General features: G+C 46.6%; 46 protein-coding genes (2 of these 46 cut by a window edge). 22 read left to right on the top strand and 24 right to left on the bottom strand.

Annotated elements, in window-relative coordinates:
• The 4 genes from NDA06_RS01665 to NDA06_RS01650 all read left to right on the top strand — a co-directional run.
• Positions 1-416 carry the end of a serine/threonine-protein kinase gene (locus NDA06_RS01665; RefSeq protein ID WP_190984626.1) on the top strand. 1,702 nt of this gene lie to the left of the window's left edge, so 416 of the gene's 2,118 nt are visible here — the last part of the coding sequence; its start codon lies off the left edge, out of view; the stop codon is at positions 414-416.
• 211 nt (positions 417-627) lie between these two features.
• Complete coding sequence (locus NDA06_RS01660; RefSeq protein ID WP_190415391.1) at positions 628-1,797, top strand: IscS subfamily cysteine desulfurase; 1,170 nt, start codon at positions 628-630, stop codon at positions 1,795-1,797.
• A 637-nt stretch (positions 1,798-2,434) separates the two neighbouring features.
• Positions 2,435-4,666, top strand: coding sequence for an Rne/Rng family ribonuclease (locus NDA06_RS01655; RefSeq protein WP_190415393.1), 2,232 nt, complete (start codon positions 2,435-2,437; stop codon positions 4,664-4,666).
• 215 nt (positions 4,667-4,881) lie between these two features.
• Entirely contained in the window at positions 4,882-5,481 is a 600-nt protein-coding gene (locus NDA06_RS01650) for a ribonuclease HII (protein WP_199299825.1), read from the top strand.
• Between the two features lie 105 nt (positions 5,482-5,586).
• Here the strand turns inward: NDA06_RS01650 and NDA06_RS01645 are convergent, their stop codons facing one another.
• Positions 5,587-6,168, bottom strand: a complete 582-nt coding sequence (locus tag NDA06_RS01645; RefSeq protein ID WP_190984625.1) for a DUF1997 domain-containing protein — start codon at positions 6,166-6,168, stop codon at positions 5,587-5,589.
• Positions 6,169-6,487: 319 nt separating this feature from the next.
• Here NDA06_RS01645 and pheA point away from each other — a divergent pair, with 319 nt between their 5' ends.
• Positions 6,488-7,333, top strand: a complete 846-nt coding sequence (gene pheA / locus NDA06_RS01640; protein ID WP_190441043.1) for a prephenate dehydratase — start codon at positions 6,488-6,490, stop codon at positions 7,331-7,333.
• Between the two features lie 71 nt (positions 7,334-7,404).
• Entirely contained in the window at positions 7,405-8,805 is a 1,401-nt protein-coding gene (locus NDA06_RS01635; RefSeq protein WP_190984624.1) for a hypothetical protein, read from the top strand.
• 89 nt (positions 8,806-8,894) lie between these two features.
• Here NDA06_RS01635 and NDA06_RS01630 read toward each other — a convergent pair whose 3' ends face one another.
• From NDA06_RS01630 to NDA06_RS01595, 8 genes are all read right to left on the bottom strand, one after another.
• On the bottom strand, positions 8,895-9,536 hold the full coding sequence (locus NDA06_RS01630) for an LON peptidase substrate-binding domain-containing protein (protein ID WP_190415401.1): 642 nt from the start codon (positions 9,534-9,536) through the stop codon (positions 8,895-8,897).
• A gap of 132 nt (positions 9,537-9,668) precedes the next feature.
• Positions 9,669-9,986, bottom strand: coding sequence for a 30S ribosomal protein S10 (rpsJ, locus tag NDA06_RS01625; RefSeq protein WP_190415403.1), 318 nt, complete (start codon positions 9,984-9,986; stop codon positions 9,669-9,671).
• A 173-nt stretch (positions 9,987-10,159) separates the two neighbouring features.
• Complete coding sequence (gene tuf / locus NDA06_RS01620) at positions 10,160-11,389, bottom strand: elongation factor Tu (protein ID WP_190415405.1); 1,230 nt, start codon at positions 11,387-11,389, stop codon at positions 10,160-10,162.
• Positions 11,390-11,488: 99 nt separating this feature from the next.
• Entirely contained in the window at positions 11,489-13,564 is a 2,076-nt protein-coding gene (gene fusA, locus NDA06_RS01615) for an elongation factor G (protein WP_190441036.1), read from the bottom strand.
• A 146-nt stretch (positions 13,565-13,710) separates the two neighbouring features.
• A complete protein-coding gene (rpsG, locus tag NDA06_RS01610) occupies positions 13,711-14,181 on the bottom strand; it encodes a 30S ribosomal protein S7 (RefSeq protein ID WP_190415409.1) in 471 nt (156 codons plus the stop codon).
• Between the two features lie 388 nt (positions 14,182-14,569).
• Entirely contained in the window at positions 14,570-14,698 is a 129-nt protein-coding gene (locus NDA06_RS01605; protein ID WP_277878243.1) for a hypothetical protein, read from the bottom strand.
• A gap of 36 nt (positions 14,699-14,734) precedes the next feature.
• Entirely contained in the window at positions 14,735-15,112 is a 378-nt protein-coding gene (gene rpsL, locus NDA06_RS01600) for a 30S ribosomal protein S12 (protein WP_190415413.1), read from the bottom strand.
• Positions 15,113-15,210: 98 nt separating this feature from the next.
• Positions 15,211-15,591 (bottom strand): iron-sulfur cluster assembly accessory protein, encoded by a 381-nt coding sequence (locus NDA06_RS01595; protein WP_347276989.1) that lies wholly within the window; start codon positions 15,589-15,591, stop codon positions 15,211-15,213.
• Between the two features lie 265 nt (positions 15,592-15,856).
• Here NDA06_RS01595 and NDA06_RS01590 point away from each other — a divergent pair, with 265 nt between their 5' ends.
• The 7 genes from NDA06_RS01590 (at position 15,857) to nblS (ending at position 27,265) form a co-directional block, all read left to right on the top strand.
• On the top strand, positions 15,857-16,312 hold the full coding sequence (locus NDA06_RS01590; RefSeq protein WP_190536987.1) for a CAAD domain-containing protein: 456 nt from the start codon (positions 15,857-15,859) through the stop codon (positions 16,310-16,312).
• A 93-nt stretch (positions 16,313-16,405) separates the two neighbouring features.
• Positions 16,406-16,927: a 2-amino-4-hydroxy-6-hydroxymethyldihydropteridine diphosphokinase gene (folK, locus tag NDA06_RS01585; RefSeq protein WP_190536986.1), complete on the top strand. Its 522-nt coding sequence runs from the start codon at positions 16,406-16,408 to the stop codon at positions 16,925-16,927.
• Between the two features lie 6 nt (positions 16,928-16,933).
• The gene (locus NDA06_RS01580) at positions 16,934-17,482 is read left to right on the top strand and encodes an NUDIX hydrolase (protein ID WP_190441028.1); all 549 of its coding nucleotides are present in this window, start codon (positions 16,934-16,936) and stop codon (positions 17,480-17,482) included.
• Between the two features lie 389 nt (positions 17,483-17,871).
• Positions 17,872-19,323, top strand: coding sequence for a deoxyribodipyrimidine photo-lyase (locus NDA06_RS01575; protein WP_190984623.1), 1,452 nt, complete (start codon positions 17,872-17,874; stop codon positions 19,321-19,323).
• 122 nt (positions 19,324-19,445) lie between these two features.
• Positions 19,446-23,402 (top strand): DUF2157 domain-containing protein, encoded by a 3,957-nt coding sequence (locus tag NDA06_RS01570; protein WP_190984622.1) that lies wholly within the window; start codon positions 19,446-19,448, stop codon positions 23,400-23,402.
• Positions 23,403-23,678: 276 nt separating this feature from the next.
• The gene (purD, locus tag NDA06_RS01565; protein WP_190690270.1) at positions 23,679-24,953 is read left to right on the top strand and encodes a phosphoribosylamine--glycine ligase; all 1,275 of its coding nucleotides are present in this window, start codon (positions 23,679-23,681) and stop codon (positions 24,951-24,953) included.
• 287 nt (positions 24,954-25,240) lie between these two features.
• On the top strand, positions 25,241-27,265 hold the full coding sequence (nblS, locus tag NDA06_RS01560; RefSeq protein WP_190415723.1) for a two-component system sensor histidine kinase NblS: 2,025 nt from the start codon (positions 25,241-25,243) through the stop codon (positions 27,263-27,265).
• A gap of 1 nt (position 27,266) precedes the next feature.
• Here the strand turns inward: nblS and NDA06_RS01555 are convergent, their stop codons facing one another.
• Both NDA06_RS01555 and NDA06_RS01550 read right to left on the bottom strand, forming a co-directional pair.
• A complete protein-coding gene (locus NDA06_RS01555) occupies positions 27,267-27,635 on the bottom strand; it encodes a zinc ribbon domain-containing protein (RefSeq protein ID WP_190984621.1) in 369 nt (122 codons plus the stop codon).
• A 73-nt stretch (positions 27,636-27,708) separates the two neighbouring features.
• Positions 27,709-28,017 carry a TIGR03792 family protein gene (locus NDA06_RS01550; RefSeq protein ID WP_190415429.1) on the bottom strand — a complete coding sequence of 103 codons (309 nt, stop codon included), beginning with the start codon at positions 28,015-28,017 and terminating at the stop codon, positions 27,709-27,711.
• A 217-nt stretch (positions 28,018-28,234) separates the two neighbouring features.
• Between NDA06_RS01550 and NDA06_RS01545 the strand changes: the two genes are divergently transcribed.
• From NDA06_RS01545 to NDA06_RS01525, 5 genes are all read left to right on the top strand, one after another.
• Positions 28,235-28,558, top strand: a complete 324-nt coding sequence (locus tag NDA06_RS01545; protein ID WP_190415431.1) for a phasin family protein — start codon at positions 28,235-28,237, stop codon at positions 28,556-28,558.
• Positions 28,559-28,693: 135 nt separating this feature from the next.
• Positions 28,694-29,257, top strand: a complete 564-nt coding sequence (locus NDA06_RS01540; RefSeq protein WP_190441009.1) for an FKBP-type peptidyl-prolyl cis-trans isomerase — start codon at positions 28,694-28,696, stop codon at positions 29,255-29,257.
• Between the two features lie 227 nt (positions 29,258-29,484).
• Positions 29,485-31,176, top strand: coding sequence for an iron uptake porin (locus tag NDA06_RS01535; RefSeq protein WP_199323952.1), 1,692 nt, complete (start codon positions 29,485-29,487; stop codon positions 31,174-31,176).
• A gap of 232 nt (positions 31,177-31,408) precedes the next feature.
• The gene (locus tag NDA06_RS01530) at positions 31,409-32,878 is read left to right on the top strand and encodes an ABC transporter substrate-binding protein/permease (RefSeq protein ID WP_190984620.1); all 1,470 of its coding nucleotides are present in this window, start codon (positions 31,409-31,411) and stop codon (positions 32,876-32,878) included.
• Positions 32,844-33,593, top strand: coding sequence for an amino acid ABC transporter ATP-binding protein (locus tag NDA06_RS01525; protein WP_190984619.1), 750 nt, complete (start codon positions 32,844-32,846; stop codon positions 33,591-33,593). Before NDA06_RS01530 ends, NDA06_RS01525 begins: the two co-directional genes overlap by 35 nt.
• A gap of 293 nt (positions 33,594-33,886) precedes the next feature.
• Here NDA06_RS01525 and NDA06_RS01520 read toward each other — a convergent pair whose 3' ends face one another.
• The 10 genes from NDA06_RS01520 to NDA06_RS01475 all read right to left on the bottom strand — a co-directional run bounded on the left by NDA06_RS01520 (position 33,887) and on the right by NDA06_RS01475 (position 50,227).
• Positions 33,887-35,506 (bottom strand): adenylate/guanylate cyclase domain-containing protein, encoded by a 1,620-nt coding sequence (locus tag NDA06_RS01520; protein ID WP_190984618.1) that lies wholly within the window; start codon positions 35,504-35,506, stop codon positions 33,887-33,889.
• Between the two features lie 76 nt (positions 35,507-35,582).
• Entirely contained in the window at positions 35,583-35,927 is a 345-nt protein-coding gene (locus NDA06_RS01515) for a hypothetical protein (RefSeq protein ID WP_190440992.1), read from the bottom strand.
• A gap of 40 nt (positions 35,928-35,967) precedes the next feature.
• A complete protein-coding gene (locus NDA06_RS01510; RefSeq protein ID WP_190525799.1) occupies positions 35,968-36,552 on the bottom strand; it encodes a DUF6272 family protein in 585 nt (194 codons plus the stop codon).
• A gap of 300 nt (positions 36,553-36,852) precedes the next feature.
• On the bottom strand, positions 36,853-38,793 hold the full coding sequence (locus NDA06_RS01505; protein ID WP_190984617.1) for a PAS domain S-box protein: 1,941 nt from the start codon (positions 38,791-38,793) through the stop codon (positions 36,853-36,855).
• Between the two features lie 289 nt (positions 38,794-39,082).
• Positions 39,083-41,878: a SpoIIE family protein phosphatase gene (locus NDA06_RS01500; protein WP_190984616.1), complete on the bottom strand. Its 2,796-nt coding sequence runs from the start codon at positions 41,876-41,878 to the stop codon at positions 39,083-39,085.
• 598 nt (positions 41,879-42,476) lie between these two features.
• The gene (locus tag NDA06_RS01495; protein ID WP_190984615.1) at positions 42,477-45,464 is read right to left on the bottom strand and encodes a UPF0182 family protein; all 2,988 of its coding nucleotides are present in this window, start codon (positions 45,462-45,464) and stop codon (positions 42,477-42,479) included.
• A gap of 75 nt (positions 45,465-45,539) precedes the next feature.
• The gene (locus NDA06_RS01490; protein WP_190429782.1) at positions 45,540-46,826 is read right to left on the bottom strand and encodes a glutamyl-tRNA reductase; all 1,287 of its coding nucleotides are present in this window, start codon (positions 46,824-46,826) and stop codon (positions 45,540-45,542) included.
• Positions 46,827-46,981: 155 nt separating this feature from the next.
• Entirely contained in the window at positions 46,982-48,019 is a 1,038-nt protein-coding gene (gene glpX, locus NDA06_RS01485; RefSeq protein WP_190415450.1) for a class II fructose-bisphosphatase, read from the bottom strand.
• Between the two features lie 193 nt (positions 48,020-48,212).
• Positions 48,213-49,130: an NAD(+) kinase gene (locus tag NDA06_RS01480; RefSeq protein ID WP_190415730.1), complete on the bottom strand. Its 918-nt coding sequence runs from the start codon at positions 49,128-49,130 to the stop codon at positions 48,213-48,215.
• A gap of 119 nt (positions 49,131-49,249) precedes the next feature.
• Entirely contained in the window at positions 49,250-50,227 is a 978-nt protein-coding gene (locus tag NDA06_RS01475) for an SDR family oxidoreductase (protein ID WP_190415452.1), read from the bottom strand.
• Positions 50,228-50,386: 159 nt separating this feature from the next.
• Here NDA06_RS01475 and NDA06_RS01470 point away from each other — a divergent pair, with 159 nt between their 5' ends.
• Complete coding sequence (locus NDA06_RS01470) at positions 50,387-50,545, top strand: hypothetical protein (protein ID WP_190525805.1); 159 nt, start codon at positions 50,387-50,389, stop codon at positions 50,543-50,545.
• Here NDA06_RS01470 and NDA06_RS01465 read toward each other — a convergent pair.
• Positions 50,507-50,620 carry a PetM family cytochrome b6-f complex subunit 7 gene (locus NDA06_RS01465; protein WP_190415454.1) on the bottom strand — a complete coding sequence of 38 codons (114 nt, stop codon included), beginning with the start codon at positions 50,618-50,620 and terminating at the stop codon, positions 50,507-50,509. The genes NDA06_RS01470 and NDA06_RS01465 overlap by 39 nt on opposite strands.
• Before the next feature lie 49 nt (positions 50,621-50,669).
• Between NDA06_RS01465 and pdxA the strand changes: the two genes are divergently transcribed.
• Positions 50,670-51,851, top strand: coding sequence for a 4-hydroxythreonine-4-phosphate dehydrogenase PdxA (gene pdxA / locus NDA06_RS01460; protein WP_190984668.1), 1,182 nt, complete (start codon positions 50,670-50,672; stop codon positions 51,849-51,851).
• Positions 51,852-51,906: 55 nt separating this feature from the next.
• Positions 51,907-52,959 carry a phosphodiester glycosidase family protein gene (locus NDA06_RS01455; RefSeq protein WP_190984614.1) on the top strand — a complete coding sequence of 351 codons (1,053 nt, stop codon included), beginning with the start codon at positions 51,907-51,909 and terminating at the stop codon, positions 52,957-52,959.
• A 112-nt stretch (positions 52,960-53,071) separates the two neighbouring features.
• Here the strand turns inward: NDA06_RS01455 and NDA06_RS01450 are convergent, their stop codons facing one another.
• Together NDA06_RS01450 and NDA06_RS01445 are read right to left on the bottom strand one after the other, a co-directional pair.
• Positions 53,072-53,428: a hypothetical protein gene (locus NDA06_RS01450; RefSeq protein ID WP_190690240.1), complete on the bottom strand. Its 357-nt coding sequence runs from the start codon at positions 53,426-53,428 to the stop codon at positions 53,072-53,074.
• Positions 53,429-54,024: 596 nt separating this feature from the next.
• Positions 54,025-54,702 (bottom strand): response regulator transcription factor, encoded by a 678-nt coding sequence (locus NDA06_RS01445; protein WP_190415460.1) that lies wholly within the window; start codon positions 54,700-54,702, stop codon positions 54,025-54,027.
• A 150-nt stretch (positions 54,703-54,852) separates the two neighbouring features.
• On the opposite strand from NDA06_RS01445, the gene NDA06_RS01440 reads away from it, so the two are divergent.
• Positions 54,853-57,671, top strand: the 5' portion of a protein-coding gene (locus NDA06_RS01440) for a PAS domain S-box protein (protein ID WP_190984613.1). 925 nt of this gene lie beyond the right edge of the window; 2,819 of the gene's 3,744 nt are visible here — the first part of the coding sequence; it begins with the start codon at positions 54,853-54,855; its stop codon lies off the right edge, out of view.

The raw sequence follows: 57,671 nt of genomic DNA, 5'->3' as shown, positions 1-57,671 counted from the left end.
CAGGTACCCTGATTAGCACCGTCTCTGAGCCTTCAAACAATGGTGTTCCTGCTGTCGCTATTAGCCCAGATGGTCGGATTCTCGCCACTAGCAACATTTCCGACAAAGTTTATCTATGGAATCTGCAAGAACTTTTGAAGGGTTGTAAAGGTGCACAGCCATGTAGCCCTACACGGACTATTTTTGCCCATAAAGACTATGTTAATTCGGTTGCTTTCAGTCCCGATGGGCAGACTCTCGCGAGTGGAAGTCGGGACAAGACAATCAAGCTGTGGAATCCACAAACAGGAGAGCTAAAAAGCCCGATTTCTAACCATTCAGGCGCTGTTAATTCTGTTACTTTTAGTCCTGATGGGAAAACCCTGGTCAGCAATGGTGAGGAAGGGAAAATCGAGGTTTGGCAATCGTCGCCCTAAAATATTGAGGATCTTGGGATAATTTTTCTAGAAAACCTAGAAAGCGATCGCCCTGAAACATTCACCACTTTTCTTGCAGTTTTTCTAAATCCTGGATAGTCAGACTCATGGGAACCTCCTTCTGCACCGAGCTGAGGCTACGGCTATCGTATCCTCAATCGCTAGACCTACAATTTGCCAAAATGGGATTGTGAACCATTCCACGAAACAATTGACTCAGCGCCCTATTTATCTCGATTGCCATGCAACGACACCTCTTGATGAGCGGGTGTTAGCGGCAATGCTGCCTTACTTTACCGAGCATTTTGGCAACCCTGCCAGTATTACCCATGTCTATGGCTGGGAAGCGGAAGCTGCTGTCAAACAAGCGAGAGCAATTTTGGCAGACGCGATTAACGCCACACCGGAAGAAATTGTCTTTACCAGCGGTGCGACGGAGGCAAATAATTTAGCAATTAAGGGCGTCGCGGAAGCTTATTTTCAAAAAGGACGCCACATTATTGCTGTAGAGACGGAACATAATGCGGTTCTCGATCCTTGTGATTATTTGCGATCGCTTGGTTTTGAGGTGACTTTCCTCCCCGTCCAAAGCGATGGACTTATTGATTTAACCCAGTTAGAGAAAGCGATTCGTCCGGACACGATTTTAGTTTCGGTGATGGCGGCGAATAACGAAATTGGGACTATACAGCCGTTGGCAGAAATTGGAGCAATTTGTCGCCAGCATCAGGTACTTTTCCATACGGATGCAGCCCAAGCAATTGCCAAAATTCCCCTAGATGTAGCGGCGATGAACATCGATCTGATGTCAATGACTGCCCATAAAGTCTATGGTCCGAAAGGAATCGGCGCTCTTTATGTCCGACGCCGCAACCCTAGAGTTCAAATGGCACCCCAAATGCATGGAGGCGGACATGAGCGGGGGATGCGCTCTGGTACTCTTTATACACCGCAAATTGTTGGGTTTGCTAAGGCAGTAGAACTCGGACTCACGGAAATGGAATCGCAGACGCAACGCCTCGTCCAGTTGCGGGAACGCCTATGGCAGCAACTGAGCGGTTTGACAGGGATTCATTTAAATGGACATCCGACCCAGCGATTACCAGGAAACCTTAATATCAGTGTCGAGGGTGTAGATGGAGCAGCGCTCTTGCTGGGATTGCAACCAGTAGTGGCAGTGTCTTCTGGATCGGCTTGTACCTCTGTCAAAGTGTCTCCCTCTCACGTTCTGACGGCGCTGGGACGCTCGGAACTTTTGGCTTATGCGTCGGTGCGGTTTGGGATTGGACGGCAGAATACCGCGGAGGAGATCGATCGAGTCGCACAGCACGCGATCGCGACGATTTCCAGTCTGCGTAGACAAGCTTCGATTGTCGGTTAAGCAACCAAATCTGCAAACTTAGGCTGAGAAAGTTCTGGCTAACGCCACTGCCAATCTAAGTTACGTCCGATCGGCGTAACAGCGCGATATAATACATCACAATAGAAGCAATTGCGGATCGAGGCTCCATCGGGTTGCCCCTCGTGTGAACCTGTCATGGTGGCGCTCGCGCAGCTAGCTTTTCTTTGAGACTTTCTGTTCATTCTTGGCAAAGTCCAGCGTTCAACCTTTTTGAAAAAGGATGGCACTGGCAACTTAAATTCATCGGGGAAGAGTTGACCCAGCTTGTCGGTTACTGATTCCAGTGACTATGGGCGATCGCACCTTTATTCTCTCTAGGTAGGGGCGGGTTTAGAATCTATCCCTGCTGTCATTGAACCAGAAGGTAAAACAAAACCGGCCCGTACAGAGTTGTTTCAGGCTGACACTGTTATTTTTTTTGAGCAAAAGTGAGAGTCACCTCGAAAGGATGAAGGATGTGGGGCGTAGACCGAAGGTCTTCTCGAAGAGCCGCTCTTCGTTGTACCTCGAAGGGTACGGAAGGATAAATGAATACATTCCATTCCGCCTTCTGCCAGTGAGCAACTTCCGCCTGTCTGTTGTGCTATCAGCTTGCTGCAAATTTTGAGGAAATTGAATGCCAAAGCAAATTATCATCGCAGAGCAGCATCGAATCGCTGCCGTATTTTGGGAAGATCAAATTCAAGAACTCGTCGTTGCGACTGGCAACCATCAAGTTGGAGACATTTATCTGGGCGTTGTTGAAAATGTCTTACCTGGGATAGATGCCGCCTTTGTAAACATTGGAGATACAGAGCGCAATGGCTTTATTCATGTTACTGACTTGGGTCCGTTGCGGCTAAAACGCTCTGCGGGTGCGATTACAGAACTGCTGACACCCCAGCAGAAAGTCTTGGTACAAGTGATGAAAGAGCCGACGGGCAACAAAGGCCCCCGGCTTACCGGAAACGTCAGCTTACCCGGACGCTATGTAGTGTTGATGCCCTTCGGACGGGGTGTAAGTCTGTCTCGGCAAATCAAGAGTGAGAGCGAACGCAACCGCCTAAGAGCGTTAGCGGTTCTGATTAAACCCGCAGGTATGGGGCTGATCGTGCGGACAGAAGCAGAAGGACGCTCGGAAGAAGCCATCATTGAAGATTTAGAGTCTCTGCAAAAACAGTGGGAGGCAATTCAGCAAGAGGTAAACTCCACCAGGGCACCAGCGCTGTTGAATCGAGACGATGATTTCATTCAGCGCGTCCTGCGAGATATGTACAGTGCGGAAGTCAATCGCATTGTGGTAGATTCCCACACGGGAGTCAAACGAGTTAAGCAATACTTACTTAGCTGGAGCGGAGGGCGATCGCCTGAAGGGGTTTTGATCGACCATCACCGCGAGCGTCTCCCGATTTTAGAATACTTCCGCGTCAATGCCGCGATTCGAGAAGCCCTCAAGCCCAGAGTTGATCTTCCTTCTGGTGGCTACATTATCATTCAACCGACGGAAGCATTGACGGTCATCGATGTTAACTCCGGTTCCTTTACCCGCTCCGCAACAGCCCGCGAAACAGTTCTTTGGACAAACAGCGAGGCAGCAACGGAAATTGCCCGCCAACTGCGGCTTCGGAATATCGCCGGTGTGATTATTGTTGACTTTATTGACATGGATCAGCGGCGAGACCAGCTGCAAGTGCTGGAACACTTTAACAAAGCACTGAAAGTAGATAAAGCAAGACCGCAGATTGCTCAACTCTCAGAACTCGGCTTAGTAGAACTGACCCGCAAGCGCCAAGGTCAAAATATTTACGAATTGTTTAGTCAGGCGTGCCCGACCTGCGGCGGCTTGGGGCATCAAGTTCGCCTTCCCGGTGAGCCTGCCCGAAATGGCGGGGAAATTTCCGAGCATTCTGTGCCAGTGCCTGTAAGGGAAGTCCGGACGGCACCTTATCGAAACGAACGAAACGAACGAAACGAACTTGGCGTCCGGGAAATGCCCCTCCCAGACATCCGTGAAAGTCGCAGCGAAGCCCTAGATTTAGCTGTTGATGATGATGATGATGATGACGCAATGGATTTGATGCATCATCCCAGTTATCAGGAACGGGGAGGAGTCAATAACAATAATCGCCGTCGTCGTCGCCGCCGTATTGGCGAACCTCCTGCAAGAGAGGAAATCACTAAAAATCCCGTTCGAGTCTCGACTTCTCCGCCACTAGTGAATCATTTCAGACAGAGTCCGGTGGCAGAACCAGAAGTATCGAGAGATACCGAGGTATTTACAGCAGCGCCATTGCCCGTTTTACCCGCTGTGGAAGAAGGTCGTCGGGCGTCAAGACCGGAGCGACCTAAACCTTCCAGGCAGGAAGTTGAACCGCCGGAGATTGTTTCGATTGAAATGACCCCAGAGCAACAAGATATCTATGCTTTAATGGGAATTTCTCCGTTGGTACTCCTGAATCGGCAGGTCAAAAATCCTAAATCAGCGATTGTTTCTGTCACCTTACCCGGAGAGTCTGCCCAAACTGCACATGCACCGTCTGTAGAACCAAGCAGGGAAGCTGTCAGCGTCATAGATAACATCATAGATAGGGATATTCCTGGCGTAGAGTCCGCGCTTGACGAGAAATTCTCTTATATATCCTCCGCCTACGAGGAAGATGAGATGAGAGATGGGGGAGATGAGACAACGGACGAGGAACCACCAACTCAGTTGGTGATGCCTGTGGTGATGTCCGAACCAGAAGCCCCTAGGGAAGAAGACACTGTGGAGAGTGCTTCTTCTGCATCCTCTAATGAAGCCGAAAGTAGCCCCGTGATAAACCGGCGGCGTCGTCGTCGGTCTTCTGCAACGGAGGCTTCTGAAGGCTGAAGGATGTTAGCGAAGCGGCGCTAATGCGCCGGATGAAGGATGAAACGAGAAAGACTGTAGGTATTTACCTAAAAATTCAGTTCCATACTGTTATGATTCATCCTTCATTCGTCAGAAGCTAAATTCTCAAGGAGTCAAAGATCGTGTCGCCGGAAGTGCAAAATGCCCCCGCCGTCGTAAAGCGAATCCGTAAACCGAATTTCAACCTAGCGGATCTGCCAGAGTTAGCTGGCGATTGGGAACTGGTTGCCGGTGTGGATGAAGTGGGGCGCGGAGCCTTATTTGGGCCGGTGGTGGCGGCGGCTGTAATTCTACCCAAGTCTGCTTTTGAGGAACTTGCAGCCGCTGGGGTTAGAGACAGCAAACAGCTGTCTAGCTATCGGCGCAGCAAACTGGCAGAACACATTCAAGCGATCGCGCTTGACTGGAAAATCGGCTATGCCAACAATCAGGAAATTGACCAGATCAACATCTTGCAGGCGTCGTTATTGGCGATGAAGCGGGCTGTCACTAAGCTAAAGGTGCAGCCGCAGATGTGTCTGGTTGATGGGAAGTGGTCGCTGCCAGACTTGGCGGTACCGCAACAGAATCTTGTGAAGGGTGATGAGCGATCGCTGGTCATTGCTGCGGCCAGCATTGTTGCCAAAGTGTGGCGCGACGACTTAATCATGCGTTTCGCCACCCAGTATCCTGCCTATCATTTAGCAGCTAATAAAGGTTACGGTACTGCTCCGCATCTCTTAGCTCTGCAACAATACGGTCCTTCGCGCTTGCATCGAATGTCTTTTAGTCCCTGTCGGGTGGGTAATCAATAAAAACAATTTACTGATGCCCTACTCCTGAGCAATTGAGTACAAGCGGGTTTATCCAAACATATTGCTGAGACAACAGATAAAACGAGCAAAACCGCTCTAATAATTTCAAAACTCAAAACTTTCGGAAGGCTGATTGCTAATTGCAGAGGACTGAGAATTAGTAGCGTTTGCCCACCGACGATAGTCTAAAAGTAACTGATGCATCAATCGTTGTTTGATAGTTAACAGTACACTTTTGAGTAGAGCATTTCCAGTCGCTTCTAAAAACGGCTTAGGGGTAAACAAAAAAGGCGGCGGCAGCTCTACTTTGACCTCTAAATCTGCTTTTCCTTTGAGATGAGTTGTTCCATTCAATTCGCACGGAGAAAGCTTACCAATTAAATTGAGAGCAAAGCGTTGGTTGATATATTCAACACCACGCAGTTCGCAATTTGTAGATGTTAAATGAACTGTTCCATCCGACTCTGCCCATACTCTTAAATCCACAATTGGTTGAATGCTCAGGGTCATAAAGCTTAAGGGACGCATTTTCAAACGAAAAAGCTCGTCACTGAGTTGTTCAATTCGAGTCGGATCGACTAGAGCCTCCACAAGACGTTGGGGCTGGCGCAAATAATGCTGAATGGGAACAGGTTGTTCCGGAACAGCAATTTGAACAGATTGGGAGGCAACAAATTGAGTTTGCATGAGAGGATGGTAACAGAATGTAATTCTGTACGCTAAATTAAATTAATTTTACTTTACAGTTCTTAAAAAAGCGGACAGAATTTTTTCTGGAGCTAAAACCCGTCCTAGTAAAGAAGGCATCAACTAAAGCATTTTGTAATTATAAAAATTTATGAAGCAGATCTCCTCTTTCGGAGGCATAAGAAATAGACACTGGGATAGGGCATAAAGTAGCTCCACTCTATCCCTTGCGAGGGACAGCCTCGTTAGCACCGACTTTCTGAGAAAGGTAAAAAAGGTGTCAGAATGACTATCACGGAAAAATAAAGGGCTAGCTTTAATGGTCGTATCCGTTGCACACTTAGGACCTCCTGGCACTTACGCAGAAGCCGCTGCTTTGGCTTATGTTAGCTGGCTAACCCAGATGGGAAAGGAAGCGTTGTTATGTCCCTATCCCAGCATTGCTCAGACACTCCGAGCCGCAGCACAGGGACAAGTGGATCTAGCTGTGGTGCCGGTAGAAAATTCGGTTGAGGGCAGTGTTACGACAACGTTGGATACCCTGTGGCAGTTAGATACGCTGCAAATTCAACAAGCTTTGGTACTGCCAATTTCTCATGCTCTGATGTCACGAGCGCCGAATTTAGAGGCAATTCAGACCGTTTATTCTCACCCACAGGCTTTGGCTCAGTGCCAGGGGTGGCTGGAGCGGTTTCTGCCGCAGGTGCAGCTGGTGCCAACAAATGCGACGACAGAGGCGCTACAGTATCTGGATGAGGACAAAACAGCGGGAGCGATCGCTTCCTCTAGAGCTGCTCAACTCTACAATCTACCGATTCTGGTTTGCCCGATTAATGATTATGTTGACAACTACACGCGGTTCTGGGTGCTGAGTTTACAACCCGCTACTGGAGGCAATTGTACTTCTTTGGCGTTCAGCGTTCCTGCCAATGTACCTGGGGCACTCGCCAAACTGCTTCAAGTGTTTGCCAGTCGTGACATTAACTTGAGTCGAATTGAATCTCGCCCGACGAAGCGGAGTCTTGGCGACTATCTGTTCTTTATTGACTTGGAAGCGAACACTACAGAGGCATCGGTTCAATCCGCGTTAGAAGAATTATCCACTTATACCGAAACGCTCAAAATCTTTGGTAGCTATTCAATTCTGCCGGTAGGGAAACTCTAGTCTTGGGACTGTAGTCTTTAAAACTCAAACCAGACGCTATATCGAGCGTCTCTACAAAATCCCAAACTTTTATGTTTCAATCTGCTCAAGGCATTCCCGGATTGCCCGATTTAACGCATCCGGCTGAGCTAATGAAATTTGGGGGGCAGGTACTGAGTACCTTCCTCATCATTGTGTTTCTAGTTGGTGCGTTGGGAATTGCGATCGCGCTGCTAAATTTCTCTCTCCGTCGAGATCAACCAGAACAAGCGATTTTCATGGGTGAGTGGGTTGTTCGCTACTCCCGATTACTGCGAAGTCTACCCCACGCTGCCTTGGTTTTAATTCTCATGGTAGGAGGATTTTTTCTTAGCTCAACTTTAGGCAATCGGTACCACCACTGGGAACAAGCACGGGTCGCTCAGGTAGCTGCCAGTGTTGCCGGTGACAGGCTAGAGCAACCTGCACCCCAAGTGCGCTATGTCCTCAAAGAGCCTTACACTTATACCACTCAAGTTGAGGGTAAAATCGTCAAAGTCAACGATACGCGAGAAGTTAGCCGTTTGCTAACTCTGAGCGAATCGCAAGTTCAGGTAAAAATTGACCAAAGCACAGATGCCCAAGATCGTCGCGCAATTTATCGCGTTGACTACAGTGCCGATTATAAAGTTACCAACCCGCTGACCGATGTTAGCAATTTTTTCTTTGAAGTCCCGCCGCCTGCCGGTTACTCACTGCTGCAAAGCTATAAGGTAGAGCGGGACGGGACTCGCCTCCAGCAAGCAAATCCCGGTGACTATGGTTTTCCATTCCGTCTCGAACCTGGACAAGTAGCTAGTTTTAAAGTCAGCTATAAAGCTCAAGGCGGGCCGCGCTGGGTTTATAGTGCCACCGGGCAATTACTCTCCAATTTCCGCCTCACCGCGCTGGCGAACTTCCCTGGAGCGGATTTTGCTAGTGGGATTATCCCCACAGAAAGTAAGGTTGAGGGACAAGGCACTCGATTCACCTGGGTATTTGACGACAACGTTTCAGTCCAAAATCCATTTGGTGTCTTTACTTCGACTGGCCCAATTCGCAACACAGGTATCCTTCCCCGGTTGCTGTTACTCGCACCAGCCGTATTCTTGTGGTGGATATTATTGCTTTATATGTCGCTACCCATGAGCCTCAGAAATGTAGCGATCGCTGGCGGTATTTTCTTCGCTTGTCTGCTAACTTTGACTTATCTTAGCCGCCTGATTGATGTCAAGCTGGCTTGGACTCTCATCTCTATCGTCTTGCTAGCCTTAGCGTGGGGATTGGGGTCAAACCGCCGTGCGTCTCTTGCCGCCGTCATTTGCACGATTGCTGGTGCGGTTGTGCCAGTCTTAGGACTCGTCGTTCCTTACACGGGACTCACTCTCAGCGTAGCCGCTCTCTTGGGCGCTGTATGGCTTGCAGTTCGTCACTGGTATGGCTGGTATGACTTGCGAGCAGATGCTCGTGTTTAGTCCTTAGTCATTAGTTCTGAATCAGTGATTAGTTAAGGTTTTTGCACTGAACTAATCCTTGAAGACTAATGACTAACAACTAATGAAACTTACTGGAGCGCATCTTTGAGGACGGTACGAGCCGCGAGATGATTGCGAGTAGAAGTGAGAATTTCGGCTTCTCGCTCTAGGCGGGTTGTCGTATCTTGCATTTCCAGAAGGGCTTGCTGTTCAGATGCCACCCCGTAAAGATTGCTGGCAACCCAGTAGGATAATTCTCTGGGGAGGGTGGGCAAGTCTTCTGGTAGCTCCATGTCTTGGTCGGTCAACTTGGATGAGAGCCGTACCACATCTCTGAGCAGTTGTTCAACCTCAGAGGCTAAGGTTCTGAGGTCTTTTTCTGGTGGATGGTCTTCAATCCATTCCACCAAACCGACGCGATAAGGCTTTTCGCGGACGTACTCTAAGACCCTAAACCGCTGCTGTCCCAAGGTCAAGATTTTCATTCGGTCATCGGGAAGACGCTGGAAGTGGATAATTTCAGCGCAGCATCCCACGGCAGCTGGTTTACTTTGAACTGGGTCCCACATCAAAACCCCAAAACGGCGATCGCTCTCCAGAATCGTGTTCATCATGATTCGGTAGCGAAATTCAAAAATATGTAGCGGTAAAGGTCTCCCTGGAAATAGCACCACTTCGGGCAGTGGAAACAGGGGGAGTTCTCGAACTGCGATTGAGGAAGAGGATGCCATTGTCCCTATACTTGCTGTACGTGCGATTCTTTACTTACTTTAACCGATCTCTTTCCTAGAATCCCAACGACGAAGCCCTTTAGAGGTATCTCTAAAGGGCTTCGTCAAATGCAGACTCACAAGAGCGTGTATTTAAAGTTTGACTTCAATATCAACGCCTGCTGGCAAATCCAGTTTCATCAAAGCGTCAATTGTCTTGGAGGTAGGCTGATAAATGTCAATGATGCGGCGGTGAGTCCGAGTTTCAAAATGTTCCCGCGAATCCTTATCAACGTGAGGAGAGCGCAAAAGACAGTAAATTTTCTTCCGGGTTGGTAAGGGAATGGGGCCAATAGCTGTTGCCTGTGTCCGGTTTGCCGTATCGACAATCTTTTCGCAAGAGGTGTCAAGCAAACGCCGGTCAAAAGCCTTCAAGCGAATGCGAATTTTTTGCTGCTGGATAGTTGCCATTTTCAGTTGTCCAGGTTCTAATTAGTGGTTATTTGTTAGGTTTTAGTTGTTACTAGGACGGCGGTTTTTTGCCGTACACGTACAGCTCTTGGAGTTTAGCATCTGATTTCAAGGACACAGATAAGGAGCAGAAAAGCATATGCTTCTCTGCTCCTTATTTGTTGGTCAAAATCCTACTTTAGGATCTTGGAGACGACGCCAGCACCAATGGTGCGACCGCCTTCACGAATCGCGAAGCGCATCCCTTGCTCAATTGCGATCGCGTTGATCAACTCAACGGTCATTTTGATCCGGTCTCCTGGCATCACCATCTCGGCGTTAGAGCCATCATCCGAGGTGAAAGCTTTGATGGTTCCAGTTACGTCGGTTGTCCGCACGTAGAACTGAGGACGATAGCCAGCAAAAAACGGTGTTTTCCGACCGCCTTCTTTTTCCTGAAGGATGTACACTTCAGACTCAAACTGAGTGTGAGGAGTAATTGTACCAGGCTTGGCTAGCACCATACCTCGCTCAATATCTTCCTTCTTCAAACCCCGAAGTAGAACGCCGACGTTATCGCCAGCCATCCCTTCATCCAAGGTCTTCTGGAACATTTCCACGCCAGTTACTGTTGTGCTGCGAGTGTCTCGAATTCCCACCAGCTCAACAGTTTCCCCAACTTTGACTTTGCCCCGCTCAATCCGACCAGTCGCAACGGTACCGCGCCCTGAGATGGAGAATACGTCTTCCACAGCCATCAGGAAGGGCTTATCAATATCCCGCTCTGGAGTAGGAATGTAAGCATCGACCTCATCCATCAACTTGTAGATTTTATCTACCCACTCATTCTCACCCCGTGGGGTCTTGGGATTGGCAGCCATCGCTTCCAACGCTTGTAGCGCCGAGCCGGCGACGATGGGAATATTGTCACCGTCGAATTCATAAGAACTTAGCAGTTCCCGGACTTCCAGTTCTACCAGTTCCAACAATTCTTCATCGTCCACCATGTCTTGCTTGTTCAAGAAGACAACTAGCCGGGGAACGCCAACTTGCTTAGCCAGGAGGATGTGTTCCCGCGTCTGAGGCATGGGGCCATCTGCCGCCGACACCACCAGAATGGCACCATCCATTTGAGCTGCACCCGTGATCATGTTCTTCACATAGTCCGCGTGACCTGGGCAGTCCACGTGGGCATAGTGGCGAGATTCGGTTTCATACTCAACGTGGGCGGTATTGATGGTAATACCGCGAGCCTTTTCCTCCGGCGCTGCATCAATGTCGGCATAACCCTTTGCTTTCGCCCGACCCATTGCTGCCAGAGTCATCGTAATGGCAGCGGTTAAGGTCGTTTTACCGTGGTCAACGTGACCAATCGTGCCGATATTGACGTGGGGTTTAGTGCGTTCAAACTTTGCGCGTGCCATGTATTACCTGTTCCTTTTTCCTTTTTCCTTTGCCAGTTGTCAGTTGTCAGTTGTCAGTTGGCTTTTCTACTGACAACTGACCAAAGACTACAGACCGATTTATGTGTTCCCTTTGCTCTTGGCGATGATGGTTTCAGCCACGTTGCGAGGAACTTCTTCGTAATGGCTAAACTCCATTGAGAAGATACCCCGCCCTTGAGTCATCGACCGGATATCCGTCGCATAGCCAAACATCTCTGCAAGCGGAACTTTGGCTGTTACTCTTGTAATGCCTTGTTCCGAGTTCATGCCTTCAATCTGACCGCGACGGGAGTTGAGGTTTCCCATCACATCCCCAAGGAAGTTTTCTGGAGCTTCCACCTCAACTTTCATCATAGGCTCCAATAGCACTGGTGAAGCCTTCATTACAGCTTCTTTAATCGCCATTGAGCCTGCGATTTTGAAAGCCATTTCTGAGGAATCCACCTCGTGGTAAGAGCCATCCACCATCGTTGCCTTGAGGTCAATCACCGGATATCCAGCTACAATACCCGATTCGCAGGCTTCTTTCATCCCTTGCTCTGCTGGGTTGATGTACTCTTTAGGTACTATACCCCCAACAATTTTGGAGACAAACTCGAAACCAGTCCCCGGCTCTCCAGGCTCTACTTGAATCACAACGTGACCGTACTGACCTTTGCCACCGCTCTGACGGATAAATTTCCCTTCAGCTTTGACAGCCTTGCGAATGGTTTCGCGGTAGGCAACTTGCGGCGCACCAACGTTGGCTTCTACTTTGAATTCTCGCATCATCCGATCTACGAGAATCTCTAGGTGCAGTTCGCCCATCCCCGCAATTACTGTCTGGTTGGTTTCTGGGTCAATATGAACTCGGAACGTCGGGTCTTCTTCTGAGAGCGATTGCAGAGCCTTGGAGAGCTTCTCCATATCCTGCTTAGTTTTGGGTTCCACTGCTACGGATATTACAGGTTCTGGTATAAACAGAGACTCCAGAATCACTGGTGAGTTTTCGTCACAGATGGTATCGCCCGTATAGGTTTCTTTCAGACCTAAAGCTGCACCTAAGTCACCAGCCCGCATTTCATCTACTTCGATTCGTTCGTCAGCTTTGAGAACGATCAAGCGGGAGATGCGTTCCTTTTTATCCTTGGTTGAGTTGAGGATGTAACTGCCTTTTTTGATCACGCCAGAATATACCCGAATGAATGTCAAGCGTCCATAGGGGTCTGCCATAATCTTGAAAGCTAAAGCAGCCGCTGGTTCGTCATCGCTAGCGTGCCTTACTACCTCAGTGCCATCTGGCAATAGTCCTTGAATTGGAGGAACGTCAATAGGAGCGGGTAGATAATCTACCACGGCATCCAACAGCAGCTGGACACCCTTATTTTTAAAGGCAGAACCACACAACAGCGGGACAATTGTGCCAGCAATTGTGCCTTTACGCAACGCCTTTTGAATCTCTGGTTCGGTCAGTTCTTCGCCTTCCAAATATTTTTCCGTCAGGGCATCATCGGTTTCTGCTACAGATTCGATGAGCTTAGTGCGGTACTCTTGGGCTACCTCCTGAAGGTTTGCAGGAATGTCTATTTCCTCAATTTCTTTGCCCTGATCGTCTTTGTAGAGGTAGGCTCGCATCCGAACTAGGTCTACAATTCCCTCAAAGTTGCTTTCAGCACCAATAGGAATTTGAATGGGGACAGCATTTGCCCGCATGCGATCGCGTATCTGGTTATAAACTTTGTAAAAGTTCGCTCCAGTCCGATCCATTTTGTTGATAAAAGCGATCCGAGGCACCTTATACCGATCTGCCTGTCGCCATACAGTCTCAGATTGAGGCTGCACGCCTCCCACCGAGCAGAACACAGCAATCACGCCATCTAACACCCGCATTGAACGTTCTACTTCAATCGTGAAGTCTACGTGACCAGGGGTATCAATGATGTTGATTTGGTGATTTCGCCAGCTCGTGCTAATCGCAGCGGCGGTAATGGTAATACCTCTTTCCCGCTCTTGCTCCATCCAGTCAGTCGTTGCTGTGCCTTCGTGGACTTCGCCAATTTTATGAACGATACCGGAATAGAACAGAATCCTTTCTGTTGTTGTTGTCTTGCCCGCATCAATATGGGCAGCAATTCCGATGTTGCGTGTTCTCTCTAGCGGGACGGTACGTGCCACAGCTACCTCCTTCCTCTGTGCCGCATAGCTAGTAATGTGCTATGCGTTCTATCTCGTTTAAAATTGTATACTTTATTTAAGATTTTCAGCTCGTACAGACGCGAGCAAAACAGTCGCAATAACCGATCTCGCGTCTGTAGTAGTGCTTAGTATCGATAGTGGGCAAACGCCTTATTCGCTTCAGCCATTCGGTGAGTTTCTTCGCGTTTGCGAATCGCATTCCCTGTCTCATTAGCGGCATCAAGCAGCTCATTTGCGAGCTTCCCAGCCATTGTGCGGCCTGGGCGAGAACGAGCAAACTGAATTAGCCAACGCAGCGCTAGCGCAGTTCCACGGTCAGGGCGGACTTCCATTGGCACCTGGTAGGTTGCACCACCCACTCGACGAGCCTTGACTTCCACCAAAGGGGTCGCATTCCGAACTGCTTTCTCAAAAGTCTCTAGGGGATCTGCTCCAATCCGTTCTTCGATGGTTTTTAGCGCATCATAGATAATCCCAGTCGCAATAGATTTCTTGCCACTATGCATAATCCGCCGCACCATCATACTGACAAGACGGCTGTTATACATCGAATCAGGGGGAACAGGACGCTTTTTAACAACGGTACGACGAGACATACTAAGCCTTCAATGAATAAAATACAGAATTTTTACGATCCCTCCCAATGTTCGTGCCTGAGATGGGATTTTTTTCAACAAGTCTTTGCGGGTTCTAGAGAGCCGCCTTCTACTAAGGTAGAGATTTCGCCCGACTGTGAAACTCTTCCCTACCTACATTGAGGACATTGAGGTTTTCCCTAAATGCCAGCAACGGTTGTCTCCCTGGCGCATTAATTTCCCAATTTTTTGGTTTGAGGAACTGAAGCAACCTTCTACGGATTTAGATACATCCTACTGGATTCGCATACACTCGCTTTAACGGGTGCTTATCTACGTGTTTACAACATCTCTGATGCGTCTTCCCGCACGGAATCCAGTAAAAACATCCTCAATCCAACTCTACCACCTATACCGGGGGTTCATCGGCATCCGCTCGTAAGCGGATATCTTCACACATTTCCTGTGCAATTGGCACGAGATTCGGGAGCTTTCGAGCCGTATGAGCGTTTTGTCTTTTCTGCAAAACGGAAGCCATCAATTGTGACTGTACCAATGCAGATAGGCACTCCGCTTACTTTGCCTTGGGACGTTTTGTACCGTACTTAGAACGACCCTGACGGCGATCCTTAACCCCAGCGGTATCTAAGGTTCCGCGAATAATATGGTAACGGACTCCGGGCAAGTCCTTAACCCGTCCCCCCCGAATCATCACAACCGAGTGTTCTTGCAAATTGTGACCGATACCAGGAATATATGCCGTTACTTCAAAACCTGAAGTCAAACGGACTCTTGCCACTTTCCGCAGGGCTGAGTTTGGCTTTTTAGGCGTCGTTGTATATACTCTGGTGCAGACACCACGACGTTGCGGGCAGCTTTTTAGGGCTGGTGACTTAGTTTTCTTCTGTGTACTTAGGCGCTCGTTACGAATGAGCTGCTGGATTGTGGGCATGAGTTACTGGGGTTACTGAATCCTTGCTAGTTCCAAATGCAGACAAATTCTGAGTGTATCATCTGTCAGGGGTTCTGTCAATTTAAAGGAGCTGGAAATTAAGCTTCTGGGGTGGCAGAGTCGGCAAGCGGCTCATTAATAGAGAAAGAATTACCGCAACCACAACTTTCTTTAGCGTTTGGGTTGTGGAAGCGAAACCCGCCACCCATGAGATCCTCTGAGTAATCTAAGGTGAGGCCATTGAGGTAGGCTAGGCTTTGAGCATCAACCAATACTCTAATGCCATTGCATTCATACAGTCTATCGTCCGGCTTCACAGATTCATCAAAGCTGAAAGTATAGGAAATGCCAGAACAACCACCTGATTGAACTGCTAGACGAAATAATAGAGCGTTGGCGTTTTGACGCTTGGATTGCAAACGCTTTATTTCACTAGCTGCTGCTTGAGTGAGATCGATAGTGGACTGAGTGAGTTTCACAGAGCTTTCTATAAAGTGCTGAACCAATGCTACAGCCGGTTGCGGGAAAGCTTGTCAATTTTTAAAGGAGAAAATCGAGCGTTCGGTGTTCCAGCTTGGTAGTTTTGCTACTTGTACCTCAGGATGCTTGATTTTTATCACCCCAATAGATAATAACTTGGTAGCAGAGTCTGTTCTTCACTTTTTGATTAGAAAAAGCAGAACTAGAAGAAACACTCCCATAACCAACCAAGACATCAAGTTGTTGTCATTCCCAAAAATTGATATGAATCCTGAAACTCCCTCTTCTGAAAGTAGGCTTGAATCTGAAAATCCTTCAGTAGAAGTCAATGTACAAAACGTAGAAGGAACACCTTCGGAGTTACAAGTGTCGTCTACTCAAGCCTATACTGGGCAAGTACAGCAGGTGTGGGCACAAATCGCTAGGTTTTTAGAAAAGATGCCAAGTTATGCGGGCAACTTTTTTTCCTCCTACCAGCGATCGCTCATTACCCTTGGACTACTCTTAGCAGTGTTAGTCACATTAAGAATAACAGTGGCTTTGCTAACAGCGATTCATAGCTTGCCGTTGATAGCGCCAACCCTACAGCTGATTGGCATCGGATATACGGCTTGGTTCGTTTATCGTTACTTACTTACTGCTGAAAGCCGCAAAGAACTATCTCAAGACTTCCAGACCTTAAAACAGCAAGTTTTGGGCAGAGGAGCTTCAAACACCTAAGCGTCCTAATCTTCGATTCGACTGAATTTGTTTAGCCTGTGTAGGCAGGCTAAGTTTCTTTATAGCCGCACCTGAAGGGGTCAGGCTGGAATCATGACATACGCAAAAACTGCGTTAGCAAAGGGTGGGCGAAGCGCAGTTGCTCTTGGTAGCAACCTCGGCGACTCCCGCGCCACTCTAGAGGCTGCTCTAGAAACGCTGAACCGAACTCCTGGAATTACTCTGCAAGCCCAGTCTAGTTGGTATCAAACGAAGGCTGTAGGGCCACCTCAACCAGATTATTTGAATGGTTGTGCCCTGCTGCACGTTCAGATGAAGCCTCAGCAATTGTTAGAGACGCTGTTGGCAATTGAAGATCGCTTTGGTCGCGTCCGTCAAGGGCGCTGGGGGGCGAGAACACTTGACCTTGATTTATTGCTCTTTGATGATGTGATTTTGGACACTCAGGGTGGGGAGATTCCGCCTCTCCAGTTGCCTCACCCTCGGATGAGAGAAAGAGCGTTCGTGCTGGTGCCTTTAGCGGAAATTGCGCCAGATTGGATCGATCCAGTTTCCGGATGTGCGATCGCGCAACTCGTTCAGGCTGTAGACTGTTCAGAAGTCCGTCGTTTGTAGTTTCCTATGGCACTGGGTCAAGAACCCCCTGAAGTCCTCAAACAACGCTTGTTCTACCAGGGGCGTAAATTTAATTTTGAAGTCAGCCGTCTGCGCCTCCCGAACCAAGTAGAGGGAGACTGGGAATGCATTCGGCATCCTGGTGGTGCGCTTGCTGTTCCTGTAACCTCAGAAGGGAAGTTGATCCTATTGAGGCAGTATCGTTTTGCTGTACAGGGGCGTCTTTTGGAGTTCCCGGCTGGAACGATAGAACCGAATGAAGCTCCAGAGGAGACTATTAAGCGCGAAATTGAAGAAGAAACCGGATATCGCGCTCACAAATGGCAAAATTTAGGTAAGTTTTCCCTTGCTCCCGGTTATTCAGATGAATTTATTTACGCTTTTTTAGCGCAAGATTTAGAACGTTTGGAGATACCTCCCAGTCAAGATGTTGACGAAGATATTGAAACGATTTTGATGACTCCCCAGGAATTAGAGCAAGCAATTCTGGCGGGTGAACCAGTAGATGCTAAATCGATTTCTAGTTTTTTCTTAGCTCGTCCTTTTTTACAATAGTTCGTTAGGTTAAAGTCTGCGACTACACAAAATTAGCCAGTTTAAGTTGGCTAATTTTTTATATTTTAATAGCCAGATATAAGATTATTTCAATTCTCAATTAGGTGCGATACATCAGTAGGGGCATGGCATTGCTATGTCTCTATTGAGCATTAGAACTGCAATATATTCCACCCACCTGAGAAACGCTATATAGGAATCTTGTTTGATTTGTAAGATACCAGCGGTTCAGATCCGCGACTTTAAGGAAGTCGCGGATCTCGCCTTCACGAATCATTGAGGATTGTTATAGCCGTTTAGTTTGCAGTCACTCGCAGGAGTGATACACATGGTGTTGTCACCTTTTAAACTGTCAAACATAAGCAAGTTATTTGAAAAGCAAGGATTGAATGTCTGACCTGATTTTGTTTTGGCACCGCCGCGATTTACGCATTTCGGACAATTTAGGATTAGCTGCTGCACGGCAGCAAAGTCCAAAGGTGGTAGGGGTTTTCTGCTTAGATCCGAATATTTTGAACAGGGATGATGTGGCACCAGCCAGAGTGACTTATATGATTGGCAGTTTGCAGTCACTCCAAGAACGCTACGCGAAGGCTGGTAGCCAGTTGTTGATCCTTCATGAAAATCCGACTCAAGCCATCCCAGCTTTGGCGGCGGCGCTGAATGCGAAGGCTGTATTTTGGAATTGGGATGTCGAGCCTTATTCAAAAGAGCGCGATCGCGCTATCAGCGAAGTCCTGAAAGAAAAGGGTATTTTTGTCCAAAATCACTGGGATCAGCTATTACACGCACCAGAGGAGATTCGCTCAGGTTCTAATCAGCCGTACACGGTTTATACTCCGTTCTGGAGAAATTGGAGTAGTAAACCCAAGGCTAAACCCGCAGCAGAACTCCACAATGCCGAGGGACTCTCACCAGAAGAACAGGAGAAAGCGCAACAAGCTGGTGCGCGTGAACTGCCTACGGCTCAGGATTTAGGATTTATTTGGGAAAATAAACTGGTGAGTGCGCCAGGAGAGAAGGCGGCGCAAGAAAAACTGGCAGCTTTTTGCGATCAAGCGATCGCAGAATATAAAGAACAACGGAATTTTCCAGCAGTTAGCGGCACCTCTCAACTCAGCGCCGCTTTGAAATTTGGCGTAATCGGCATTCGCACCGTTTGGGATGCCACGCTAAAGGTGTTAGAACACAGCCGCAGCGATGAAGAAGACACCCATATCCGCACATGGCAACAAGAACTAGCATGGCGAGAATTCTATCAACACGCGATGTATTGGTTCCCAGAATTAGCCGAGGGTGCCTTCCGGGAAACGCTCAAAAATTTCCCTTATGACAACCATCCAGAACATTTCCAAGCTTGGTGCGAGGGGAGAACCGGCTACCCGATTGTCGATGCAGCAATGCGCCAGATGAATCAAACAGCCTGGATGCACAACCGCTGTCGGATGATTGTTGCCAGTTTTCTCACTAAAGACTTGCTGATCGATCCGCGCTTGGGGGAAAAATACTTCATGCAAAAGCTTTATGACTGGGATCTTTCTGCGAACAATGGCGGCTGGCAGTGGAGTGCTTCTAGCGGGATGGACCCCAAGCCAGTCCGAATTTTTAACCCAGCTTCTCAATCGCAGAAATTCGATCCAGACGGGGAATATATCCGGCAATGGGTGCCAGAACTTAGGTCTGTCAATACAGAATATCTCGTGAGTGGGAAGATACCGGCGAATGAACGCGATCGCTGTAATTATCCCGCCCCGATTGTGGAACACCAGCTACAGCAGCGTCTGTTTAAACAGCGCTATCAGCAGCAAAAAGAAGCACTAGGGGATAAAGATAAAGAGTAAGCGTCTGGTGGACAGTGCCCGCCGGACAAGCGTGCTTTCAATACCCTAAAGTGTCACAATAACCACAGCCAATCCTTCAATCAAGAAGATGATTTGAGTATTCATCTTTAGGGTGGCTGCTGATGTCATCTTCACATGACCGCTCCATCAACATTAAAGTAACGATTAGCAATTCGCAGCCTCAGTTATTGGAAGGACTGGATGTTTGGCTGCGCTTGGGTTTGATTTCTGAGGCTCAGGTTAGCGATTTAAGTCAAAAATACTTGGTTTGTGCGTTGCCACCCGCTGCGGTAACGCCCAAACCAACGCCTGAAGTAACGCCTCAAATTACGATATCTTCTGATTCGCAGTTACTACCAGCTGCTGCTGGTAGGAATGCTTCTCGCCAACATCCCAAAGCGATCCCAGGGGTATGGCAGTCGCTGATGGCAGAACTCAGCGTCCGGTGGCTGCTGTTTTTGGGAGTGTTCATGGTGGTGGTGTCCTCCGGGGTGCTAGCCGCCACTCAATGGGAAAGATTTCCTGCTGCTGGGCAGTATGGGGTTTTATTAGCGTATACCTTGATTTTTTGGCGGGTAAGCGCTTGGGCGAATCGCCAACCCAGTTTGCAATTGACGGCGCAGACGTTGCAAATTGTCACCCTACTGTTAATGCCCGTGAATTTTTGGGCAATGGATAGCTTTGGGTTGTGGCAGAATCCCGTCAATCTGATAGTAGTTGCGATCGCATCCGTTGTCCTGACGGGGATTACTTTCCAATTATTGAAAAATTGGCGCTTGGCTGCTTCTGGACGGCTGAAACTACTAGAAGCGTTGCCAGCATTGAATCTTCTGGGACTCAGTTACCTGCATTGGGGCTGGAATTTGTCAGGATTTCCTGTCATCGCCATTTATCTGGCAATGGTGGGAACGTCCCTCCTCGCGTTCTATCAAGTTCGTCACCGACAGGCTGCGGGGACTATCGAAAAAAAGGGAATCGGGATTGAGTTGCCAGCCGGGGTAGTGATTTATGCCTTGGTGGTGCTGCTGGTACGAGCAATTTTTATTGTCCAAGTACCTGTAACGCAGTTGGGGTTAGCCCTTGGTATCTGCGGCTGGCTGGTGGCGTGGTTATCGCAACAGCAACCCGAAACATCCACCGAATCACTCCCATTGCCGTGGGAGAAAGTTGGCGGTAGTTTGTTGTGCCTCGGTTGGCTGGTTTCGGTAGGAACAACGGTTCCCTGGCAAGCAACAGCAGTTAGCGGATTGGGTTTGTGGTTTTTTTTCAGCCGATTGCAGCGTTTTTGGCTAGAGATTGATCTGGCAGCATTTTTAGGAATTGGCTTACAGACGATTTGGCTGGTTTGGCGGTTAGTTCCAGGTTCCGTGCAAGAATGGGCGATCGCAACTGGCACACAACTGACGGGTTCGGAAACGGTTCCTTGGGCGTTGCTGAGCCTGGTTTTATTTCCCTACGTTGTTTTTATCGTCGGGGTCAGCGATTGGCTGCATCGAGCTTCTAAGACCGATTTAGCCACTTTTGGCGAACAACTGGCACTCACTTGTGGGACAGTACTGAGTCTAATTAGTTTACTAAATCCCACATTGCGATCGCTCAATCTGTTGTTTTCGACTGTGACACTGGCAGTTGTGACACAGCGCCGACTTCCGACCAGGGTCAGTCTGGTGTATTTCACTCACTTGGTGGGGTTGCTGACGCTATTCTCTACAATTGACCGCTTTTTTCCCAATCTGCACCCAGAAGTTTGGGCAAGCATTTTGTTGGCGGTGATGGTTGCCGAATGGACGCTTCACGTCCTACTACCCTCCTCAGTACTTCTGTGGAAGCAAAGTGCTTGGCACATCGGTTTAGGGCTGGCGGGACTCAGTTATCAATTACTGTTAGCGAATGTTTCCTTATTCGGGGACAGTGATGCCTTTAGCCGTCAGCAGTGGGCAATTTTCTGGCTAATTACACCTTTGGCATTAACTGGAGTTGCCAGCCAAACTGCTGGAAAGCAACGCACATTGGCGAGTTGGTTGAGTGTCGCCAGTTTGGGAATGGCACAAATTCTCACATTCGTGCTACCTGGAGGCAGATTCATTAGCTTAGGAATGGCAACTGGGCTGATGTTGGTGAATACGCGCTATTTACGGCATCTGGCGGCAGCCGTCATTACCGTCGGGTTTAGCCTGAGTTTTCTCGGTGTGCTGCTGGGGGATGGCGTGCCTGGAGTGCCGCCCCTTTCGGTACCGGGTTGGTTTTTAGCGGGAGCGATCGCGGTGGTGGGTTTATGGCTTGCCAGAACCTGGCTGATGCGTGGTCATGGGACGTTAGCAGCACTTTATGCACAAGCGGTTGAGGGTTGGGCGATCGCGTTGTGTAGTTTTGAGCTGTTGATGCTAACGCTGCATTCACTTTTTGTCTACCAAGGGGTTGCTTCTCCCGATGGGGAATATTTACTTGCGGTTACGTTGATAATTGGGGCGATCGCTTATCGCAGTTGGCAACAGCCGAATCATTGGGCATTTTATGGACTGGGTTGGGGTTTAGAACTGTTAACAGCCGAGACGTTGGGCTTCTTTGAATACTCGGTGATGAATTTAGCGATCGCAAATATCGTCTTAGGTTTAAGCACGCAGCTTTTGGGAGAAGCATGGCGGCGGCGATCGCAAATCGAAAGTGTTCCGAACAGGTGGCATATCCTGCCGCTACTATACGGCGTGTTGGGGGCACTTCTGCGGCGGGATACTTTTACCAGTTGGACGGGATTGTGTACGCTTGCGATCGCGTTCATTGCGATTGGAGTTGGCAGACGACGGCAGGAACTTAAACCCATCCTCTATTTGGGACTTCTGGGAGTATCCATTTCTGCCTACGAACTTTTGTTCTATCAACTTTTACAAGCATCAGGTGGAGCTTTGGGCGATGGATTCATTGTCATGTCCGCCCTCGGCACCAGCATCATGTATGCCTATCGCCTGCTATTCCCCTGGCTTCTAAATTACTTACACCTTACTGCTGAAGAACTGAAAGTAATTGCCCATCTTCATTGGGCTTGGAGCAGTTGCTTACTCATCGCGGCGATTGGTAATCCCATTGCAGCTAGCCGAATTCTCGGATTAGGAACTGGCTTGTTTTTAATCCGATACGCGATTTTTCAAGGTCGCAGATTTGCCCTTTCTTCCCTCCCAAAAAACAGGGAAAGTTCCCAAGTCCCTTTAAAGACAGAGGAAAATTCAGCACCTTCCTTATTCAGTGAAAGCTGGAGGATTACCATTGCAGAAGTCTGGGTTTACCTAGGTTTATTAGAAGTAGGTGTCATCAGAATATTTTGGCTTTATACAGCCATTGGGCAGTTCTGGGCTGGCCCGTTAGTTCCTTGGAAAGCCCCCATTTCTTGTGTTTGGGCTTATTTTCTGTATATTTTGCCTTGGGAAAAGTGGAGATGGCCTAAAAGACCTTGGCAGCACGCGGCATATATTCTGCCACTGGTGATGATTTGGGAAACTAGAGTAGAAATTCACCCGATTAGCTTGCTGATAACAGCGGCATTTTATATTTTTATTGCCAAATTATCCAATCAAATTCGCTTTACTTATATCAGCCTAGCACTGATTAATTGGGCACTTTTTCGGTGGTTTTTGGAATTACAATTTTTCGATTACTTGTGGTACGTTATGCCGATTGGCTTATCCTGGCTGTATATTGCCCAAGTCGATTCTGGGTTGACGCTACCAAATCGCAAACAGACTCGCCACCTATTTCGTTGCGTAGGTGCTGGGGTAATTTGTGGAGCGGCATTTTTGCTACACCAAGAAACTGGATTGATACCGGGAATTTTGAGTATTTTATTCATTTTTGCTGGATTGGCTTTCCGAGTCCGGGCATTTCTCTACGTTGGTACCGCCACTTTTTTACTGACTGCTTTTTATCAGTTAGTGATTTTTGTTTTCCGTTACTCTTTTTTCAAGTGGGTGATCGGGTTGATAGTCGGTATCAGTTTTATCTCGATTGCTGCTAATTTTGAAACTCGACGCGATCGCTTTATCGCTTTGGTTCGGCACTGGCTGTCGGAATTGGAACAATGGCAATAATTTCCTTTCGTTCAATCCCAAAATGATTAAATTTAGCCCTGCTTTGCTCCCATCCATCAGGTATCTCTTGGCTAACTTAGACATTTGGTAATTGCGTGGCATAATGAAGTATTTGCTTGCCTTATACGATTTGCCCTGTAAATTTACTTGGTTTCAGATGTGAAATCGTCCCTGAGGATAAGCTGCTGGATTGAGGCGCTGCCCTTAGTCAGGGTTGGCGTAAAGCCTGCAATTTAGCAAGATTCAAGAAAACAAAAACAGGAGCGCGAGGCGAACGTGAAGGTTTTGGTTGTTGGCAATGGGGCACGCGAACACGCCCTGGTATGGAAACTGCTGCAATCTCAACGCATTCGGCAGATAGTCTGTGTTCCTGGAAACGGCGGCACAGCTTCTCTGGATCGTTGTCAGAATCTCCCTTTAAGTGTTGATGATTTTGAGGGAATAGCACGATTTGCTCAAGTGAATAACATCTCGCTGGTGGTCGTCGGGCCTGAAGCCCCCCTGGCTTTGGGGATCGCAGATTACTTGCAACGCCAAAATCTCAAGGTATTTGGTCCCACCAAAGCGGGAGCGCAAATTGAGGCGAGTAAGTCTTGGGCAAAGGATTTGATGCGGGAAGCGGGTATCCCAACCGCCAACTCAGAGGTGTTTACAGAGCCAGAAGCTGCAAAAGCTTATGTAGCAGCGCAAGGGGCACCGATTGTTGTTAAAGCCGATGGTTTGGCAGCGGGTAAGGGTGTTACGGTAGCGGCAACGGTGGAAGAGGCATACTCTGCGATCGCAGATTTATTCTCCAGTCGAGTCAAGACTGTAGTAATTGAAGAATACTTAGCGGGTCAGGAAGTCTCGGTTTTGGCGCTGTCGGATGGCTTGACAGTTCGTCAGTTGTTACCTGCTCAGGATCACAAACGCATCGGTGAGGGCGATACAGGGGCAAATACGGGCGGAATGGGAGCCTATTGTCCTGCTCCCATCCTGACACCTGCTTTGAGTGCGCGAGTTCAGAAAGAAATTCTGGAGCCGACTGTTGCCGCTTTAAAAGCGAGGGGCATCGACTACCGGGGTGTCCTTTATGCTGGATTAATGATTACCCCCCAAGGCGATCCGAAAGTTTTGGAATTTAACTGTCGCTTTGGCGATCCGGAAACACAGGCGATCTTGCCTTTACTCGAAACCCCTCTAGAAGACTTACTGGTTGCCTGCGTCGGACAGAAACTTGCCCAACAGCCTCCGATTGCCTGGAAATCAGGCGCTTCCGCCTGTGTCGTTGTAGCGGCGGGGGGTTATCCCGAAAGCTATAAAAAAGGTCACGTCATTACCGGCATTGAGCAAGCCGAGGCAGCAGGAGCGAATGTGTTCCATGCAGGCACTCAGAAGAAGCAGCAACAAGTGGTGACAGAAGGCGGTCGGGTGTTGGGAGTCACCGCCATTGGAGAGGATTTTGATGCAGCGATCGCTCAAGCATACGCGGCGATTAATTGCATTGAGTTTGAGGGGATGTACTACCGACGGGATATTGGTTATCGCGTCCGCACGGCAGGGAAACTTTAGCGTTTAACGTCATGTGCAACTGCAATCCAATCGCTCCTCGTTTCCAAAGCTCTGTAGCCTAAGCTAGAGAGTTTTGGAAAGTTGCACATCACGTAAATCTTTAAATTTCTTCAAAATCTTAGTCAAGCTGCATCCAAAGATACATGAGAGTTCCAGGGGGAACTTGAGAAAATAGAAGTGGATAAATATAATTGAGAAACGTTCAAAAATCCACCTATCCCTGGGAAGAATCCTCTACAATTTTTGATAAATCTCTAATTTTTACCATTTTTAGTGGCAAATTTACCTTGCTGGCTCTATTAAAAACCCTTCGAGAAGTTATTGCCCATTGGTGGTCTGAGTTTACTCTCCAGACGCGCCTGATGGCGGCTGCTACCTTAGTCGTCTCCTTGGTGATGAGCGGTCTGACCTTCTGGGCAGTGAATACAATTCAGCAGGATGCTCGGCTGAATGATACTCGCTTCGGGCGCGACCTGGGTTTGTTGTTGGCGGCGAATGTCGCGCCTCAGATTGCTGAAAAGAATCTGACGGAGGTGGCACGTTTTTCTCACCGCTTCTACAGCAGCACCTCCAGCGTGCGCTATATGCTCTACGCCGACGAAACTGGCAAAATCTATTTTGGAATTCCTTTCTCTGAGTCCGAGGTACAAAACTCGCTGACAATTCAGCGTCGGATTCAATTGCCAGAGGATTACGCTGATAATTCCGACTTACCAATGGTGCGTCAGCACCTAAGTCCGGATGGGGAAGTTACGGATGTCTTTGTTCCCCTGTCGCACGATGGCAAAAATTTAGGGGTTTTGGCAATTGGGATTAACGCCAATCCAACCGTGGTGGCGTCGTCCCATCTGACACGAGATGTCACGATTGCGGTATTTATTTCCATTTGGGTGATGGTGATTTTGGGGGCTGTTTTTAATGCCTTAACCATTACTCAGCCAATTAAAGAACTTCTCGTTGGGGTTAAAAATATTGCCGCTGGCAACTTCAAGCAACGAGTTGACCTGCCACTCGGAGGAGAACTGGGCGAACTGATTTACAGTTTCAACGAGATGGCAGAACGGCTGGAGAGTTATGAAGAGCAAAATATCGAGGAACTGACAGCAGAGAAAGCCAAGCTAGAGACGTTGGTTTCTACGATTGCTGATGGAGCGGTGCTGATAGACACCAACTTTCAGGTGATCTTAGTCAACCCGACAGCGCGACGAATTTTCGGGTGGGATGGCGTTGATGTGGTGGGATCTAATGCTCTGCATTGCTTGCCTTCTCCAGTAAACTTGGAGCTAGCGCGACCCCTGCATCAAATTGTTGCTGGCGAATGCGAAGGGGCAGAGTTTCGGGTGACGCTATTCCAACCGGCGAACCGCACCGTCCGCATTCTCCTAACGACCGTCCTCGACCAGTACCGGGAAACCATCAAGGGAATTGCGATGACGGTACAGGATATTACTCGTGAGGTAGAGCTGAACGAGGCGAAAAGTCATTTTATTAGCAATGTTTCCCACGAATTGAGAACGCCGCTTTTTAACATCAAGTCGTTTATTGAAACGCTCCACGAATACGGCGAAGATTTGACAGAAGAGGAACGTCGGGAATTTTTAGACACTGCGAATCGAGAAACAGACCGCCTGACTCGCCTGGTAAATGACGTTTTGGATTTATCTAGGCTTGAGTCGCACAAGCGCTATCACTTTGAGCCTGTAGATATTGCCCAACCTGTGGAGCAAACGCTGCGGACTTACCAGCTAAACGCCCGCGATAAAGGAATTGAACTCATCCAAGAGATTGAACCGAATTTGCCAGCAGTCTGGGGCAACTATGATTTGTTGCTCCAGGTGTTTGCTAATCTGGTCGGTAATGGACTGAAGTTTACTGAGACAGGCGGACGGGTGGCAATTCGCGCCTATTTGCTGGAGTCGAGGGATGAGCGGAGTCAAGGCGGAGTCTTCCCTTCCGGAGCAGAGGAACGCGGGAAAATTCCTGCAACGAACAATCCCAAATTAGTGCGGATTGAAATTTCTGATACGGGAATCGGCATCGATACAGAAGACCAAGAGGCAATCTTCGATCGTTTTTTCCGAGTAGAAAACCGAGTTCACACCCTTGAAGGAACAGGTTTGGGTTTGTCAATTGTTAGAAATATTATTGAGAAGCATCACACCAGGGTTCACTTGGTTAGCGAGGTCGGCGTGGGTACGACTTTCTGGTTTGACTTGACGGTTTTTCAAGAAGCAGCACCCGTTGAGGAGTTGCCTCTAAAAGAAGCAAAAGAAGCTTCAGGAACCAGTTCGGTTACGGCGAAGGTTGTCTAGATTATTTGCTTGCATAGAAAGCGATCGCTAAACTTACCACAATGAGACCGAATAGCAGCAGCAAAGGCTGGTTTCGCTGACACCAAAGTTGAAGCGAGTGACGCCAGCCGAGACTGTAGTGAGTGGCAGTCATCGGGTGAGATTCTTGAGAGCGATCGCTATACATCGTACATTCTTTGGCGTAAGGACGCTTGGAAAACGTACAGGTATCATCTTCGTGGTAAGTACAGGTATCGCACAGAAATTTCTCCCCCGTTGCTCGATGTAGGGGAATGCCAGGATGACCGTAGGCTTTTAGCTCGGTTCGGCAATAAGGGCAGGTCGTTACCTGGGCATTGACGGGTTGATGGCACTTTGGACAGTTCGGCATGGATAGCAGCACGGTAATTCTAGGTTTCTATCCAGTCAGCAAGTCGCAATCTAAAAAGACCTCTAGATCCAGTTTAAGCTTGGGGAAACTTTCGGATTTGATATTCTGCTAACTGAACGATGGGAAAAGCCTCTCCCATCGCTTGGACAAACTGCTGCTCGATTTCTTCCAGGCGTTCTGATGGAACAGACTTCCACTGTTCCCGCGTCGCCCAGCGAATGACTAAAATGACCTCTGTTGGCTCGTTCGGGTTGAGCCAGACTTCTTTACCCAAAAAACCCGGACAGGTAGTAAGGAAAGCTGTCCAGATTTCGCCATCCTTCTGAATGTATTTTTCCCGCAGTTCGGGGGCGACTCTTACCTGAAGCCACTCAATTACCATGAGCTGGAGTATAAGCTGCTTTGAAGCTGTAAATAGACTCTTCAATCATCCATCAGACAGATTGATTTTGCCACGAGCAAAGTCTGGAAGATAGGCGGCAGTTGTTGAGAGAATGTCACAAAATAGAACTGTAGGCGAAAAATCGGTAAGATTTTAGCACCGCTTTATGATACGTGTTTAGCCGCTCAAAGTCGCGGCGGAGTGACAGGAAGGGAAAATGGATAATAACAACTGGCTTAAGCAGCTACTAATGATGGGTGTGGGGACTACGTCTTTGGTAGCCGACAAAATCCGCGAAGTGAGCGATGAATGGGTCAAGGAAGGCAAAATCAACCCCGAGCAAGCTAAGGGGATGGTAGATGATTTGATGCAGCAGCTCAAGTCAGATCAGGGGAACTTGGAGATCCAGATGCAACGGCAAATGCGGAATATGTTGCAGGATCTGGGGGTTCCTCGCCAGTCGGAAATGGATGAATTGCGGGGACGCATTGACCGGCTCGAACGTCAGGTGCGTGATATGGAAAATAAGCTCTGGCGGTAAGTAAAGCTGATAGGATTGAAAATCTAGTGGGACAATCAATTTTGGATTTTGGATGGGGAATTTTGGATTAAATCGAAAATTCTCTCAATCTAAAATCTAAAGTTTTGAGGTCTTAGAGGTACGGAGAACGGATGAATGAGAGAAATTCTAATCAGCGTTGGGGTAATGTTTACCTGTGTAGTACTCTTGATTTTTGCTCAAGTTACGAGCAGCAATCAAGGAGATGCAAAAGCAGCTGAACTAACCAAAACTGAAACCGCAGTTGTTGCAAAAACTCCCAGTAACGATCCTAGTGCTGATATTACAAGGCTTATAACGATGAATACCAACCCAGGAAGTGATGAAACTGCCAGTGGCGAAGTGAAGACAACGCCTTCTGGTCTTAAGTACACTGAGTTAAAGGAAGGCGAGGGGGCAACTCCTAAAACAGGTCAAAGGGTGGTAGTGCATTACACCGGCACTCTAAAGGATGGCACGAAGTTTGATAGTTCGCGCGATCGCAATTCTCCCTTCGAGTTCAAACTCGGCGTTGGACAAGTCATCAAAGGCTGGGACGAAGGACTCAGCACCATGAAAGTCGGCGGACGCCGCCAGTTAATTATCCCTCCTGAATTGGGATATGGCTCTCGTGGTGCGGGTGGAGTCATTCCTCCCAACGCCACTCTAATTTTCGACGTAGAATTGTTGGACATTAGATAACTAAATCCTCAGTTTTTAGAACCCCGATTTCTCCAAGAAATCGGGGTTGTTTTTCGCATAATCAACAAGAGTATATGTTGAACTTCTTCTTGGTAGGAGAATATACAATTACTTGCTAGGCAAAAATGTAGTATTTAAACAACATCCAGCGTAAATTCAGCGAGCACGATCGGCATTTACGTGACAAAATTCATTAGGAATGCCAAAAAGTGTGAGGAGAGACCGTCTTGAAACTGTTTGGTGCCCCTCTAAAATTTTGCCTCGCGGTGCTAGTTAACGCTTTAGCGATCGCTAGCATTGCCCAAGCAGCAGAATTTCCAACTGTGTCAGAGGAAACCCATCCCTTTGCCCAGGATACTGACGCTCTAGTTGGGGCAGATACCGTTTCTCAGGGAACTGAAGAGACTGATGCGATGGATCGAGTCAGCAACGTGTCGCAGTTGCGAGATGTAGAACCGACGGATTGGGCGTATGAAGCCCTGCGATCGCTTGTTGAACGTTATGGCTGTATTGCAGGATATCCGGATGGCACCTTTCGTGGCAATCGGGCGCTGAGTCGTTATGAATTTGCGGCTGGGATAAATACCTGCTTGCAGCAAATTGAGAAATTGATTGCTGCTAGTTCAGCAGATTTTGTCACCAAAGACGATTTAGGAACCTTACAACGGCTGATTGATGAATTTGGAACGGAACTGACGGCGCTGCGGGGTCGAGTGGATACTTTGGAAGCTCGAACAACCCAACTGGAAGCTCACCAATTTTCTACAACCACTAAATTAGGCGGTGAAATTATCACCTATGCAGGCGATGCTTTTGGTGAGAATGCTAGCGATGTAAATAACGCTACTCTCGGTCATCGGACTCGCATTGATTTTAACACTAGCTTCACTGGAAAAGACCGCTTAAGGACTCGTTTTCAAATCACTAATTTGAGGCAGTTTGACACTGGGGCAACATTTGGTGGCGGGCCAGATCCAGGCTTAACAGGTGAAACTCGATTTACTCCCAGTAGCGTATCTCAAAATAACGAAGCCAGAATTAGCCAGTTAGAGTATCGCTTTCCAGTCGGAGACAAACTCAAAATTTATATTGAAGCGGGTTCAATCGATCCGTCGTATGTAACAGATACAGTTGCTCCTTTTATCGATACCTCTACGGGTTCTATTTCTAATTTTGGTCAAGTCAATCCTGTGTATTTTCCTTTGGGAAATCGAGCAGGGATTGCAGCAAATTATGCCCTTAGCGAAGCCCTCAGTTTAGACGTTGGTTACTTTGGTGAAGACGCTCCTAATGGTCCTAGTAACCCTGGTAGAGATTCAGGTATATTTAATGGTGGTTACAGTGCTTTTGCCCAGTTGGTTTATAGTGGCGATCGCTTGAAACTTGGCTTGCTTTACCTAAACTCTTTTTCTCAAGCTTTTGGTGTCGATACTCTCGCAGGTAGCAACGCTGCCAAAGTCATCGATCTCACCGATCCTGATGGCAATCCTGTGGTTGGTAATGGTTATGGCGCACAAGTTAATTACCGATTTAGTCCCCGCTTTGAACTCGGTGGCTGGGTGGGTTACACTGCCGCCCGCGCTCTTGGTAATATCAAGGGGGATGCAGATGTCTGGAATTATGCGGTAACGCTGGCTTTCCCTGATTTGGGCAAAAAGGGAAATTTAGGTGGCATTGTGTTAGGGATGCAACCAAAGTTAACAGGGACTAGCAATCGTGCTTTAGCAGAGGCGATTGGTTTACCTCCCGGACAAAGAAGCGATCGCGATACCGGATATCACATCGAAGCTTTCTACAAATATCAATTAACCGAAAATATTTCGATTACTCCTGGTTTCTTTTGGCTAACAGCACCTAACCATGATGAGCGAAATCCCGATGCTGTGATTGGTGTGGTGAGAACGAGTTTCGTCTTTTAGAATCAAACAAACCTAACCTGCTGACTTTCTCCTCTTAGGAGAGGGTTAGAGGGAGGTGAAGAGGGTTTGGAGTAAGGTTAACAAACTTATGTTTTTTTATGAGCTTATTTATCATAAAAATTTTGAAAATGTCACTTTATGTAAGCAAAATATCATCCTTAAGATAGTAGAAATGGTCTTGTGGTTTGAGTGTTAAATATTCATACGTCAAGACATTAAGGACTTACTAGCCATGCCAAAAAGGAAATGGCTTTTTGCCATCCTATTTTCTATTGCATTATCGATAAGTTTACTTTTTGGAGGGTGGAGAAGCGATCGCGTCTTTGCACAATCGCCACAATATCAAGGTAAAAAATTTGTGATGGTCACGTCAGCGGACTATCCACCTTATGAATTTCGAGATACGGCTAGCGGTAGCGCTGATATTGTAGGTTTCGACGTAGACATTGCCAACTATATTGCTAAAGAGCTAGGGTTTCAACTTGAGATTAAAGATACAGATTTTAGCGGCATAATTCCGGCTGTGCAATCCGGTCGGGCTGACTTTGCGATGGCTGGGATGACACCGACAGCAGAACGGAGAAAAAATGTTGATTTTTCCGGTATTTACTATGAAGCTAAAAATACAATTGTCGCTAGAAAAGGTAGTAACCTAACTACACCTGAAAGTTTAGCGGGAAAAAAAGTCGGCGTTCAGTTGGGTTCAACTCAAGAAAAAGCTGCTAAAGAAATAAAGGGCACAAATTTGGTAGCCCTTAATAAGACTGGTGAAATTATCCAAGAAGTTAAATCAAATCGTATCGATGCTGCAATCATCGAAGATACCATTGCCAAAGGTTTTATTGCCAACAACCCAGATTTGGAATTTAATACGGTTCCGAATACCGGGGAAGCAGGGAGCGCGATCGCTTTCGCCAAAGGTTCGCCTCTAGTCAATGACTTCAACCGCGTTCTGGCAGAAATGAAACAGAACGGTGAAATAGAAAGGTTGGTGACAAAGTGGTTTGAAAATAATGGAAAAACTGAAACTCCCGCCAGCAGTTCCAGCTTGGCTTTTGCTAAGATAACGCCTCGGATTCCTTTTATTCTAAAAGGAATATTAGTAACTCTCCAATTCACTGCTATCTCAGCAATTTTGGGCTTCATTTGGGGGACAATCCTCTCTTTATTTAAGATTTCTACCTTTAAGCCACTGGTTTGGTTTGCAACAGCCTACACCTCTATCTTTCGAGGGACGCCGCTACTATTGCAAATCGCTTTAGTTTATTACGCAACGCCTCAATTGATTGGGTACAATATTCCGGCATTATTAGCCGGTGTCATTACTTTTACTCTCAACTCAGGCGCTTACATTTCTGAAACAATTCGCGGCGGTATTCTTGCCGTTGATAAAGGGCAACAGGAAGCTGCTTTGTCTTTAGGAGTTCCCTACAGACCGATGATGCTGGATATTATCTTGCCACAGGCGATAAAAAATATTTTGCCAGCATTAGTAAATGAGAGTATTGCACTACTGAAAGACTCAGCATTAGTCTCTACAATTGGGGTAACTGACTTGTTACGCCGCGCCCAAATTGTGGGGGCAGAACAATATATTTACTTTGAACCTTTGCTATTTGCAGGTGCAATTTACTATTTAATGGTCATGAGTTTAACATGGGGGGGTTATGTACTCGAACGAAGATTACAACGCAGCAGTTAAGGTTGAAGATTTGCATAAATCTTTTGGAAATCTGAAGGTTTTGCAAGGAATTTCGACTGAGATTAGACACGGGGAAGTTGTGGCAGTGATTGGCCCTTCGGGTTCTGGTAAGTCCACTTTCTTGAGGTGCATGAATTTACTGGAAGTGCCAACTTCGGGTAGGATTTATATACAAGGAGCAGACATCACCTCACGAAAAACCGACATTATGAAGGTTCGGCAAAATGTCGGGATGGTGTTTCAACATTTCCATTTATTTCCTCACAAAACCGTCCTTTCTAATGTGACGTATGCGCCTAAAAAGGTAAAGGGCATTTCTTCGGAAGAGGCGCGGCGAGAAGGAATGGAACTGCTGAATAAAGTAGGTTTATCAGAAAAGGCTGATGTTTATCCTTCTAAGCTGTCAGGAGGACAAAAGCAGCGGGTAGCGATCGCGCGTTCCTTGGCAATGAAGCCAGATATCATGTTGTTTGACGAACCGACCTCGGCACTCGACCCGGAAATGGTGAAAGAGGTGCTAGAGGTGATGAAAGACCTCACCAAAACTGGTATCACAATGGCAATTGTCACCCATGAAATGGGGTTCGCGCGAGAAGTTGCCGACCGCATTTTGTTTCTTGATGGTGGAAAACTGGCTGAAGATTCACCGCCTAGTAAGTTCTTTACAAATCCAGACTGCGATCGCGCTAAGCAATTCTTGGATAAAATCTTGTAAGAGATAATCGTTAGAGGCTGCATTCTTTCTGTATACACTTGGGCTAATCTACCACGCTCCTCAGAAATTTAGGCAGCCTCGTTCGCTCATTTGAGTAATAAACCAGTTAGTTTTTAAGCAATTGTTTTAGTTTCTGCCGTAGTTTTGCTGTTGTTTCTACTGTCTCTTCGTCTATCACCCCCTTATTTACCCAAAGTCGATTGAAAAACTTCTGTATTTTTATATGGATAAGTAACTTAAATTACAAATACTAGTCTTGAAAATATATTTTTAACTAAATACTTCTGCTTCGATTACTCTTCATTTATCCTGAAATTAGTAGATACAAATTGACAGCGTTCTAAATATATCTTAGCAACTTTATCCATCGGGTTATACCATAAGCAATCTTGAAATAGTTGTGCAGCTTCATGAAGTTTTTGATTTTTGTAAAATAACAAAGCTTTTTCAAATATTGTTTTTGCGCTTAATTTACCATCTTTTAATTCCGCTAAATCCCCATCGAATACTTCATAAACTGTTACTTCTTCGGATTTACCTTTTATTTTCACCCGATCGATAATGCGGATGAAGTAATCAGATGAATTTTGTAATTGTAAAAAAGTCTGATGACTGATTAATAATGACACTCCATAATCTTTCGTCAATCCTTCAATACGGGAGGCTAAGTTGACAGCATCGCTAATGACAGTGCCCTGCATCCGGTTATTTCCTCCCACCGTACCCAGCATCAAAGAACCCGTATTGATGCCAATTCCGATTTGAATTGGATGATAACCAGTTTGGGCGCGATGCTGATTATACTCGGCAAGATTATGTAGCATTGTAATGGCTGCTTTAATCGCATCATCTGCACTACCACTAAACAGCGCCATAATCCCATCACCGATATATTTATCAATGAAGCCGTTATTCTCAGTAATAGCAGGCTCCATGCGGCTCAAAAAGGCATTAATAAATTGAAAATTGTCTGACGGCGTCATTTTTTCTGATAGTGCAGTAAAGTCTCGAATGTCGGCAAATAATACCGACATTTCCTGCTGCACTTGGTCGCCTAATGTGACATCAATAATGCTTTGTTTCTTCAAAAACTGAAGAAATTCACGGGGTACAAACCGCTCGTAAGCAGTGTTAAGTTGATAAAGTTGATCGATTAACTGAATTCGCTCTGCTTCTGCCTTCTTGCGTCGCGTGATATCTTGAAAGGCAGCGATCGCGTAGACAATTTCGCCCTTCTCATCAAAAATTGGCGTTGCCCACACCTCTATCGGGATAATCTTGTCTGCTTGGCGAACCTCCATATCATCAACAGTCGAGCAGGAGCCACTCAACGCCAGCGCTAGGGGCTGTTGGGCATTCGGGTACAACCGATCTGTCCCTGCCACATAAGCTTGATAAAGTTCTGGCAGGTGAGCGGTGGTGTCTTCCGGGGCGATGCCCTTGCCGAGAAGCCGCTGTGCTGTATGATTGGCGTAGTAGGGTTTGCCGCTCGCATCAATCACGAAAACACCTACCGGCACGGCTTCTAGAAATTGAGCCAACCTTCTCTCGCTGGCACGTACTGCCTCCTCTGCTTTGTGATGCAACTCAGCTTCCACCCTATCGGAATGTTCCGTAGTCGTCTCCAGCAAAATTTCCAAATCGATCTTATCTCTAGTAACAATTGTCAAAAGAGACTGGAGCGCTGCTTGACTCGCTTGTAGTGCTTGTTCGGTGCGCTGGCGTTCGGCAATTTCGGCTTGTAGCTGTTGATTGGACTGATGCAGCTGAGCTTCAACCATATCGGAGTGTTCTGTCGTCGTCTCCAGCAAGATTTCCAAATCAACTTTTTTGTTTTTTAAGTCTTCCAATTCCCGTCGCAGATTTGCGATTTCTAAAAATAGCTGTTCCCTTGAGGGTTGTTCTTCTTGCATCGCCTTAGGATTTGCACTTCGACGAAAATGAACTTATCTAGTTTTCAGTGCCAGTATCTTAGCCTTGTAGGAGTTTTTATGCCAATTCCAGCTGTAAAGAAGGCATTAGCCGCTGCAAATTTTTCAACGACTTACTTTGCCAGGGGATATTCTTAGAGCCTTGTACAATCATCTGCATACTTTCTTTTTGACGCACATTGATGACAAATTTCGACAGAACATTGATTCCCGAACTATTCAAAAATTCTAGTTCCCGCAAATTCAAGGTAATTTTTGGTGGCTCTGAATCTACTAGCTCGTTAAGTAACTTTACGATTGGTGCATATTCTTCCATTCCGCTAAGTCGAAGCGAACCCTGAAAGATCGCTGTTTCAGTAACCGAGTCGTACCAAATGCTGTAATCTTCGGTCTTAATTTCCATTACGCATCAACTCCTTGCATATTCTGAACAACTCGGTAAGCTATACTGCCAACTGCACCATTGTGGTCACGGCGATCGCTTCCGGCTCCGACTCTTTTTGGATAGTCTCAAACTTCCAACCTAGCTTAGCCTGATAATCGTTCATCATTGTCAAAAAGCCTAGCCCAGATTCGCTCTCGCTCTCGTCTTCTGCATTTTTTTCTAGCTGGCGAAGATAGAACTCGCTCGGATCGCAGGTGGTTAACTCTGTGATAAATGCCTGAAACTTAGCGATCGCGCTTGGATTGATATTGTTCGTACCGAGGAATACCAGGCGATCGTTATGCATTTGCAGCCGAATACTAATAGGTTGCACTGATATATCATCGTTAAATTTCATCGCATTCTCTAGCAACTCATTGGCGATAAAACTAACAGCACTTTTGATCTCTGCTTTTGGGTCTGTTTCGGTCGTATTTTTATTACCAGGAAAGAAAGTTGCAAAATAGTCAGCCATAAAATCAGCCGATAAACCATTATTGCGCCAGCGTTGCTTTAGGGGGATGGAGGTAGGCGAAAATACAATTGTTAAGCCTTCCTGACTGCTTGGAAGCTCGTCCCTGAAGTCTCCGAATATTTGAATCATATCAATTTGGTAGTTGGTAATTGGTAATTGGTAATTTTTTTGAGTTTTAAGTTTTGAACTAAAGTGGTTAGTACTCTCGCGTACAATACATTCTGCTTCTTGCTTCTTAAGTGCCTTTCCGAAAAGCGAAGAAAGGGAATATTAAACTCCTCCCTACTTTTCGGGCAGCGGCAGATGTGAGATTAAACCGTACTGCATCTAAACGAAAATTGCTATAAATAAGTTCTTCTAACTCAACACTCAGGCTCAATTACGCATTTTTGCTTGAACAGCGCGAAGATGATTTGCTTGTACATTGGCTCATTGATTTGCCTGTGTAGAGCTAATCGGAATCTCAATGTAGAATTCTGTGCCTTGTCCTGGCTCAGAGATACATTTAAGCTGTCCCCCATGTTTTTCTACGACAATTTGATGACTGATAGATAGACCCAATCCGGTACCTTTGCCAACTTGCTTAGTTGTAAACAAAGGTTTAAATAACTGTTGCTTTGCCTCTTCTGAAATCCCAACTCCATTATCTGCAATCCGAATCACAATATGAGAAAAATTAAGTCCCAACCATGAAGGATTAGCCAATCCGTTTTCTATCATTGTTCCTCCCTCTTTTATTTCAGTGCGAATCCAAATGGTAGGTACGGGTTTTTGATTGTTAGTGAAAACTAACCTTTCCGATGCCATTGCTTCTTCTAGCGCATCAATGGCATTGGCAATGATATTCATAAATACTTGATTGAGCTGTCCAGCATAGCACTCTATAAGCGGGAGATTTTCATATTCTTTAATTAGTTTAATTTGTGGGCGATTTCCGTTAGAATTTAGGCGATGCTTCAAAATTAGTAGGGTGCTATCAATCCCATCATGAATATTAAAAAGTGTCTTTTTGGATGTATCGGCACGAGAGAAAGTTCTCAGAGACACGCTAATTTGATGGATACGGTCTATTCCTATTTTCAGAGAAGAAAGTATTTTAGGGAGGTCTTCGGCTAAAAAGTCAATATCAATATCTTGTATTTCTGATTGAATTTCCGGTGCTGGAATTGAAGAGTGGGTTTGGTAAAGTTTTAACAACCTAAGCAAATCGCAGGTGTAGTCGTAGACATAAGTGAGATTGCCAGATAAAAAATTAACTGGATTATTGATTTCGTGGGCAATTCCTGCGACTAATTGACCAAGAGAAGACATTTTTTCACTTTGTATTAATTGAACTTGAGCTTGCTGCAAATCGCGCAGCGATCGCGCTAATTGTTGAGCTTTTTCTCGTTCTCGCGCTTCGCTTGCCCTTAGAGATTGCTCAATCTGCTTGCGCTCGGTAATATCAATAATGGTTCCCTCGTAATAGAGTAAGGTGCCGTTGGCATCACAAATCGCGCGGGTATTCTCGGAAACCCAGATGATGCTGCCATCTTGTTGATAAATTTGATACTCGAATCCTTTAACTTCATCCTGTTTAGTTAATAAAGCTAAGAGGTTCTTGCGGCATTTCGGGTCAACATAAACTTGATCTTTGATTTCTGGAATGCTACTCATCATCTCCTCAGGAGACTCATAGCCGTAAATTTTTGCTAGTGCCGGATTGACACAAATGTAGTGTCCGTCTAATGTAATCTGGAAAATTCCCTCAATGGCATTTTCAAAGATACTGCGATACCTCGTTTCCGCTTGTTGCAGCGCTTCTGCGGATCGCTTGCGCTCGGTGGTGTCTTGAAAGGCAGCAATCGCATAAGCAATATCGCCCCGGTCATCAAAAATGGGGGACGCCCACACCTCTATGGGAATTATTTTGTCTGTTTGATAAATCTCCGTATCGTCAACGGTTACTTTTTCGCCTCTCAACGCTCGTATAATCGGCAGGCGATCGCTGGGGTACAATTGCTCTGTGCCTGCGAGATAAAGTTGATAAGTCTCTGGCAATTCCTCGACAGTGGCTTCTGACATAATGCCTTTGCCTAGGATTTGCTGTGCCGTCTGATTGGCGTAGTAAGATTTACCGCTAGCATCAACCACGAAGACGCCCACTGGCAGGGCTTCTAGAAATTGCGCCAGCCTGCGATCGCTTTGTTTTCCCGCCTCCACTGCCTTGTCATACAACTGCGCTGCAACCGTATCCGAGTGTTCGGTAGTATTCTCCAGCAAGATTTCCAAGTCAACTTTTTCTCTTTTCAAGTCTTCCAATTCTTGGGACAAGCTTTCTATCTTCAAAAAGAGCTGTTCTGTTAATGATTTTTCTTCCTCAATTGCCATAAATTTTTATCTTTGCCAAAAAATGGATTACCCTAGCAAGGGATATTTTTAGAGTTTTGTATCACTATTTAAATATTCCCTTTCTTAGGGGCTTTTGTAACAAACTTTACAGAACATTTACTTACAAACTGGTTAAAACTTCTCGCTCCAGCAATTTGAGTTTGAGAGCGGCAGCAAACTCACGAAAGATAAAGTGCAAGTTCTATACAAACAGCGCAGACTACAGCCTTTGGTGTGAAGGCAATGCAAGCTGTTTTGCATCTACAACAGATAAAAAGTCAAACTCGGCTTATTTCTGTTTAAGAATCAGCAAAGTGATGTCATCGTAAATTTTTTGCTCACCGATATGCCGTCGCAGATCCTCAATCACAGCTTGTTTAATTTCCTCAACGGTCTGTTGGCAGCTGCGGCTGACTATGTCGCACAGCCGATCTAACCCGTATTGCACCTTGAATCTATTTTCGGCTTCAGTAATGCCATCGGTGTACAGCACCACGACGTCCCCTGAGTGCAATTGCAACTGAATCTGGGCAACGAAATTGGTAATGTCTGCTTCTAGCCCAATCGGGAAGCCTAAATCAACCGTGTCTATCCGTTCCACCTGACCGCCGGAACGCACGACAATCATTTCTTCATGTTGCCCCGTCAGGCGCAGCGTTCCCGCTTGGTAGTCCAGTAAGGAAAGGCTGAGATTTTTATCGGAACTCATCCGCTGCACATTGTGATAAATGGTTCGGTTGAGTACGTCTAAGAATTTTTTGGGGTCGGTTTCTTTGTTTTCCAGTAGCGTCCGGACTGCTGTCTGCACCATGATCGTTAAGACGCCGCTTTCAAGCCCGTGTCCGGTGACATCGCCGATCCCAATTTTGACTGTATCCTCATAATTGAGTACATCGTAGTAGTCGCCGCCTACCTCTTCGGCAGGTTCCATAAAGCTGGCAATCTCCAGTCCAGGAAGCGATTCAAGTTCTTGCTGTTTAGGCAATAGCATCTGTTGCAGTCGGCGCGTTACGGCTAACTCAGCGCTCATGCGGATATTGTCGGCTTGAAGACGCTCGTTGAGGGCAAGAATCTCGGCGTTGGCGTGAGCGAGTTCGCTGGTGCGTTCGTCAACTTTTTGTTCCAAAGTGTGGCTGTAATTCCGCACCGCCTCCTCAGCTTGCTGGCGCTCGGTAATATCGCGCACCAGTACTACATACTCTTGAAAGTCCTGATTGAAACGGTTAGAGACGGCTGCCTCAACGATGGTGGGATGTTCGGGCGTTTTTAGGGTATGTTCGCTCCGACTCGACCAATTATCTGGTTGACCTGCCAAGGCGGGAAATATCTGGTTGAGACGACATCCTAGGAGATTGGGAGCGATCGCTTTTAATAGTTGCTCGGCGGCTGGGTTGGCTTGCCGAATAACGCCCTTTTCATCGACGACGAGAATCCCGTCAATGGCAATATTAAACAAATGCTCAGACTGTTCTCTGGCTTCGACAATTGCCATGACTTGGGGCAAACTTGTCCAGCAAGCGATCGCTACCCCAACAAAGGCAGCGATCAGCAGCATCACCACATAGAGATTGTTGCCATTCTGACCCAGGTCTACTGTCCCGATTCTGGCTCTAAACATCCAGCTAATCGTGGCAGCGCTACAGATCAGTAAGATCAGGATGACTACCTGAAACCCTACAAAATCGGATATTTTAGTTTGCGATCGCCCTCGGTAATGCTGAATCCACCAAGCAGCATGAAAGGGTGCCCACCGGATGCGGCGTATCACCCGATCTGCTGCCAAAATCCCTAGAGGAAATAGCAACCCAATCAAGAAGTCTTTCCAACCCCAAGCTAAACCCCCAACCACTAAGACAACGACTTCCAGCAAAAAGAAGACCCCCGACCACCAAGGCAGAAATACCTCCGGTCTCTTTCGGCGCAGCCACAGTGCTAAATGTACCGACATGATAGACACAAACCAGCCGGTGTTACTCACCACCGCAATCCGGGCGACATCTCCCCAAGCTAGACAAATGAAAGTGAACAATAACGTCAGCACCAAAGCGGGACCGAATACACCCCGTCGGGACACCACAGCGAACACGGGAGATAAATGTCCGTCTGTAGCAAGTTGGTACAGCATCCGGGGACAGTTGGAAAGCACCGTCGCGCAACTCAGAAGCGACCCAGCAGCAAGAAAAAAGGTAACGATGATCGCTGCCGACTGCCCCCAAAAAGGCGTAGAAACTGCTAACAAATTTAAGAAAGTGTCACTACCCAAACCTGGGTCGGTTGCTAAGCGCATCAGTACCCAGGAACCCCCCAGAAAGATAGGCGGCATGATCCAACAGGAGATACTTAGAAACCGCAACGTTTCATCAGGGCGTCGGCTATCAGCAACAAATGCAGACGCAGATTCACAAGCGTAGGTCGTGTAGGTGACGAAGAATAACCACTTCGCCCAATCCACAAAAGAGGGAGGCGACCAACTGGATGGGAAAAACCCAGGACTTGCTGGGGAAATGGCTAACCAGCCGATGCCAAATAGACAAAAAGCGAGTAAAAGTCCAATTGCCGGGATAACAAAAAACAAGTGCAGGATACTTAAAGCGCGGGTGCCGCTAAACGCCAAAATAAACGCGATCAGCGTCAAGCCAATTTTCACAAGAGTATCGGGACAAGCAATTCCTAAAGGCTCCAGGTTTACCTTAATGAGTTCTGTAAGGACAACCACGTTAATCGCCAGCGTCGAAACCCAGCTGAAAAAGTAACCAACTGCCGCGTAACGGGCTAACCCCGGATAGTGCTTTAGCAATCGGGTGGTATAGTTGGGCGTTCCTCCGGCTACGTCAGGAAAATGCCTGCCTAAGCGTTTTACTTGCAGGTTTAGCAAGATGCCAAGGATCGTTCCTGGCAACCAGACAAAAATAGCCCCCGTACCGAGAGCAATGTGCAGTACGGGGGCTATGGCAGGCCAAGAGATATGAGCCGTTACACCAAAGCCCCACGTTTCCAGAGAGCTAAGACTGCGGGGTAAGCGCGGGGCTGAGTACTGATTCGGAGGCGCAGAGTCTATGATTGTCGGCAATGGTGTTGAGGTCATCAGGTTTATTCGGATTTTTGTCTCAATTTATTTTTAAAGCTTGACAATGAGAGCGATCGCGCTATTGAGATTTCCAGGACATTAATTGCAGTAAGATACTTTTTTTAATTTATATGTCGAACTATTCCTATTGGAGTCCTGGCATGATGTCATCGTAAATTATGCGCTCTGCAAATCATCGCAGGTTTTCAACACAACGCTGTTCTCGCCAGTATTGCATCCTAGACCTGTTTTCGGCTTCGGTAATTTCATCGGTTATCCTAATTTATTTTCTCTAGAAATACTTGCCTATCTATTCATCGTTGATTGTTATTGGAGAAGTCGTGATAAAACCTAAGCTGAAAGCTATAAACTAAAATCAAATCTTTGAATTTGATACTAATAGAAAGTTTACTTATTAAGTGATTCATATCCTTTCGCTTTATATCTCCAGCCGCAACCCTAATCGAGTATTAGTAAGGGTTCTGCTATGTAGCATCACCACAGAAAGTAGTATTCGTTTGATTTGATAACTACGTTTTTTTTGAGAATTTACACTTTGTAGAGATGCTTTCTAGAAAAGATTTTTACAAAGTGTTAAATTCTTGGAATAAGCGATTTAAGGAGCGCCCGACGGTTCGACTGGACGGATAATTGCTGGGGTAGCGGATTCTTCGGGTTGAAAGATTGCCTGAAGTGCTTCTTCTAGAGTTTCTGCCATAACGATACGGTTTTCGTAAGCGACAATCACTCTCACTAATGTTGGTAGACTATTTTGTTCTGCTTCTAGATAAAGAGGTTCGACGTAGAGAAGCGATCGCTCAATTGGAATTACTAACAAATTACCTTGTATTGCCCTGGAACCCTGCCGATTCCATAGAGAAATCTGTTGAGAAATAACCGGATCTTGGTTGATTAAAGCTTCGATTTGCTCTGGGCCATAGACCAACTCCTGTTTGGGAAACCGATAAAGCAACAGCTTGCCGTAATTCTCCCCATCGGAACGCGCTGCTAACCAGGCAATTAAATTGTTACGTTGGGTGGGTGTAAAAGGAAGCAGCAGAATAAATTCTTCCTCCTGGGCAGTTGGCAGTCTTGTGATTAGGTAGTAGGGTTCTACGGGTCGCGGTTCGCTGCCATAAATCTCAGTCGGAACCTGCCACTGGTCTTCCCGGTTATAGAACACCTGGGGGTCGGTCATGTGATAAGTCCGCAACCGTTCCGACTGAATGCTGAAAAAGTCCACTGGATAGCGGAGATGACTCCGCAGGGAAGTGGGCATTGCATTTAATGGTTTTACCAGGTCGGGAAAGATAGCAGTCCAGGAGTTAATAATCGGGTCTTGGGGGTCGGCAACGTAAAAATTAACCGAACCGTTATAGGCATCGATGACGACTTTGACAGAGTTGCGGATGTAATTAAATTGGTTTTCTCCAGGATCGGAGTAAGGATAGCGATCGCTTGTTGTATAAGCGTCAATAATCCAGTAAAGGTAATTTTGCTCCTTCGATACATCGGTCTTGGCAACCACTAAGTAGGGGTCGCTATCGAACTGCAAGAAAGGCGCGATCTTCTGAACTCGCTGTGCAATATTGCGACGAAACAACAGCTTGGTTTGCGGTGTGAAATTCCGCGTAAACATCATCTGCCAGTCTTTCAAATACTCGGCAAATAAAAGACGACGCCACCACGAACCGATGGAGACGCCGCCAGTACCATCGTAAGTGTTATAAACATTCTCGTTGCCACTGGGATAATCTAACTCTTCGACTGTCGTTGGCGTCATCACATAAGTATTCGTGAGTTCGCCGTAGTAAATCCGGGGTATCCCAATCGGAATGCTGACTCGAATGCGTTCGCTGGATACATTTAAGGCATTGTTATCACCAGAATCTGCACTCGTTCCAATATCTTTAACAAAGTAATCTGGCAACCCACCTGCGCCAACTGTATTCACAGGGCTGAGGGTAAAGCCATAACCGTGAGTGTAAACTAAATGTTTATTAACCCAAGTTTGAGCTTCTTGGGGAACGGCATTGTAATCTAATTCTCTTGCTGCCAGAATCACCTGTCGTTTTTCTGTCCCATCGCTTTGTGCAGATGCTTCTAGTTTCAAAGTATATCGATCGATATCGGCGTCAGGAAATTTGTAGTAAAGCCGAATCTGTTGCAGTTGGCGATTTGTTTGTAATAAGGGACGTGTATCCCAAAGGCGAATATTGCGAATCGTCAGTTCATTTTGCTGGAGGTCTACGGCAGTAAGATTTGCTTGAGGGTCGAAGGTTTGAACGTCAATATTCTCTAAATTAAATGCTTCCCTCGTATAGGCAATACTGTGTTCAATATAGGTTCTTTCTCGCACCAACTCATTGGGTTGAACAATGAGGCGTTGCACTGCGACAGGTAAGCCAATTAAAAATAAAAAATTGAAAATTGAAAATCCCAACAAACCAATTTTTAATTTAAAAGTTTTAATTTTTAATTGAATTGTCTGCCAAAACAAAAGCAACGCGATCGCTAGTAAAAATACGCTCAATCCGGTATACAGTGGCAATCGCACGGTGACATCGGTGTAACTGGCACCATAAGTAACGCTGGTGGTGGAATACAACAATTGATACCGCAATAACCAATAACCGAGAGCCAAAGCAGCACATAGGCAACCGCTGAGTCCGTACAAATGGCGCATCTGGGATTTGGAAAACCCTAAAAATCTTCCCTCACTAAAACTATCTCCAGATAGCAAATATATTAGAGTGACTGCTGCAAAACCATACAAAAATAGTCCAAAAAGCCAAAATTCTAGTAACTCCCAAACAGGCAACTGAAATACATAAAAGCTGATATCTCGTCCAAATAAGGGGTCAACACTGTTAAAACTGGTGGGATGAAAATACTGTAAAATTCTCGCCCAGTGGCTTGATAGCACCAGTCCAAAAAATAAACTGAGGACAAGCGCGATCGCTGTTAACAAAAACTGCGGATAAATCAACACCAGAGCCGCCGATACCAACACCACGACAACCTGCCAGATGCTAGAGAGCATCTTTCTACCCATCTGCCAGATCAAGTCAGGCTGAAACCAAACTGGCAACAGAGGAGATACACTTGGCAACCCGACCTTAGAATGCCAATAACTCGTGGCTATTTGACTGTAGTGCAGCAGCATCAACCCGATCGCTAAACTAAGTACTCCTAGCAAAGGCAAAAGCGATCGCAATTTCAGTACTGAGGACTGAGGACGGATCGAAGAAAAAGATTCTCTCTGGTACTCTTCACTTAAGACTTTATCTCCCCTAACTCCCGCGCTAACGCGCTGCTTCGCTAGAAAAAAGGGAGAATCAACCTCCCCCTTTTTAAACCCTGTGGGGGGGATCTCTTTAGAATACTTAAGACGATGGGCAAGATATAGATTACCTAGTAAAAAGCCAGCGGTGACAATAAATGCGATCGCCCCCAACCCCGCCTGAGTGCTTACCCTGAGAAGAAACGCCGGTAGATATCCGACTTCCTGGAACCAAAAAACATCTGCTACTAGGTAAGCGACTAGATCGAAGGCTAGCCACAGTCCTAGTAGCAGTAAAAGTCCTGGAAAAATTCGATTCATTATTCATTGTTCGTTGTTCGTTGTTCATTGTTCATAGAAGTTTGCCATGAACCCTGAACGATGAACCCCGAACGATTAACTAAATTGTTCGCCTATATCCAGGTTAAACAGAGTTTGGAGTGCCTGCATCGCTTTGCGTCTGGCTTCGATATCCTGCTGCGATCGCAGTTGTACCATCGGATCGTGCAGAATTTTATTGACAATTCCGCGCGTTAGTGCCTCGATAACTTCTTGATGTCTTTCGGCAAATTCTGTACCCAAGCGAGACAAAGCTTTTTCTAACTCTTGGGTGCGAATCGTTTCCATTTTATCGCGCAGGCAGCTGATGGTAGGAACGGTTTCCAGCGATCGCCACCAGAGATCAAAGGCTTCCACCTCTTCTTCTAGCAATTCCTGGGCTTCCATTGCCATCTTGCGGCGGCTTTCGTGATTCTGAGCCACCACTGCCTTTAAGTCATCGACATTAAACGCCTGCACGTTGTCCAGATCGTTAACATCCCCATCCACATTACGCGGCACGGAAATATCAAAGATCATCAAACCTCGGTGCGCTTCCAGGTGAATTTCCAGTTTCGATCGATTTAACAGGGGTTCTGTGGAAGAGGTACTGGTAAACACTAAATCCGAGGAAGCGATCGCTGACATCATTTCTGACAGTGGATACAGTTGCAACTGTGCCTCTGGGAACTGATTCGCCAATTCCTGTGCCCGTTGCATAGAACGGTTCAACACCGAGATGTGAACCGCTCCTTTTGCTAGTAAATGTTGCACTAACAGCCGGGACATTTTCCCCGCACCTAGAATCATTACTCGGCAAGCTGCCAAGTTCTGGGCTTTGATCTGGGCTAACTCTACCGCTGCTGAACTGATGGAGACAGCACCTGTACCGATACTGGTTTCCGTCCGAACTCGCTTTCCAGCAGTCAGTGCTTGCTTGAACAACCGATTCAGGATGCTACCAATGCCCTTGTATTGCTGTCCCAGTTTGTGAGTATGTTTCACTTGCGCCAGGATTTGCCCTTCCCCCAGCACCAAACTATCTAAACCTGCTGACACTCGCATCAAGTGCATGACTGCATCTTCATGCAACAAAACAAACAAGTGTTGCCGCAGTTGATGGAGGGGAAATTTGCTGTGTTCGGAAAGAAATTGGGTGACTTCCCGAACGCCCTGTTCGGTTTCATGAGCAACGATGTAAATTTCCAGGCGGTTGCAGGTGCTAAGAATCGCGACTTCTGCAATGTGGGGGTAGCTCATGAGGGCAAGAGTTGCACCTTCACACGCTGGCTCTGGAATACTTAATTTTTCCCGAATCTCAACCGGCGCTGTTTTATGGCTAAGACCTACGACTGCAATATTCATTTGCTAATTGCTAATTACTAATTGCTTATTGGGTTGATGGTTAAAAGATTAGAAGATTGAAGATTGAAGGGTGAAGATTGAAGGTTGAAAGTTAACCTGCACGACCTTCAACCTGCAACCTACAACCTGCAACCCGATTTCCGATTATCCGCAGACTACCTCAATTGCAGTTGCTTCGGCTCTTCAAACATGTGGATCGTATCAACAAAGCGGGCGGTCTGCGACTGGCTGGAAATGACCAAGCTTTGAGTCCGTGCCCCACCCTTGAAGAACCGCACGCCTTCCATGAGCGTACCAGGAGTGATACCACAAGCTGCGAACAGAACTGTCTTGCCAGAGGCGAGTTCCTCAGCACTGTAAACTTTGTCTGGGTCTGTGATGCCCATGCTATTAAGCCGTGCGATATTGCTCTCTCTGCTTTCTCCGATCAATCCAGTTTTCACCACATCTGGATCGTAGATCAGCTGACCTTGGAAGTGTCCACCCAGACAGCGCAGAGCGGCTGCTGAGATGACGCCTTCGGGTGCAGCACCAATTCCCATCAAAGCGTGAATATTGGTACCGGCAAAGGCGCAGGAGATGGCAGCAGAAACGTCACCATCGCTGATCAGTCGCACTCTGGCTCCCGCTTGCCGGATTTCTTGAATCAGTTCTTTGTGACGAGGGCGATCCATCACTACGACCACCAGTTCCTCAATCGAGCGACCCAGGCACTCTGCGAGAATCTTCAGGTTTTGGGTGGCGGACTTGTTAATATCAACATGACCGCGTGCCACTGGGGGCGCTGCCAGCTTTTTCATGTAAAAGTCAGGAGCGGCAAACAAACCGCCTTTTTCAGCAATTGCCAGAACTGCCATTGAACCATTTTGACCGTAGGCAACGAGGTTGGTGCCTTCGCAAGGGTCAACGGCAATGTCAATCTCAATTAATTCATCTGGGTTGCAATAAGTTTTGGCATCTTCGCGGGTACAGATACCAACTTCTTCTCCGATATACAACATGGGGGCATCATCCCGTTCGCCTTCACCGATGACGATCCGACCCCGCATATAAATTTTGTTCATCCGCTCCCGCATGGCTTCCACCGCGACTTGGTCAGCGATGTTTTTTTCGCCTTTTCCCATCCACCGGGAGGATGCGATCGCAGCTTGCTCAACTACCTCTATAATTTCTAATCCCAGCGTGTTTTCCACAAAAATTATCCTCTCAACTGCTTGATTTAGCGTCGTTTCATCTGGCGATTCCAGTTAGAAGTCTATCAGAGGGGGGATACCCAAAGCTGGAGATTAACGGCTTGGTTTATGTTAACTTTTGTAATTCATCCGGCTGATGGGTCATGGGTCATTCGTTGGGAAATTACGAATAACTCATGACTCCTGGCTTTTTTTAAGGCAATTCAACCGATGTCGGTTTAGCAATGTGAGGCAGACCCCAACCGAGTTTTTCTCGTAAAATTCGGAAAAACTCAGGGGATTGCAAGCGGATGAACCGAGCTGAAAAAGGCGATCGCTCCAGATACACCCGATCTTCTGGCAATACATAGCACCCAGCATTGCCATCTACCACCATCACCAGTCGGTTAGGATTTGCGGGGAAAATTGTCACGGGTTCGCTATCTGCAAACACCAATGCCCTAGACGCCAGTGAATGAGGACAAATCGGTACTAACTGTAATGTCGGCACCCCAGGCGTCACCACCGGCCCCCCAGCACTCAACGAGTAAGCCGTCGAGCCAGTCGGGGTCGAGATAATCACCCCGTCTGCGGCAATATCCATCAGCGCGTGACGCCCAATCAGCACCTCAAAATGGCACATACTAGTGAGCGGTTCCCGATGAATCACCATTTCATTCAGGCACAGCGCTTCCCACAGCCGGACATTATCGCGAAATAGTTGCACCGCGAGCATCGCCCGCTCTTCGACTTCATACTCCCCAGCCATGAGCATTTCCAGCGCTTGCGGGATCTGGTTCACATAAGCTTCAGTGAGAAAACCCATGTGCCCAGTATTCACCGCCAGCAAGGGAATCCCGCAAGGTGCCACTTGGCGAAATGCCGCCAGAACCGTGCCATCTCCCCCTAACACCACGGCAAATTTCATCTCTTCATCAAAGCCGGGGGGAGCCAGGGAATCGATTGGAGTATGACATACCGGACGATCGGGGCGAGAATATCCCAAAATCCCACCGGAACCTGTTGTCATGCAAACTTCCCAACCAGCGGCTGTCAGCTTGTCTTTTAACTCTGTTGCAGCGCGACAAGCTACAGGTTTGGTGTCATTGTATATAATCCCTGCTTTGGGCACGCTTCGAGTCCGGTAGTAGTTCATTCTTAATTGTTAGCGATCGAGGATTGGTTTTTAGGTATGTAACCTATTAAAAACCAACAACTAACAACTCACTTTGCTTTGAGGCTGTAATCAGTTCAAGAGGTATAGGGCATCTTCTTTTTATTCTGCTTTTTATTTTTTGATTTTTCGTAATCAATTTCCTTGAGTTTTTTCAAGATGCGACTGAAGTAGTCTTGCAGGTATGCCTCCAAAGTCGTGATTTGGGCTGAGTCTATCCCGAAGACTTGATAAACCTCATCCATCGACGCATTCAGGGGTTTGCCGGTCGCTACCACTTCGGCAAAAGCCAACCGATCTGCTAGGTTCCAGCCCCATTCAAAAAAGCGAGCGATCCGTCGCACTGTCCGCAGTAAGCCCAAAGGCATTCGCGTGACCTTGGATTCTCGCCCAGAAAGACGTTCGCACAGGCGGATGATTTCATAAGCACCCCAAGCGCGAGAACCAACAATCGGGAAGGTTTTCTTTTCAGTTTCCGGAACCTTCAGGGCTTTGATTGCAAACTTAGCAATATCCTGAGTGTCCATGTAAGCCACCGGAGAGGTGTCCCCTGTCACCCATACAGCTTGTCCATCTAAGATCGGCACTGCATACTGACCAATCAACCCTTGCATAAAGCCGCAAGGTCGCAAAATGGTGTAATTTAACCCGGATTCTGCTAAGAAAAGCTCCGTACACCGCTTGATTTCCATCAACGGCACATTGGGATACTTTTCAGCATCCAAGATGGAAAAGAAGATAAAACGATCAACTTTGGCAGCGCTGGCGGCTTGAATCAGCGCTACTTTGCCATCCCAGTCTACCTGTTTGATACTAGTGGCGTCTGTCGGTCGTGAAGTTGCCGCATCAATCACGGCTGTGACACCTTCAAAGGCTGCTTTCAGGCTTTCAGGATTGGTGAGATCGCCGCCGACTAACTCAGCGCCCCATTCTTTTAAAAATGCCGCCTTCTTCGCACTTCGTACCAGACAGCGAACTTGATAGCCCTCTTCTATTGCCCGACGAGCCACCTGTCTGCCCAGGGTGCCGGTGGCACCGACAATTAATAAAGTCATCTAGTAATTAGTAAGGAATCTTAAACTTTCTATAAGATGTTATCAGAAATCTCAGAATTAACGCAAAGAAAGTTTACAAAACTAGTAATCAGAGCGATCGCGCACCTCAATTGCCATTCGCTAATCCTATAAAAATGCCCAATAGTAAACTCTCGCCAGATGACAAAGCAACGGGCGAGGAACAAATCAACGATTCATTTTTATGGCAACGGACAAGCTACTAGGCGCGTTGATAGAACACGCACCGGCGTCGCTTGCCCTTGCTTTCAGGGGTTGCCCTTAGAGGGACTCGTTTTCGCCGCCTTGGATTTTGAGTAACAAAAAGCCTAGACCCAGACCCACTAAAATCAGGGTAGAGGACAATATAGCTGCATTAAAAATCTCACCGCTCATCGGTTGTAGGCTCCTTGGGAATCAATTAAAAAGTTTAGAGTATTTTAAACTGAAAGCTGTGAAAACTTTCTTTACACAAACACCTACCAATCTCACGCAATGGCAAGAACGTCCTCGGTTAGCGGTAACACTGGGAGATCCGGCGGGGATTGGGCCAGAGGTGGTGCTGAAGGCGTTGGCAGATCCGATTACCGAAAATTGCGAGATAACTGTCGTTGGCAGTCGGGGACTGTTGCAAGAAACTTATCATCGATTGACCCGACAACGTAAGGGCAGGGTGCCGCGTCCTTCCCAGCTACAGGAGCAAAGCCTGTCTACACAGACTTTAGAAGCGGGTAAGGAGGCATCTAAGTTGGTGTCAGCACCGCTAGCAGACCCGGCACAGTTATCAATTCTTGATGTCCCACTGGATGGGGAAATAGAGCGGCAAATCAAGATTGGGACTGGGAATGCTGCGAGTGGCGCGGCAAGTTTTGCTTATATGGAAACAGCGATCGCGCACACGCTTTCGGGTGAGTTCCAAGGCATTGTGACTGGCCCGATTGCGAAATCTGCTTGGAAAGCCGCAGGATATGATTATCCGGGTCAAACCGAACTGTTAGCCAATCGTTCCGGCGTCCAGCGATTTGGGATGTTATTTGTGGCGCGATCGCCGCATACTGGTTGGACACTCCGCACTTTACTTGCCACTACTCATATTCCCCTCCGTCAAGTCGCTGAGGTGCTGACACCGCAACTGCTGACGAATAAGCTTGATTTGCTGGTGGAATGCTTAAAAGCAGATTTTGGGATAGAAAAGGCGAAGATAGCGATCGCTGGATTAAATCCCCACAGCGGCGAACAAGGTCAACTAGGACGAGAAGAAATCGATTGGTTAATCCCTTGGCTAGAGCAACAACGGCGACCCGATCTGCAACTGGATGGCCCAATTCCCCCAGATACGATGTGGGTAAAGCCCGGTCAAGCCTGGTTCGGTTCAAATGGCATCTCATCGGCTCACGATGCTTACTTGGCGCTCTATCATGACCAAGGCTTAATCCCCGTTAAACTGATGGCATTTGACCGAGCGGTGAATACTTCTATCGGTCTTCCCTTCATCCGCACCTCTCCCGATCACGGGACTGCTTTTGATATTGCTAGTCAGGGAATTGCCGATGCTACCAGTATGAAGGCAGCGATTCAACTTGGGGCTGAATTAGCGGCTCGGAGGACAGCCGCGAACGCTATGTAGCTTTCGCTAGCGAATCAGGTATCGTCAGCCAGATTAATTCGAGAAGAGATTGTTCATGTTTGCATATTTGATTTTTAGCGCGATCGCTCAAAGCATCCACTTGAGCGCTCCCAAACTTCCTGCGTCTAAATCTGAGAACGATCGAGCCAAGTTCGAGCGAATAGCAACCTCAACAGTACCAACGAACTCCGCCTTCGCAGACTTAAGGTATTTAAAAACCGCACAGAGGGGTTTTGCCGTTTTACCTGTTGCTTATGTAACCGCGAATTCTATTCACCGGGAACATTCTCTAGGGTTGGATGCTAAAAACGGTATCTCCTCACAAACACCATTTGTTAAAAGCGATCGCAATCAAAAGTTTTTCCCTCTTGGTTTTAAAGCTATTAGAAGTGCGCCAGGAGTTACGCTTTATAACCAAAAATCTGATTATGTGCAAGTTGTTGATTTGAGCCAAGGCGCGTCTGTCAAATTCCTTTATGGCGAGATTACCAATCCCGGTAAGAAACAAGGCGCTTATGGAGGAAACGATCCTAAGTTGAGACGCCAAACGCTAACACAAGCCTGGAAAAATTTCTATTCTTTTAATAAAAAAGCTTTTTCGATAACGAATGGTCAGTTTTTCAGAAATGACACTAAATCCGCCATTATCACTAACTTAGCTTTTCCAGTTAAAGCCAATGGAATCATTATGAGTGACGGCTATGCAGGCGAAAGTGAATTTGCTAGCCAAAAGCTGATGCTTGCGGTTTGGAATAATCGCGCAGAAATTAGCATTTTTAATGGTAAAAACTCTCTTTACTCTTCTTCAGCTCCCAATATCATTGTTGGCTTAAGCGAAAAGGCGAATAAATTTATGAACAAAAATTTAGGTAGAACTTTTATGGGAGTCCTAGATAGAGACTCTAATGGAATCTCCGAAACCGTTTTAATTTTTAATTCGAGTGATTCAACACAGTTTCATGCAGGACAGACACTAAAAAAGTTTGGCGCAGATCAAGTAGTTATGCTCGATGGTGGCGGCTCTTCACAGTTGCTTGCTCAGGGTGTAAATTATATTACATCTCCAAGAACAATTCCACAAACTATTGGCGTGGTGAGCGCTCCTTGAGCAAAGAGTAGGCAGGAATAAGAATGCGATCGCAAGGAATGCCCTGTTGATTCAAGTAGGGTGCGATCGCATTTTCAATTTTTTTGCTTTCTTCATTTTAAACCTTTGCAAATTAGGTAAACCAAGTAGATGGGGAAAAACTCTGCTCAGACGAGCTAGGAAGTTGATGTTTAATCCAATCTCTCTTCCTTTGGAGAATCTCAAAAATTCCTTGGCGAATTACTGTTTCTATGTGCAGCTTTCTTTCTCCAGAGCAGTAACGGCGATTACATTTCTCTGAAATTTTTTGGCCATCCTCGATCGCAGCGTATACGTTAGGAACTCGACTCAGGGTATAAGTCATTAATTCTTTATATAATCTAGAATTTAAAAAAGCTCCGTATTCAAAATACTCTTGTTCATTGTCTAAGATTTGAGCAATTTCATCGGCAACCCATAACATTGTTAAATTGATGGTTCGATTAGCCATTTTAACCTCACTTTTTATCGAATAAAATTGTGATTTTGTTTAGTTAATTTTCCAATTTATATCTATTATTACTTTTAGAAACATCAAGGTGTTGCCCAAGGCAAATTTTAAAACTGGAGATTTTCTCTTATTTCATTTATGAAGTTTTCACGTAAAAACACAGATAAAATTCAATTACTTTCTTTGCAAATGAAGAGACAAAAATAGTACTTATAGGCTGACTAATAGGTAATAATTTCCCCCAGCCATAAAGTTTACGGGTATCTTGCTTAGAGGTTTTTGTTAACATCGGCTGCTTTGCAAACTCAAGGCATGAATATTAACAGGAAACTCAGCTTCTATTGGATTAATATCAGTTCTATCTAATAGCGCAAAGAGAGCATACTGGATTAATCGCTTCTAGCGTATGCCGACTAACCCAGCCTGCATTAAAAGGAGGTCGTCAGATTGGGAAACAGACTCTAGCCTGTTTTGAATCTAAGATTACGTCTCAAATGTAAAAAAATAGAGGAGAAATCGGGAAGAAATCGAGAAGAAATGAAAAAAACAGTAAACTTTTGCAAATAATATTTTGCTGCTGTTTACAAAGCATCAAATTAAGATAGCTGTTTAAGGCGATACCCAATACCGTGAATTGTCTCAATCAAATCGGGCGGTGCGCCTACTGCTCTGAGTTTCTGCCGTAGGCTTTTAATATGGGCTTTAACAGTCTCCTCCTCTGGCGGTTCCTCAAGAGACCATACGTGTTCAATGATGCTACTGCGGCTGAGTACCCGCCGACCATTGCGGAGGAATAGCTCCAATAAAGAATATTCCTTGCGGGTTAAGTGCAAAGATTGCTCAGCATAGCTAACTTCATAGGTACTAGGGTTAAAGCTCAAGCTGCCCCACTCTAGCACTGGAGACGCTGAGGAACTCCCTCGACGCAACAAAGCGCGTATCCGGGCTAATAACTCTGGCAGATCGATCGGTTTAACAATATAATCATCCGCTCCAGCATCTAAGCCGGTGACTTTATCTGCGCTAGTGTCACGGGCAGTGATCATGAGGATTGGCTGGTTGTAGTCATGAGAGCGCAATCGACGGCAAAGGCTTATGCCATCTAGCTTAGGCAGCATTACATCTAGCAAAATTAAGTCATACGTAACGGTTTGGACTTGATCCCAAGCAGCTTCCCCATCTGTCACCACATCAACCACATAAGTTTGATCGGTAAGAGCTTCTACTAAAGCTTCTGCAAGACGCAAATCATCTTCTATTAGAAGGATTCTCATTGCATAAATTGCTTTTAGTTGATAAAAAACGGGAAATAAAGATGATTGATAAAGTCTCTAATTGGCTAAACTGCCCTATTCATAGAATATCATCTATCATTCGGACGATTAACGCAGGATAAACAGTAACCTTAGCAAGAAAACAATGCGATGAAGTGGCCTATTAAAAAAACAATGATTATCAGCGGTTTAGGGTTGGCATTGTTGCTACTCGGTGCAACAAGTACAGCTTCGTATTGGAGCATGACTCAACCGATCGAATGCCATGAATGGATACAGCACACTGAAGAAGTTGTGCAGAACCTTGATGAGATGCTTTCTACGCTAAAAGATATTCAAGCAAAGGAACGCAACGATATCCTCAGGGGCGACGAAACTTGGCTAAACACCGCTCCCGCGGCTAGTCCGGAAATTGGCTCGAAAATTCAAAAGCTCCGAAAGTTGACGGGCGATAACTCCCTGCAACAGACAAAGTTGAATGTGCTTGAGTCTTTAGTGACAAAGGAACTCCCTGTAGTCGAAAAGTTAGTTTCCTTGCGACAAAACAATGATGAAGATGCGGCTGGTCAGATTGCCCTGATTGAAGAGGAGCAAAAGCGTCAGGGTGAGATTCGCCAGTTAATTCAGCAGATGCAGAATGATGAGCGAGCATTTTTACAGCAGCGATCGCTAGCAGTATCAACCAGCGCTCAAAATACAATCCTGATGCATTATCTTGGCACAGGCTCGGTTTTTTTGCTTTTATGCTGGGTTTACTTGCTTCTGTATAGCGAAAATGCAAAGCGTCAACGCGCAGAGGAAGCACTCAGAAAGGTTAATGAGGAACTAGAAATCAGAGTTCAGGAACGAACCGCAGAAATCGTTAGTACGAATGAATTGCTGCTGGCTGAAATTATCGAGCGCAAGCGAGCTGAAGAAGCGTTACATCTAACCCAATTTTGTGTCGATCGGGCGGTATATGCGATCGCTTGGATAAATCCGGAAGGGCAGTTTGTCTATGTAAACGATGCCCTTTGTCATTCCATCGGTTATTCACGAGAAGAATTACTCTCGATGAGCCTATCTGACGTAAATCCGGACATTCCCCCAGCAGTCTGTCCAGATATTTGGCAAGCGATCAAGCAACGCGGCTCTCTCTCCCTGGAGTCGCATCATCGTAGCAAAGATGGCAGGATATTCCCGATTGAGGTGACAGGCAATTACTTGCAGTTTAAGGGCAAGGAGTACGCTAGTTTTTTTGCTCGCGATATCAGCGATCGCCTGCGGCACGCTACGCTACGCCAACAAGCAGAATTAGCTCTCCGAGAGAGCGAACAACGGCTCCAGGCAATTCTAGATAACTCCCAAGCAATTATCTACCTTAAAGACACTTCTTTCCGACACATTCTAGTCAATCGCCAGTTTGAAAATTTATTGCACCTCACTAGAGAGCAAGTTCTTGGCAAAAACGATTACGATATATTTCCCAAGGAAATCGCAGATAGATTGGTATCAAACGACAAAAGAGTGCTTGAATCTGGAAGTTCCTTTGAGTTTGAAGAACTTATTCCTTGCCCCGACGGTATCCGCACTTACTTATCGCTCAAGTTTCTCATTCATAACACTGAAGGGATTCCCTACGCAATTGGTGGCATTTCCACCGATATTAGCGATCGCAAAGCTGCTGAAGAAGCACTGAGAATTAGTGAGGAACGCTTTCGGATTGCGCTCAAAAATTCACCCATCGTTGTCTTTAATCAAGACACCGATTTACGCTACACCTGGGTACATCATCCCACTTCAAGGGTTGTTGACGAAGTTTTACTAGGAAAATTAGAAACCGAAGTCTTTTCGCCTGAAGATGCCCAACAGCTGGTAGCGATTAAACGCCCAGTGCTGGAAAGCGGAATTGGAACGCGCCAACAGACGTGTATTACACTCAATGGAAAAGTTCGCCACTACGATTTAACCGTAGAGCCGTTGCGGAATCCCACCGGGGAAGTTATTGGCATTACCGGCTCAGCGATGGATATTACCGACGTCCGTACTAGGGAAGAACAACTGCGAGCAATCTTCGAGGGCGCACTCGAAGTGATATTAATTACAGATGACGAGGGCGCTTATGTGGAAGCGAATCCAGCCGCCTGCCAACTACTGGGGCTGCAACTTTCAGAACTTTTGGGAAAGCGGATTGCAGACTTTCTGGAGCCTAGTTTCGATTTTGAACAGGCGTGGCACAGCTTCCAAAAACAAGGGCTGGCAACCGGAGAATTGCGCCTCCTTCATCCAGATGGAACCGTGCGAGAAGTTGAGTATTCGGCTAGAGCTAATTTTCTTCCTGGGCGAAATCTATCAGTGTTACGCGACATCACCATGCGTAAGCAAGCAGAGGCAGCGCTGCGAGAGAGCGAGGCTCGCTTCCGCATGATGGCTGATAGCGCCCCCGTTATGATCTGGATGTCCGATCCAGACGCACTTTGTACGTTTTTCAACCAGACTTGGCTAAACTTTACCGGACGGACTCTAGAACAAGAAATTGGGAATAGTTGGTTGGAAGGCGTGCATTCTGAAGATATTCAGCATTGTTTAGATAGCTACTTATCCGCTTTCAATTCCCGAATGTCCTTTTGTATAGAATATCGATTGAGAAAGGCTGATGGCGAATACGGTTGGATTGTAGATAAAGGAGTTCCCCGGTTTACCCCAGAAGGAGATTTTGCGGGTTACATTGGCACCTGCATCGACATTACCGAGCGCAAAGCTAACGAGGAAGCGCTGAAGGAAAGCCAACGTTTCATTCAGAAAATTGCTGATACAACTCCTAATTGGCTCTACATTTATGACATAATCCAAGATTGTAATGTTTATGCCAATCGTCGAACGGAAGACTTTTTTCAATGCACCCAGGCAGAAATTCAAGCAATCGGATCGCGGATTTTATCAGATTTTTTACACCCAGAAGATTTCGCTAAGATCGAGGAATTTAGCAA

This window comes from Trichocoleus sp. ST-U1 (assembly GCF_039961835.1).
Lineage (GTDB): Bacteria > Cyanobacteriota > Cyanobacteriia > Cyanobacteriales > FACHB-T130 > FACHB-T130.
This window is presented reverse-complemented; position numbering and strand designations above follow the sequence as displayed.

What these genes read in the sequence shown, in the direction of transcription:
- NDA06_RS01450 (WP_190690240.1), bottom strand. Translation starts at nt 53,428, where the DNA reads ATGGCTAATCGAACCATCAATTTAACAATGTTATGGGTTGCCGATGAA.
- NDA06_RS01540 (WP_190441009.1), top strand. Translation starts at nt 28,694, where the DNA reads ATGAGAGAAATTCTAATCAGCGTTGGGGTAATGTTTACCTGTGTAGTA.
- NDA06_RS01545 (WP_190415431.1), top strand. Translation starts at nt 28,235, where the DNA reads ATGGATAATAACAACTGGCTTAAGCAGCTACTAATGATGGGTGTGGGG.
- NDA06_RS01590 (WP_190536987.1), top strand. Translation starts at nt 15,857, where the DNA reads ATGAATCCTGAAACTCCCTCTTCTGAAAGTAGGCTTGAATCTGAAAAT.
- NDA06_RS01475 (WP_190415452.1), bottom strand. Translation starts at nt 50,227, where the DNA reads ATGACTTTATTAATTGTCGGTGCCACCGGCACCCTGGGCAGACAGGTG.
- NDA06_RS01455 (WP_190984614.1), top strand. Translation starts at nt 51,907, where the DNA reads ATGTTTGCATATTTGATTTTTAGCGCGATCGCTCAAAGCATCCACTTG.
- NDA06_RS01605 (WP_277878243.1), bottom strand. Translation starts at nt 14,698, where the DNA reads ATGGCTTCCGTTTTGCAGAAAAGACAAAACGCTCATACGGCTCGAAAG.
- folK (WP_190536986.1), top strand. Translation starts at nt 16,406, where the DNA reads ATGACATACGCAAAAACTGCGTTAGCAAAGGGTGGGCGAAGCGCAGTT.
- NDA06_RS01635 (WP_190984624.1), top strand. Translation starts at nt 7,405, where the DNA reads ATGTTTCAATCTGCTCAAGGCATTCCCGGATTGCCCGATTTAACGCAT.
- NDA06_RS01550 (WP_190415429.1), bottom strand. Translation starts at nt 28,017, where the DNA reads ATGGTAATTGAGTGGCTTCAGGTAAGAGTCGCCCCCGAACTGCGGGAA.
- rpsG (WP_190415409.1), bottom strand. Translation starts at nt 14,181, where the DNA reads ATGTCTCGTCGTACCGTTGTTAAAAAGCGTCCTGTTCCCCCTGATTCG.
- NDA06_RS01500 (WP_190984616.1), bottom strand. Translation starts at nt 41,878, where the DNA reads ATGACCTCAACACCATTGCCGACAATCATAGACTCTGCGCCTCCGAAT.
- NDA06_RS01470 (WP_190525805.1), top strand. Translation starts at nt 50,387, where the DNA reads ATGACAAAGCAACGGGCGAGGAACAAATCAACGATTCATTTTTATGGC.
- NDA06_RS01555 (WP_190984621.1), bottom strand. Translation starts at nt 27,635, where the DNA reads ATGCCGAACTGTCCAAAGTGCCATCAACCCGTCAATGCCCAGGTAACG.
- NDA06_RS01525 (WP_190984619.1), top strand. Translation starts at nt 32,844, where the DNA reads ATGTACTCGAACGAAGATTACAACGCAGCAGTTAAGGTTGAAGATTTG.
- NDA06_RS01495 (WP_190984615.1), bottom strand. Translation starts at nt 45,464, where the DNA reads ATGAATCGAATTTTTCCAGGACTTTTACTGCTACTAGGACTGTGGCTA.
- NDA06_RS01445 (WP_190415460.1), bottom strand. Translation starts at nt 54,702, where the DNA reads ATGAGAATCCTTCTAATAGAAGATGATTTGCGTCTTGCAGAAGCTTTA.
- NDA06_RS01510 (WP_190525799.1), bottom strand. Translation starts at nt 36,552, where the DNA reads ATGATTCAAATATTCGGAGACTTCAGGGACGAGCTTCCAAGCAGTCAG.
- NDA06_RS01580 (WP_190441028.1), top strand. Translation starts at nt 16,934, where the DNA reads ATGGCACTGGGTCAAGAACCCCCTGAAGTCCTCAAACAACGCTTGTTC.
- NDA06_RS01520 (WP_190984618.1), bottom strand. Translation starts at nt 35,506, where the DNA reads ATGCAAGAAGAACAACCCTCAAGGGAACAGCTATTTTTAGAAATCGCA.
- NDA06_RS01530 (WP_190984620.1), top strand. Translation starts at nt 31,409, where the DNA reads ATGCCAAAAAGGAAATGGCTTTTTGCCATCCTATTTTCTATTGCATTA.
- rpsJ (WP_190415403.1), bottom strand. Translation starts at nt 9,986, where the DNA reads ATGGCAACTATCCAGCAGCAAAAAATTCGCATTCGCTTGAAGGCTTTT.
- NDA06_RS01570 (WP_190984622.1), top strand. Translation starts at nt 19,446, where the DNA reads ATGTCATCTTCACATGACCGCTCCATCAACATTAAAGTAACGATTAGC.
- NDA06_RS01505 (WP_190984617.1), bottom strand. Translation starts at nt 38,793, where the DNA reads ATGGCAATTGAGGAAGAAAAATCATTAACAGAACAGCTCTTTTTGAAG.
- NDA06_RS01575 (WP_190984623.1), top strand. Translation starts at nt 17,872, where the DNA reads ATGTCTGACCTGATTTTGTTTTGGCACCGCCGCGATTTACGCATTTCG.
- rpsL (WP_190415413.1), bottom strand. Translation starts at nt 15,112, where the DNA reads ATGCCCACAATCCAGCAGCTCATTCGTAACGAGCGCCTAAGTACACAG.
- NDA06_RS01490 (WP_190429782.1), bottom strand. Translation starts at nt 46,826, where the DNA reads ATGAATATTGCAGTCGTAGGTCTTAGCCATAAAACAGCGCCGGTTGAG.
- NDA06_RS01645 (WP_190984625.1), bottom strand. Translation starts at nt 6,168, where the DNA reads ATGCAAACTCAATTTGTTGCCTCCCAATCTGTTCAAATTGCTGTTCCG.
- NDA06_RS01465 (WP_190415454.1), bottom strand. Translation starts at nt 50,620, where the DNA reads ATGAGCGGTGAGATTTTTAATGCAGCTATATTGTCCTCTACCCTGATT.
- NDA06_RS01630 (WP_190415401.1), bottom strand. Translation starts at nt 9,536, where the DNA reads ATGGCATCCTCTTCCTCAATCGCAGTTCGAGAACTCCCCCTGTTTCCA.
- NDA06_RS01655 (WP_190415393.1), top strand. Translation starts at nt 2,435, where the DNA reads ATGCCAAAGCAAATTATCATCGCAGAGCAGCATCGAATCGCTGCCGTA.
- tuf (WP_190415405.1), bottom strand. Translation starts at nt 11,389, where the DNA reads ATGGCACGCGCAAAGTTTGAACGCACTAAACCCCACGTCAATATCGGC.
- pheA (WP_190441043.1), top strand. Translation starts at nt 6,488, where the DNA reads ATGGTCGTATCCGTTGCACACTTAGGACCTCCTGGCACTTACGCAGAA.
- NDA06_RS01515 (WP_190440992.1), bottom strand. Translation starts at nt 35,927, where the DNA reads ATGGAAATTAAGACCGAAGATTACAGCATTTGGTACGACTCGGTTACT.